Source organism: Streptomyces sp. NPDC059582 (assembly GCF_042735715.1).
GTDB lineage: Bacteria > Actinomycetota > Actinomycetes > Streptomycetales > Streptomycetaceae > Streptomyces.
In genome coordinates, this window is sequence record NZ_JBHWCC010000040.1 from 1 (window position 1) to 54929 (window position 54929).

Sequence of the window (54929 nt, forward strand, 5' to 3'; positions counted from 1 at the left end):
CGGCCCCGCCCCGGGGCCCGTTCAGGCGCCCGCCTCGCCGAACGGGCCGGCGGCGCCGAAGGCCAGCTCGGCGAAGCGTTCGCCGATCCGTACGTGGGCGGCCGGGTCCGGATGGAGCTGGTCGGGCAACGGCAGTTCGGCGAAGTCCGTCTCGCCGTACAGCTCACGGCCGTCGAGATGGTGCAGACGGGGATCGTCGCCCGCCCGCTCGGCGGTGATCCGGGCGAGTTCCTCCCGGATGACGTCGAGCGTCAGTTTCCCGGCGGCGCGCTCGGCGGGATCGCCCGCGGCGACGAACGACACGTTCCCGTCCTGGAAGTCGGGGACGGTGGGTCCCGGAGTGTCCTCGTGGAGGGGACAGTACAGCGGCGAGATCACCAGCAGGGGTGTGGTCGGATGCCCCTCGCGGATGGTGTCGAGGAAGCCGTGGACCGCCGGTGCGAAGGCGCGCAGCCGCATCAGATCGGTGTTCACCAGGTTGATGCCGATCTTGACGCTGATCAGGTCGGCGGGGGTGTCGCGCAGGGCGCGGGCGGTGAACGGATCGAGCAGGGCGCTGCCGCCGAGACCCAGGTTGACCAGTTCCACCCCGCCGAGGGAGGCGGCCAGCGCCGGCCAAGTAGTGCTGGGACTCTCGGCGTTGGAGCCGTGGCTGATCGAACTGCCGTGGTGCAGCCACACCTTGCGGCCCCGGTCGGGCACCGCCTCGACGGGGGCGTCGGTGCGCAGGCCGACCAACTCGGTGATCTCCGTGTACGGCAGCCAGATCTCGACGTCCTTGGCGCCGGCGGGCAGGGCACCGAACCGGACGCTGCCGACCGGGCCGGGGCGTGTCTCCCTGGACCCCTTGGTCATATCCACGATCAGAAGGTTCCCGCCGGTCGCCACGGCCCGGTGGGCGAGACGGCCGTCGACCAGCAGGTCGTACACGCCGTGGGGGTGGGACGGGAGGCCCGGATAGGACATCTTGGTGGGCAGTACGTCCAGTTCGACGGCGGTGGCCCGGGTCCGGAAGACCAGCCGTACGCCGGACGGCTGGGCTTCTGCCATGGCCAGTTGCGGATCGCGGCACTGCGCGCGGGCCCGGGCGGGCAGCCGGTGCGGCAGCAGACCCAGCTCGGTGCGCTCCAGTTCGAGGGCGCCACGCACAAGGTCCGCGGTGATGGGCGTACTGATCCAGTCCGTCGCCCGGCTCGCCGTGGCGGAGCCGGGGACGTCGTCGAACTCGGAGGTCATGATCGCAGCGTGTCAACCGGGCACGGGATACCGCAAATGCGTTCCTGCGGACCCGCGTTCCGAACGTGCGGACCGGGTGAATCAGACGGCCGGGGCCGGGTACGTCGGGTACTCCACGCCGGAGACGTGCTGGACGACCCGGATGACCTGGCAGGAGTAGCCGAACTCGTTGTCGTACCAGAGGTAGAGGATCGCGTTGTCGCCGTCGACCTTGGTGGCGCCGGCGTCGACGATCGAGGCGTGGCGCGAGCCGATGAAGTCGCTCGAGACCGCGTCGGGGGCGGTGGTGAAGTCGATCTGGCGCTTGAGCGGCGAGGTCAGCGAGACGTTGCGGAGGTAGTCGAGGACCTCCTCGCGGGTGGTCTCACGTCCGAGGCGCAGACTGAGGATCGCGATCGAGACGTCCGGCACCGGGACCCGGATCGAGCTGCCGGTGATCGGTGCCTTGAGGTCGGGCAGCGCCTTGGCGACGGCGGAGGCGGCACCCGTCTCGGTGATGACCATGTTGAGCGGCGCCGAGCGGCCGCGGCGGTCGGCGCTGTGGTAGTTGTCCAGCAGGTTCTGGTCGTTGGTGAACGAGTGGACGGTCTCCACGTGGCCGCGCAGCACGCCGTACTCGTCAGCCATCGCCTTCAGCGGTGGGACGATCGCGTTGGTGGTGCAGGACGCGCAGGACAGGATCTGCTCGTCCGGCTTGATCGTGTCGTGGTTGACGCCGTGCACGATGTTGGGGACGTCGCCCTTGCCCGGCGCGGTCAGGACGACCTTGTCGATGCCGGGGCGCAGGTGCTGCGACAGGCCCTCGCGGTCGCGCCACTTGCCGGTGTTGTCGATGAGGATGGCGTCCTTGATGCCGTACGCCGTGTAGTCGACCTCCGAGGGGTCGCCCGCGTAGATCACCTTGATCTCGTTGCCGTTGGCGACGATCGTGCTGTTCGCCTCGTCGACGGTGATCGTGCCCTGGAACTGACCGTGGATGGAGTCGCGGCGCAGCAGCGAGGCACGCTTGACGATGTCCTGCTCACCGCCCCGGCGCACGACGATGGCGCGCAGTCGCAGACCGTTGCCGGAGCCGGACTTCTCGATGAGCAGACGGGCGACGAGGCGGCCGATGCGTCCGAAGCCGTAGAGGACGACATCACGCGGTTCACGGCGCTCGATCTTGTTGCCGCCGGTGGCACCGGCGACGGCCTCGGAGGTGAACTCGGCCACCGACAGGCCGCGGTCGTCGGTCCGGTAGGTCGCGGCGAGCATGCCGATGTCGATCTGCGACGGGCCGAGATCGAGCGTGGTGAGGGCCTGGAGGAACGGCAGCGTCTCGGTGACCGAGAGCTCCTCACCGGCTATCTGCCGGGCGAATCGGTGGGTCTTGAGGATGCTGACCACCGACTTGTTCACCAACGAACGGCTGTGCAGCAGAACGGTGACGTCCCGCTCCCTGTGCAGCTTCCCGATCATCGGGATCATGGACTCCGCGATCTCCTCGCGGGTCTTCCAGTTGGTGAACGAGTCCTCGTTGACAGTCACAGGTTCATCTTTCGAGCTAGGCGGTGCTCAGATGTTAACCCGTGGCGGATCCGGGCCCCGAGGAGGGTGGCGCGAGCGACCGGGACCACTGTGACCGGAGCCGGAAAACCGCAGGTCAGCGGCGCCGGGTGAGCATGCTGACCGCGTTGGCGGCGACCACGGCCCCGATGCGGCGGCCGCGGCGGTCTGAGCCCACGCCCACGCCCACGTCCGCGCCGCACGGCCGCCGGGCCCCCGGGCCCCCGGGCACGGGAGCCGGTTCTCGTGCCCGGTCCGGTCCGGTCCGGTCCGGTGCGGTGCGGTTCGGCCCGGTCCAGCCCGGCCCGGTCCGGACCGGGGAATGTTCCCGTCCGGATCGGGTACGCGATCCCAGCCGCGCCCGGGTCCCGCCCGGACGGGCAGGACCATGACCACCGCAACCAGGGGATCCACCATGGAGACACCCGCGCACGACGAGACCGGCAGCAACGCCCAGCAGGCGCTGGCCGTGCTGGCCGAGAACACCCAGGACACGGTCGCGCTGGACACGCTCGCCCACAGCGACGTGCTCGTGCCCGTGCCCGACGACGCCCCCGAGGAGGAGGTGAGCGACGCCACCACCGTGGCGTTGCCCGTCCTCGAACAGCAGAACGGCGCCCCGGTGGTGCCCGTGTTCACCTCGGAGCCGGAGATGGCCCACCTGCTGCCCTTCGTCTCGCGCTACCGTCTGGTGCCGCTCGGCGCCCTTGCCGCGCAGTGGCCGTCCGGCGACCTGTCGCTCACCATCGACGCCGCCGGGACCCACGCCCTCACCCTCACCTCGGAAGGCGTACGCACCCTGCTGGCCCGGCCGCACGGCTGAGCGGCCGACCGACGGGCCCCGCCGGCCGGCAGGCCCGGCCGTGACCGCCGCCGCACGCGACCTGCCGATCTGAGGCAGGCGCGGGCGCGGTCCAGAATGACGGCATGCTCTTGATCTCGGGCGTGGCCGGCGGACTCGTACTCCTCCTGGTGTTCAGCAGCATCCTGCGCACCCTCGTGGTGCCGCGAGGCCTCTACTCCGTGCTGGTCTTCCGGCTGTGGTGGCTGCTGCGGCGGCTGCTGCGCCTGGCCGCGCCCTCCGGCGACTACCGGGCCATCGACCGCGCGCAGACCTGGCTCGCCCCGCTCATGCTGATCGGTATGCTCGCGACCTGGCTCGGCGGTGCCCTGGTCGGCTACGGACTGCTCCTGTACGCGCTGTCCCCGCTGTCCTGGGCGACCGCGTTCCGGGAGGCCGGGTCCAGCCTGTTCACCCTCGGCTTCGCCAGCGGTGCCCGGATCAGCCTGTCCGCCCTCGACTTCGTCGCGGCGGCCACCGGCCCCGTCGTCATCGCCCTCCAGATCGCCTACCTGCCCACGCTGTACGCCGCCTACAACCGGCGCGAACTGGAGGTCACCCTGCTCCAGTCGCGGGCCGGGGAGCCCGCGTGGGGTCCGGAGATCCTGGCCCGGCAGTGGCTGGTCGACACCGAGACGGCCCTGCCCGAGCTGTACCGGTCCTGGGAGCGGCTGGCCGCGGACATGGGCGAGAGCCACTCCACCTATCCGGTCCTGCTGGCCTTCCGTTCGCCCCGGCCGTACCGCAACTGGCTGGTCGGACTGGTCGCCGTGATGGACGCGGCGGCCCTCCAGCTCGCGCTCACCCCGCGCAACTCCCCGACCGAGGCCCGCCTCGTGCTGCGGGCCGGATTCACCGCGTTGCGGGACATCGCCCGCGCTGTCCACATCCCGTTCGATCCCGATCCGGCTCCGGACGCCCCGATCCAGCTGACGTTCGCCGAGTTCGAGTCGGCCGTGGCGATGCTGGAGACCACGGAGTTCCGGGCCCAGCGCACCCCGGCGGAGGCCTGGCCGCACTTCCACGGCTGGCGGGTCAACTACGAGGCCGTCGCCTACGCGTTGTGCCGTCGCTGCGACGCGGTCCCGGCCCTGTGGACCGGACCCCGTGACTTCCGGGCCGAGCCGGTCCCGCCCCAGCGTCCGGCCGACCGGCAGCCGGAGGCGCCCGCGGCGGGGTAGCGACGGAGGGGTCGGATGCTCGTCGACTGCGACTGCGACTGCGACTGCGACTGCGACTGCGACTGCGACCGCGACCGCGACCGCGGCAGCCGTCCGCCCGTCCTCGCGGTCGGGGGACGACGGAGCGGACGGCCTAGGAGTCGAGCATCCGTGTCAGCGCGGCGCGCTGGAGCGGCAGTACCTCGCCGTGCAGGTCGCGGCCCTTGCGGGTGAGGGCGACCCACACGCCCCGCCGGTCCTCCACGCAGACGGAGCGTTCGACGAGGCCGTCCTTTTCCAGCCGCCCGATGAGGCGGGACAGCGCGCTCTGACTGAGATGGATCCGTCCGGCGATGTTCTGCACCCGGCAGTGTTCGCCCTCCTCGCGCGCCTCGGTGGCGAGGAGGTCGAGCACCTCGAAATCACTCGCACCCAGGCCGTGGGGGTGCAGTACGCGGTCGATCTCGCACATCGTGCGCGCGTGCACCGACAGGATGTCCCGCCACCGTTCTTCGAGCCGGGCGGCCGCCGTCTTCACTGCCATACCCGCACGGTACACCGAATCGGCCATTCATTGAGTGTGCAACTAGTGCGCGCGCAAGCGGCGGCAAGCAAGCAACCGGCCGCAAGACGTCGTGAGCGGTCGGGGACGCACCTGCACGGTCACGGCCGGTCGTGGACGACCGTAGGCGGTGGTCGGTCGGTCCCGGCTCAGGCCACCGGGTCCTGGATGAGCCCCACGAGGTTCCCGTCGGTGTCCTTCACCGAGGCGATCAGCCTGCCGTTACCGACGTCCTGCACGTCCTGCAGCGGCTCGGCCCCCGCCGCCAGCAGGGCCGCCAGCTGGGTCCGGATGTCGGAGACGTGCCAGTACGGCACCGGTCCGGTCATGCCCTTGGCGTGCCCGTTCGGGTCGAGGCCCACGTCTTGGCCGGCGTCCTTGAAACCGACGTAGTAGGGCTCGTCCGCGTACGGCTCGGTCTCCAGCAGCGCGCTGAACAGGGCCTTCGACCGGGCGAGGTCCTTGACCGGGTAGATGATCGTCTTGAGGCCGGCGGTCATGGGGTACTCCTTCGGGACAGGCGGGCCGACGCGTCTGGGTCGGTGTTCCCACGCTAGGCCGGGGGAGCGCCCGGTGGCTTCTCCGATCCTGACCGGTTGCCGAGGACCCGCTGTCCGGGACCGACGTCGTGGCGGAGTCGGAGCCGGAGGCGGCCGACGGAGGCGGCCGACGGAGGCGGCCGACGGAGGCGGCCGACGGAGCCGGAGACGCCGGCGGCCGACAGCGCGGGTCAGCCCACCGGTGACTCACCCACGCCGTCGCGCGCTCACGTCGACTCGCGCCGGATCAGCTCCGTCGGCAGGATCACCGCCGCCGGGTCCTCGCCGCCGATCTGGGCCAGCAGCACCCGCACCGTCTCGTTGCGGATCCGGTCCCACGGCTGCCGGATGGTGGTGAGGGCGGGGCTGGCCGCCGTCGCCGCGGGCGAGTCGTCGAAGCCGCCGACAGCGATGTCGTCCGGCACGTGCCGGCCCTCCCCACCCACGCCATCGGCAGCAGGCGGTGGAGCGCGCCGAGCAGCAGCGTGACCGTCGGGACCAGCGCGCGGCCACGTACGGGATCTGTCATGACGTGATCGGGCTGTCGTACTACGGCTACTGGCACGGCACGCTCGCCGCGGCGCAGACCACCCTCGACGACGTCGCCTCGCGCTACGGCAAGCCCGTCTTCGTCGCCGAGACGGCCTACCCCTTCCGTCTCGACAGCGACGACTCGCTCACCGACCAGATCGACACCACCGGTGAGCTGGTCTCCGGCTATCCGGCCACGGCGGCCGGGCAGCTGGCGTGGACGAACAGTGTGGCGAACATCGTGGAGGCCGTCCCGAACGGCCGTGGCCTCGGTGTCTTCTACTGGGAGGCGACCTGGACCGCGGTGACCGGCAACGGCTGGGATCCGGCCGACGCCACGTCCGGCAACGGCTGGGAGACCAGGCCCTGTTCGGCTACGACGACAAGGTGCTCTCGTCGATGGCGTGGTTCAGCCACCGCTGAGCGCGCGACGCGGGGCCCGGCCGCCTGGAGGCGGCCGGGCCTCTCCCCGTGAGGTCGCGGCACCGGCCGAACCGGCCCGCTTCGCGGGGAAGTTCGATATCGGTCAGTAGTGTCCAAGTCCCCGGCGAAGCGGTCTCGACTGCGCGACAGTGGGAACACGCGGTACGAGGAGGCTCGGACGGAGGGAACGAGATGCTCAGGACTCCGGTCGGTGACAGGCGTCTGGACATCCTGGACTGGCTCAAGGATCCCGCCGCGCACTTCCCTCCACAGCGGCACGGCGACCTCGTCGAGGACGGCGTCACCGCCGACGCCGTCGCCGCGAAACTCGGCGTACACCGTTCGGTCGCCGACACCCACCTGCGCCTGCTGGCCGGCGTCGGCCTGTTGCGCACCAAACGGATCCGGCGCCGCACCTACTACCGTCGGGACGAGATCCGGGTGGCCGAGGTGGCCCGCATGTTCGAAAAGGGCTGGTGAGCGTCCCGGGACGATCCGGAAGTCCGCGTCGACGTTCTCCGACCCCCCAGCGAAGGGCAGGCACCCGTGGGACGATCCACCGCTCTCGTTCCCGTCCGGCATGTCGGCATCGGCGGCCGCGGCCCCGAGGACGTCGTCGCCGACGCCCACGGCCGGGTCCTCACCGGCGTCGAGGACGGCCGCATCCTGCGCCTCGACGGACTGGCCGGTCCGGCGCCGGCCCGGGTCGAGGTGCTGGCCGAGACCGGCGGACGGCCCCTCGGCCTCGAACTCCTGCCGGACGGCGCCCTGCTGGTGTGCGACGCGGAACGCGGACTGCTGCGCGTCGACCTCGACGACGGCACGGTCCGTATCCTCGCGGACTCGGTGGCGGGGGAGCGGCTGCGGTTCTGCAGCAACGTCGTCTGCGGGCCCGACGGCACCGCCTACTTCACCGTCTCCAGCCGCCGCTACCCGCTCGGACAGTGGATCGGCGACCTGGTCGAACACACCGGCACGGGACGGCTGCTGCGCCTCGCGCCCGGCAGCGCGAAGCCCGAAGTGCTGCTGGAGGGGCTCCAGTTCGCCAACGGCCTCGCCTTCGGCGGCGACGGCTCCTTCCTGGTCCTCGCCGAGACCGGCGCCTGCAGGCTCACCCGCTACCGGCTCACCGGACCGCGGGCCGGCCACCCCGAGCCCTTCGTCGAGCACCTGCCGGGCATGCCGGACAACATCTGGCGCGGCGGGGCCGACGGGCCGATCTGGGTGGCGTTGGCCGGGCCGCGGGTGCCCCCGCTGGACCTGCTCCACCGCGCCGCGCCGGCGGTACGCCGCACCGCGGCCGGCCTGGCCGTGCGCGCACCCTTCCGCCCCACCGGGGCGGCGGGCGTCCTCGCCGTGGACGACGACGGCCGGGTGCTGCACCACCTCACCCGCCGCCGTTCCGGATTCCGCATGGTCACCAGCGTCTGCCAGGTCGGTGGTCACCTGATCCTCGGCAGCCTGTGGGAGCGGGGCGTCGCGGTGTGCGAGGCGCCCGCCGGTCGGTGAACCCGGCGTTACCCTGTTGAGCGACCATGATCACCGCGCGCGGTGCGGTGAGGGTCGGGCAGGAAGACGTACAGGCAGGAAGACGTACGACATGACAGTCCCGGACGCCGAGGGCATCCGTGCCCCCAAGGCCCGACGGACCGCCCCACGCGCCGAACTCGCGGTCGTCACGGTGGTCGCCCTCGGCGGCGCCGTCGGCGCCGCGGCCCGTTACGCGGCCTCGCTGTGGTGGCCCGCGCGGCTCGGCGGCTTCCCCTGGACGATCTTCTGGGTCAACGTCGTCGGCTGCGCGGTGATCGGCGTGTTCCTGGTGCTCGTCACCGAGGCGTGGACCGCGCACCGGCTGCTGCGGCCCTTCTTCGGTACCGGCGTGCTCGGCGGCTTCACCACCTTCTCGACGTACGCCGTCGACATCCAGAAGCTGTTCGACGACGGCCGCCCGGGTACGGCGCTCGCCTCTCTCGCGGCGACCCCGTGCGCGGCGCTCGCGGCGGTGTGGCTCGCCGCGACGGCGACCCGCCGCGTCCTGGCCCGGAGACGGCGATGACGAGACCGGCCGGCGGCGCGCTGCGGGCGCTGCCCCCTTCCGGGGCTTCGAGGGTGCCGTGTGAAACGGGGAGCAGGGAACCCAGGCGTGAAGCCGACAAGTCGTACATAGAGGGCGAATAGGAAGGTAAGAAGTCGTTGTGAACTGGGTGCTGGTCGTCATCGGTGGCATGGTGGGCGCCCCGCTGCGCTACCTGACCGACCGGGCGGTGCGGATGCGGTACGACCCGGTCTTCCCCTGGGGTACCTTCGCCGTCAACGTCACCGGCTGCCTGGTCCTGGGCCTGCTGACCGGCGCGGCGGAGTCCGGCGCCGCCGGGCCCCACCTCCAGTTGCTGCTGGGTACCGGCCTGTGCGGGGCTCTGACGACGTACTCGACCTTCTCGTACGAGACGCTGCGGCTGACCGAGACCGGAGCGGGCCTCTACGCTGCCGCCAACGTCGTAGCGAGCGTGGCTACGGGCCTCGGTGCCGCGTTCGCCGGGGTGTGGATCGCCCGCGGGCTGTGGGCGTAGGCGGTCGGAAGACCCCGCGACGTAGTAAGACTGTCTACAGCACTGTCGACCAATTTCCTCAGAACTGGATTCCGGATTACATGAGCGCCATCTCCGTCGGCCAAGCCGTCGTCCTCGGAGCCGTCGAGGGAGTGACCGAGTTCCTCCCCGTCTCCTCCACCGGCCATCTGAAGATCACTGAAGGGCTGATGAACATCCCCGTCGACGACAACGCCGTCGTCGGCTTCTCGGCCGTCATCCAGGTCGGCGCCATCGCCGCCGTGCTCGTGTACTTCTTCAAGGACATCGTGCGGATCGTCTCCGCGTGGGGCCGAGGGCTGGTCGACCGTGAGGAGCGGTACCACCACGACTACAAGTTCGCCTGGTGGGTCATCTACGCGACCATTCCGATCGTCGTCGTGGGCCTGGCCGCCAAACCGCTGATCGAGGGGCCGCTCGCCTCGCTGTGGGTGGTCGCGGGCTCGTTGATCGTCGGCAGTGGTGTGATGTGGGCTGCGGACCAGATGGGCCGCCACAAGCGCGGTGAGGACGACACCTCGTTCAAGGACGCGATGCTGGTCGGCAGCTCCCAGATCCTCGCGCTGCTCTTCCCCGGGTTCTCGCGCTCCGGCGCCACGATGTCCACCGCGCTCGTCCTCGACCTGGACCGGGTGGCCGCCACCCGCCTGTCGTTCTTCCTCGGCATCCCCGCCCTCACCGGCGCCGGTCTCTACGAACTGAAGGACGCCCTGGGCACGGGCGTGGGCGCCGCTCCGCTGGCCGTCGGCACGGCCGTCTCCTTCGTGGTCGCCTACGGCTCCATCTCGTGGCTGCTGAAGTTCGTCGCCAAGCACTCCTTCAACGCCTTCGTCATCTACCGGATCGTCATCGGTGTGGCGCTGTTCGGCCTGCTGGCCACGGGTGTGCTCGACAGCTGAGTGACGGTGACGTGGCACGGGGTGTGCAGCCGGGTGTCGGGCCGCACACCCCGTGGGCTCTCGGGCCGCGTGCTCGCGGCTCCCCTTCTCGGCCGTTCATCGGCCGCCTTGACATCCCCGTCCCGTCCGCCGCAGGATCGTTTCTGTGAACCTGTCAGACAGCCAGACAGGTGGTGGGACACCGCGACGCGTGAGCGCGATGGAAGCGGTGCTCGGCCACCTCCGCTCCGCCATCGAGCACGGCACCTACGCGATCGGCGACAAGCTCCCCTCGGAGGCGGAGCTGTGCCGCACCCTCGAGGTCTCCCGACCCGTTCTGCGGGAGGCACTGCGCGCCCTGCAGACGATGGGGCTGACGGTCTCCAGGACCGGCAAGGGCACCTTCGTGATCGCCCATGCCGTCGAGGACCCCACCTTCGGCGACTACGCGGCCAGCGATCTGCTGGAGGTGCGCCGGCACGTCGAGATCCCGGTCGCCGGGTACGCGGCGCTGCGCCGCACCGCCGAGAACCTCGACCACCTGACCCATCTGCTGGACCGCATGGAGCGGGAGACGGACACCACCGCGTGGGTCGCGATGGACACCCTCTTCCACCTCGCGGTGGCCGAGTCCGCCCAGAACCCGGTCTTCCGCCGGGTCATCGAGGAGATCCGCGACGCGCTGGCACGCCAGTCGGCGTTCCTCAACGAGCTGGGCGGCCGACGCGAGCAGTCCAACCGCGAGCACCGGGCGATCGTCGAGGCGCTGATCGACGGCAGCGAGCACGACGCGGTGGAGGCCATGTCCCACCACCTCGACCGCGTCGAGACCAGCCTCACCGCCATCGTGCGCCCCGCGTCCCCGGCGGACGCCCCGGCCGGCGCACGCGAGTCCACCGGCGCCGACGCGTGACCCGCGAGCCGTTCCCCGTCCACCCACCAGCGATCCAGGCAGTGATGTACAGCAGTTCTCTCGCGAACGCCCCCGCGGTCCGTGAACCCCTCCACGCTCCCGTCGCCCACCTCGTACGCGGCGGGGTGATCGAGGGCGTCCACTACGGCTCCGTCGTCGTCCTCGCCGCCGACGGCGAGGTCCGGTTCCAGCTCGGCGACATCGAGGCCGCCTTCTACCCGCGCTCGGCGATCAAGCCCGTCCAGGCCGTCGCCATGGTGCGCGCCGGACTCCCGCTCGACGGCGACCTGCTCTCCCTGGCCGCCGCCAGCCACTCCGGTGAGGAACGCCATCTCGCCGGCACCCGCCGGATCCTGGAGCTCGCCGGTGTCACCGAGGACGACCTGCGCAACGTCCCCGACCTGCCGTTCGACCCGGTCGTCCGGGACACCTGGGTGCGCGAGGGCCGACCGCCCTCCCAGCTCGCCCAGAACTGCTCAGGCAAGCACGCGGCCATGCTCTACACGTGCAGGCTCAACGGCTGGCCGCTGGAGAGCTACCTCGACCCCGGCCACCCGCTCCAGACGGCCATCGCGGAGATCGTCGAGGACCTCACCGGTCAGCACATCGCCCGGGTGAGCGTCGACGGCTGCGGTGCCCCGCTGTTCTCCGTCTCCCTGCACGGCCTGGCCCGCGCGGCCGCCCGCATCACCACCGCCGTCCCCGGCACCCCGGAGGCACGGGTGGCCGACGCGATGCGCGAGCACGCGGAGACGGCCTCCGGCGCCGGCCGTGACGTGGCCGCGCTCATGCGGGCCGTGCCCGGCCTGCTCGCCAAGGACGGCTTCGAGGGCGTCCAGGTCGCCGCCCTCCCCGACGGCCGCGCCATCGCGGTCAAGATCGCCGACGGCGCGAACCGGGCGCGGGTCCCGGTCGCCGCGGCGGCCCTCGTCCGGGCCGGTGTCGATCCGGCGGCGCTCGCCGAGTTCGCGGGCGAGCCGCTGCTCGGCGGCGGTCGGCCGGTGGGCAGCGTCCGGCCGGTGCGCGCACTCGACCCACTGACGCAGCCCACGTACTCAGCCGTCTGAGCCGGGGCGGGCGGCGCGGAGCCGTCGGTGGGGAGGCGGTCGCCTCGAGGTCCCTCACTGCGCGGGCCGTCGTCGTGACGGCCTTCGCCGTAGGGACGTGGGGGCGCGGAGGGATGTGGGGGACGCGGGGGTCGTCGGTATCGAACTGTCCGCAGGGCGGGGCCCCGACCGTGACGGTCGCCGGCCCGTGGTCCGGTCACCGGCGTCCGGCGCCGGTCGGCGCGCCGCCGGTGCCGGTCGCCGCCGTGGTCGACGAGGACCGCGGCCGGCCCGCGGAGGCCGTCGAGCTGATCCACGAGATCAACCCCGGCGCCATCGCGATCCCTGACCGTCGGCGACGCAACCGGACCGGCCCGGAGGCAGAATAGTGATCATGACGACTTCGTCCCTCACGTTCCAGCCGGTCCTGGAGCGCATCGCCGACGAGGTCGGACGGACCCCGGGCCGTGGCCGGCCCGCCGACTACATCCCGGCGCTCGCCGCGCGTGACCCGCGCAGCTTCGGCATGGCCGTCGCGGAGCTGGACGGGACGGTGTACGGCGTGGGGGACTGGCGCGAGCCGTTCTCCACGCAGTCCGTCACCAAGGTCTTCACCCTCGCCCTCGACCTGGCCCGCGAGGGCGACGCCCTGTGGGAGCACGTGGGCCGCGAGCCCTCCGGCAACCCCTTCAACTCCCTGGTACAGCTGGAGTACGAGCACGGCATCCCGCGCAACCCGTTCATCAACGCGGGCGCGCTCGTCGTCACCGACCGCCTGCACACCCGTACCGGGGACGCGGCGGGCGAACTGCTCGCCTTCCTGCGTACCGAGAGCGGCAACCCCGAACTGGCCTTCGACGAGGAGGTCGCCGCCTCGGAGAACGCCCACGGCGACCGCAACGCGGCGCTCGCCCACTTCATGGCGTCCTACGGCAACATCGACAACCCGGTGCCGGTCCTGCTGGACCAGTACTTCCGCCAGTGCGCGATCACCGCCTCCTGCGCCGACCTGGCCCTGGCGACCTCGTTCCTGGCCCGCCACGGCATCCGCGCCGACGGCACCCGGCTGCTCACCCGCAGCCAGGCCAAGCAGGTCAACGCGGTGATGCTGACCTGCGGTACCTACGACGCGGCCGGCGAATTCGCGTACCGCGTCGGCCTGCCCGGCAAGAGCGGCGTCGGCGGCGGGATCATCGCGGTCGTGCCGGGCCGCTGCACGCTGTGCGTGTGGAGTCCGGGCCTGGACGAGCGCGGCAACTCGGTGGCGGGCGTCGCGGCCCTGGACCGCTTCACGACCCTCACCGGACTGTCCGTCTTCTGACCCGGTCCGCGACCCGGTGTTTGGTCCTCGCCCCGGTGCTCGACCCTGTTCTGATCCGGCTCCGGCCCGGCAGGTCGGCTCACGAGCCCTGGTACTCGCTCTTGTCGCCGCCGGACCGGCACTGCGACCGAGGTCCGCTGTGGTCGGGCCGCGGCGCGGGCACTGCGACCGGGGTCCGCTGTGGCCGGGCCGCGGCGCGGGAGGGTGGTCCTTCCGGTACTGCTCGGTCAGCGCCATCGACGCGACCACGAGGAGGACGAGTCCGGCGAGGACCTGTCCGGCGGCGGTGACGTACGCCCGCCCCCGGCCCGCCGCCACGGCCGTCACCAGGACGACGGCGCCCACGACGGCGACGTACACGCCCGCCTTGGTCATGCTGACGGCGGAGTTGTCGGCGCCGGTGTCGAAGAACGAGCAACCGGCGTTCTCCTCGCCCGCGAAGTACGCGAAGACCGCCGCGAAGGCGTCCACGGCGAGCAACACGAGGGCGAGGAACACATCGGCCACCGGGTGGAGGTGGTCGCGCCTCGGGGCGGGCGGTGGTGCGGGTGCCGTCGTCATGGCACCAGCGTGCTGTCCGACGCCGCGCGGCGTCCTGGGTACGGACACTCGACAAGTGCGGACGCGCCACTCGCTCAAGGGCCGCGCACAGAAATGCGGTTGAGCGCGGTTCGGGCCTTCGGCGATGATCGTCGGCATGTTCTCGCGCAGGAATCGCCGCCCGAAGTCCCCCGAACTGCTCAAAGCCTGGGAGTCCCTGGACGAGGGAGACATTCCCGGCGCCCTGCGCGCGCTGCGGGACGGCGCCGAGACCTTGCCGTCGGGCGAGGTGGCCCTCGTGGTGGCGCGGGCCGCGCAGACGGCCGGCTTCGAGGACCTCCACCGGGCCGCCACGGCGCTCGCCGCCGCCCCGGACCGGGCGCAGGAGCTCTACGCCTATGGCTACGCGTGCGTCGAGCGTGATGTGTCCTACCTGGCGATACCCGCCCTGCGCGAGGCCCTGAGCCGGGCGTCCGGGTCGGCTGCGGTGCTGCGCGAACTCGTCTCGGCGTACGAGCGCGAGGGCCGGCACGCCGAGGCCGTCGCGGTGCTCAGCGCGCACGAGAACGGGCTGGCCGACTGGCCCGACCGCTATCTGCTCGTCTACAACGCCCTGATGGCGGGCGACCTGGCCCTGGCCCGTCGCCAGCACGCGCTGCTGCCGGATCCGCAGGACCAGCGGTGGCTCGGCGCGCAGGCCCGCCAGGTGCGCATGCTCGAGCGCGCCGCGGGCGCCGAGGCGGTGAGCACGCTCGACCTCGGGGACCTTCGGGGCTGGCAGTTCGTCCTGGGCGGCACGGTGCTGGGCACGCTGTCCCCGTACGGCTTCGATGCGGGGATGGCGGGACGGTTCGCCTGGCTCCAGGACACCCACGACCAGTGCCTGCGGGGGCTGCTGCGGCTGCGGACGGTGCTGGAGGCCGCGGAGGCGCGCCCGCGTTCCGTGTCGCTGCTGCCCGACCGCGGCAGCCGGATCCTGGGCCTGGCCGCCGCCGACGTACTGGACCTCCCGGCGCAGGACTTCGCTCCCGGAGGAGAGGACACCGTCGTCATCGCCTACGACCTCAACGAGGTGGCCCGGGCGGACCAGGGCCCCGAGATCATCGGGCAGCTCTTCGAGCGGGCGGCGGGACAGGTGCTCCACGAGCACGCGAGCAACTGGACCGACCTGCCGGTCGTGACCGCGGACAGCGTCACGCTGCTGCACCAGTCGGCGTCGGCGCCGTGGGAGGGACACCTGGGGTTGGGCGACAGCGGCGGTGTGGAACGCTCGGCACCCGACGACCGCCCGGCGGCGGAGATCGCCGCGGAGATCGTGGCGGCCGATCCCGCGCCCGACGAGGGCGACGGCGCCACGCCCGAGGACCCGGACGACCGGCTCGCGGAGTTCGTCACCGCCGTACGCGGCACCTGGCTGCGGGGTGACCGGGCCGGTCTCAACTCGGCGGGCCCCGTGCGCAGTTCCAGGTTCGTCTGACCATTCCTCGACCCAGGTCACACGGTCGACCCGGTGGCCCGGACCGGTCGGACGAGTTCGCGACACCGTCGGGACGGGCGGCTCGGCGCCCCCGTCCGGACGGACGGTTGTCCAGGGCCCGCGTCCAGGGCCGGGTGGTCGGCTCGGCGGCCGGTCCGGGCGGACGAGTTCGTGACCCCGACTGCGCGGACGGTCCGCGGCCCCGTCCGGGTGGACGACTGCGTGCCCCCGTCCGGACGGACGGTTCCGCGTCCAGGGCCGGGTGGTCGGCTTGGCGGCGGGTCCGGGCGGACGGGTTCGTGACCCTGACTGCGCGGAAGGTCTGCGGCCCCGGTCGGGTTGGCGACTGCGTGCTCCCGTCCGGACGGACGGTTTCGTGTCCAGGGCCGGGTGGTCGGCTTGGCGGCGGGTCCGGGCGGACGGGTTCGTGACCCTGACTGCGCGGACGGTCTGCGGCCCCGGTCGGGTTGGCGACTGCGTGCTCCCGTCCGGACGGACGGTTTCGTGCCCCGGCCCGGGTGGTCGGCTTGGCGGCGGGTCCGGGCGGACGGGTTCGTGACCCTGACTGCGCGGACGGTCTGCGGCCCCGTCCGGGTGGGCGACTGCGTGCTCCCGTCCGGACGGACGGTTTCGTGCCCCGGCCCGGGTGGTCGGCTTGGCGGCGGGTCCGGGCGGACGGGTTCGTGACCCCGACTGCGCGGACGGTCCGCGGCCCCGTCCGGGTGGACGACTGCGTGCCCCCGTCCGGACGGACTGCTTCGCGCCCCTGCTCCCGCAGTCGAGTTGGCGCCCCGTCCCGGTGGGCGATCTCGCGCCCTTGGTCGCGCGGACGGCCTCGCGTGCCCCGTCCGGGTGGACGGCGTCGCGCCCACGATGGGGTGGGGGATTGCGTGCCTCGATCACATGGCGGTCATACTCAGGCCGCCGGGTGGAAGTCGGTCCGTCGCCTTCCGGCCATCCGGCGTTGACACCCTGACCGAGTGTTGGCCATGGCTTTTCCCGTCGATCTCCGCCGTTGCCAGGCTCTGGGCCTGGCCGGTACCGCCGTTCTAGCGCTGGGCGGTGAGACGGCCGGCGCCCTCCCGGCCCGGGAACTGCCCGCTCCGGCCTCGGCGCAGGCCGCCCTCGGCCTGGTCGGGGTGTACTTCGGCGTCGTCCTGCTGATAGCGGCCTGGGTGCTGCTCGGGCGTCTCGTCCGCAGCGCCGATCCGCCGACCCCGCGCGCCCTGCTGCTGGTGCTCGCGGTGTGGGCGGCCCCGCTGCTGATCGCGCCGCCGCTGTTCAGCCGGGACGTCTACAGCTATCTGGCCCAGGGGGCCATGGTGGACGCCCACATCGACGTCTACGCCCACGGGCCCGCGCAGCTGGGCGGTCCGCTCGCGGACGAGGTCGCCCCGCTGTGGCAGCACACCGCGGCCCCGTACGGCCCGGTCTTCCTCGGCGTCGCCTCCGCGCTCTCCGGTCTCACCCGGGGCGAACTCCCCGCCGGGCTCATCGGTATGCGGCTGGTCGCCCTGGTCGGCGTGGCCCTGATGGCGGCCGCGCTGCCCCGCCTCGCCCGCCACAGCGGTGCCGATCCGGCCGCCGCCCTGTGGCTGGGCGTGCTCAACCCGCTCGTGCTGCTGCACCTGGTCGCGGGTGCCCACAACGACGCGATGATGCTCGGTCTGCTGGGCCTCGGCCTGGTCGCGGCACTCGGTGGGCGGCCGGTCCTCGGCGCGATGCTCATCACCCTCGCGGCCCTGGTGAAGGCGCCCGCGGCGCTCGGGCTGGCCGCGGTGCTCGTGCTCCAGATCCGCGCGGGCCACCGTCCGGCCCGGGCCGTTTTGACGACGACGGTCGCCGCCGGCGCCACCACGGTCGCCGCGACGGCCCTGGCGGGCACCGGATACGGCTGGACGGGCGCCCTGGACACCCCGGTCTCGCCGCACAACTGGGCGCTGACCAGCCTGCTCGGCAGTGCCACCGGCGCCCTGCTGAAGCGGCTCGGCAGCGACCTCGCGCCGCTGGCGATGCCCGTCTGGCACGTGCTCGGCCTCGCGCTGACCGCGGTCGTCGTCCTCGTCATATGGTGGCGGCTGCGCCCGCACCCCGTGTACGCGCTCGGCCTGAGCCTCGCCGCGGTGGCCGCCTTCGGTCCGGCGATACGTCCCTGGTACGCCCTGTGGGGGCTGTTCCTCATCGCGGCCGCCGCGCCCAGCACCTCGGTACGGCACCGGGTGGCGGCCGTCACGGCGGTGCTCGCGCTCGCCGTACTGCCCAGCGGCGGCCCCGCCGACGTCGGACAACTGGTGCTTGCGGTCTCCGGCGGCGCCCTCGCCGTCGTCGTCCTGTGGCAGGCGCACCAGGCCGCGCAGGCACCGGCCCTCGGGCGGACGGCATGAGAGCGCCCCGCACGGACGCCGCCCGGCTCCTCCTCGTCCTGGCCCTCGCCACCGCCGTGACCGTGTTCACCGCGACGGTCCCGCTGCTGCGCGACTGGTTCGACCTGCGTGTCTACTACGGCGCCGTCGACACCTGGGTGCACCACGGCGGCAAGCTCTACGACTACCAGGTGCCCGGAACGACGTACGGCTTCACCTACCCGCCGTTCGCGGCCGTCGCGATGCTCCCGATGGCCCTGCTCGGCCTGCACACCGCCATCGCCGTGGCGTTGTTGCTGAACCTGCTGGCGCTGGCGGCGGTGCTGCGCATGCTCACCGGCCGCGCGTGGCGGCGCCACGGCTGGTACGGCTGTGCCCTCGCGCTCTGCGCGCTGGCGTTGTTCGAACCCCTGCGGGACACCTTCAGCTTCGGCCAGGTGAACGTGCTCCTGCTGGCCCTCGTCCTCACCGACGGATGGCTGCTGTCCACCGGGCGGGGCCGTTGGGCCGGGGTGGGCATCGGCCTCGCCGCGGCCATCAAGCTGACGCCCGCGCTGTTCATCGGTCTGCTGCTGGTGGCCCGCCGGTGGCGGGCCGCGGCGGTGGCGACGGCGGTGGCGGTCGCGGCGACGGCGCTGGCCGCCTGGGTGGCACCGGGCCCCTCGCGCTTCTACTGGACCGAGGCGATGTGGGACACCACCCGGGTGGGCCGGCTCGACTATGTCTCGAACCAGTCGCTGCAAGGCATTCTCGCCCGTGCGGGCGTCCTGGACCGGGCGGCCTGGGCGACGGTGGTGCTCCTCGTACTGGGCGTGTGGGCGTTCCGGTCGCGCCGGGCGGCGGCGGCCGGCGACTGGCAGGCGGCCTTCGCCCTCACCGGACTGACGGCCTGTCTGGTCAGCCCGATCACCTGGGTGCACCACCTGGTGTGGCTGCTGCCGTCCTTCGTCCTTCTCGTCCGTAGGGGGCACCCGCGGGTCGCGGGTGCCCTGTACGCGGTGCTGTGCACCAGCGTGGTGTGGCTCTGGTTCGACGACTCCTCCGGCGTGGACGGTTTCCTCGGCGGCAGCGCCTACGCGTGGATCACGCTGGGCCTGCTGCTGTGGCTGCCGCTCGGTCAGTCACCGGGTGTACGCGTGCCCTTGGAACGCAGTGCCAGTGCCACCGCCCCCGCACCGAGACCGGCGGCCGCCGAGATCGCCCAGGTCTCCGGCCAGCCAGGACCGCCCTCGGGAGCGACGGTCGCCGCGACCGGCAGTGCGACGGGACCGGCCTGCGGTTTGACCCGCAGCGCGTCCAGCGACCCCACGGGATCGACCCGGCCGGCCGCCGCGAACCCCCAGTCGAGCAGCTCGCGCGCCTCCTCGTACACGGCGAAGCCGCCGTCCGTCTGAGGGTTCATCACCGTGACCACCAGGGTGCGTCCGCCCTTCTTCGCCGCGGCGACGAGCGTGTTGCCTGCGTTGCTGGTGTAGCCGTTCTTGACGCCGATCAGTCCCGGATACGGGGCCACGCCGTCCTCGCCGGTCAGCAGCCGGTTGGTGTTCTCGATCCCGTACGACCAGCCGTCGCCCTCCGGGAACCTGGCGTCGACCGTGCTGCAGTAGCGCGCGAACTCGGCGTTGCGCAGCCCTGCCCGCCCGAAGACGGCGAGGTCGTACGCGGACGACACCTGGCCCGGTGCGTCGTAGCCGTCGGGGGAGCGGACGTGGGTGTCGCGGGCGCCGAGGGTGCGGGCCTTGTCCTGCATGAGGGTGGCCGTGGCGTCCCAGCCCCCGCTGAGCGAGGCCAGTACGTGCACGGCGTCGTTGCCGGAGTTGAGGAACACGCCGTGCCACAGGTCGGAGACCCGGTAGGTGTGCCCCTCGTCGACCCCGACGAGGCTGCTGCCCGGTCCGATGCCCTCCAGCTCCTGTGCCTTGACGGTGTGCTGGATGCCCGCGGGCAGGAGCGGCAGCACCGTCAGGGCGAACAGGGTCTTCAGGGTGCTGGCGGGCGGTAGTTTGCGGTGCGCGTCGTGCGCGGCGAGCACCGCGCCGCTCCCGGCGTCGGCCACCACCCAGGAGAGCGCGGAGACGTCCGGGACCTCGGGCGCCCCGGGATGGGGCCGGACCTGGGTGCCGGACCGCTTGAGCGGATCGGGCCGCACCGCCGCCGCCCGCGCCCGCCCTGCCGCACCGGGGTTCGCCGCGGCCTCGGCGGCCGCCGCGACGGGTGTGAGGGCGAGTACGCCCGCCACACAGAGCGCGCAGGTCGACAGGGCCGTCCGAGATGGGAATCCGATTGTCATACCGCAAACGTAGGAACGGACCGTCCCGGCGGCGCGCTGTCAGGGCCGAACGCGACACGCGAGCACCCGGATGCCGCACGCGGGGCGCGGCCGGCCCCGGCCGGTCGCGCTGTGCCGCCGTCTCAGCCGGTGGGCAGCGTCGGCTGGATCCGCCGCAGGAACGTGGCGTTGTCGGGGGTCGCGCGCAGCCGTTCCAGGAGGGTCTCCAGGTTCGTATGGCCGTCGCGGGACACCAGGGCGCGGCGCAGGCCGCGGACAACCGTCAACTCGGTCGGGGACAGGAGGAGTTCCTCGCGGCGGGTGCCGGAGGGGGTGATGTCGACGGCCGGGAACACCCGGCGCGAGGCGAGTTCGCGCTCCAGACGGAGTTCCATGTTGCCGGTGCTCTTGAGCTCCTCGAAGAAGAGGTCGTCGGCGCGCGAGCCGGTCTCGACCAGGGCGGTGGCGAGGATGGTGAGCGAGCCGCCCTCCTCGGCCGGCCGGGCGGCTCCGAAGAGCCGCTTCGGGCCGTGCAGCGCGGCCGCGTCGACACCGCCGCTGAGGGTGCGGCCGCCGGCGGAGGCGGCGTTGTTGTGCGCCCGGCACAGGCGGGTCAGCGAGTCGAGGAGCACGACGACGTCCTCACCGGCCTCGACGAGCCGCTTGGCCCGTTCGATGACGAGTTCGGCGAGCGCGATGTGCTGCCTGGGCGTCCGGTCGAAGGTCGAGGCGTACACCTCACCGCGCACGCAGCGCCGCATGTCGGTGACCTCTTCGGGGCGCTCGTCGAGCAGCACCACCATCAGGTGGCACTCCGGGTGGTTTCCGGCGATCGCGGCGGCGATCTGCTGGATGAGCACGGTCTTGCCGGTCTTGGGCGGGGCCACGATGAGCCCGCGCTGGCCCTTGCCGACGGGGGTGAGCAGGTCGGCGACCCGGCCGGCGAGCCCGGACGCGGGGTGCTCGAGGCGGAGCCGCTCATGCGGGTGCAGCGGGGTGAGGTCGCCGAAGGTCCGGCGGCGGCGCATCTCGTCGGGGGTGCGGCCGTCTACGCGCTCGACCGAGGCCAGGGCGCGCCGGTCGCCGCGTACGCCCTCGACGAGGTCGCCCTTGCGCAGGCCGTGACGGCGGATCAGCGCGGGGGAGACCTGGGGGTCGTCGGCCGTGGGCAGGCAGTTCTCGGCGCGCAGGTGCCCCTTCCCGCCCGCGTCGATGTCGAGGACACCGGTGACGGTCGGGGTGGCGGGGGTCCGCTGTCGGAGGGGAGGGTGATCGAGTGTGGTGGTCATGAGGGGCGGTCCTTTCGAGGACGGCAGGCATGGGACATGCGGAAGGAAGGGGAGGGGCCGCGGGGGAGAGGCGATCGTGCGCGTCTCTGGGCGGCGGGGAACAGCACCTCGGGCAGGGCGAAAACGCCTGTGACCACAGAACCGGTCTGCTCACGAGGTGTTGCGGGGAAGCTGTCGCGCCGACGGGGAAACGGTGGGCGAATCAGCGAGGTGAAGAGGAAATGCACCGGCGCCCACAACAGGGCGTACACAAGTGCTGAATGCACTGTACCACCCGAAGAGCGGTCGCGGCAGTGACGTACGGCTCATCGGAGCCCGCCGCCGACGCGATGCGATGTGGATCGATGTGGATCGATGTGGATCGATGTGAACAGGCCCGCCCTGCGCAGACGGTCGAAGCTGTCGGTCGAAAGACGTCCGGGAAGCCGCCCCAGCAGGGCCTTCCCGGCGGTCACCACGGCGGCCCCACCTAACCCGGAGCCTTCGCCGAGGGCCTGCGCGACCCGCTGTGAACGGGCAGAATCGATCGCCGTACGGCGTCGAACCCACCCCCTGCGACCAGGAGTCGTCCGTGGACCACCGGCCTGCCACGTCCCACCGCATGGACCCCTCCGGCGGCTGCCCGCACGCCGACAACGCCCGGCTGCTCGCCCGGGGCGCCGTCTGCCCGGTCGTCCTGCCGGGTGAGATCGAGGGGATGGCCGTCCTCGGCCACGAGGCGCTCAGGGAGTTCCTCGCGCACCCGGAAGTCGCCAAGGGCGCGAGTCACTTCACCGCGCTGCGCGAGGGGCGGGTCGGCGCGGGCTGGCCGCTGCTGACCTTCGCGACCGTGCGGGGCATGACCACCGCCGACGGCGACGACCACCGGCGCCTGCGGTCCCTGGTGAGCCGGGCCTTCACCACCCGGCGCGTCGAGGAACTCCGGCCCCGTGTGGAGGAGTTGACCGAGGCCCTGCTCGACGATCTCGACCGGGCCGCCGCCGACGCGGAGGGGATCGCCGACCTGCGCCGGCACTTCGCGCTCCCGCTGCCGATGGGCGTGATCGGCGAACTGTTCGGCGTCGGCGCCGAGTACCGCGAGCGGTTGCACCACCTGTCGAACCAGGTGGTCGCGACCGACATCGGCCCCGAGCAGGCCGTGGCCGCCAACCGTGAACTCGTCGACGTCCTCGGCGAGATCGCCGCCGCCAAGGCCGAGCGGCCCGGCGACGACCTCACCAGCGCGCTGATAGCGGCCCGGGAGGAGGACGGCGACCGGCTCGGCCGGCCCGAACTGATCGGCACCTTGGTGCTGATGATCATCGCCGGGCACGAGACCACGCTCAACCTCATCACCAACGCCGTACGTGCCCTGTGCGGCCACCGTGAGCAGCTCGCGCTCGTGCGGCAGGGGGCGGCGGACTGGGGTGACGTCGTCGAGGAGACGTTGCGCTGGGACGCGCCCGTCAGCTACTTCCCGTTCCGCTACCCCGTGCGGGACCTGACACTCGACGGCACCGTCATCCCCCAGGGCACGCCCGTCCTGGCCGGATACTCCGCCGCGGGACGCGATCCGGCCACCCACGGACCCGACGCCGACCGCTTCGACGTCACCAGGCCCCGCCGGACCGGAGCCGTGCGCAGTCTCTCGCTCGGCCACGGCGCCCACTACTGCCTGGGCGCCCCGCTGGCCCGGCTCGAGGCGACCACCGCGCTGGAGCGGCTGTTCACCCGCTTCCCGGACCTCGAACTGGCCGTGCCCGAGGCCGGACTCGCGCGCCACTCCAGCTTCGTGGGCAACAGCGTCCGCGCCCTGCCGGTCCGCCCGCGGCCCTGAGCCGGACACCGGCTCCCGAGTGACGGGAAGTACCGAGCGGGGGCCGGGGGGTCACACACCCCGGCCCCCGCTCGTGCCCTGGCGTCAGGCGTTCGGGTCGAACGGGATTCCCGACGGCATGGAGTGGGCGAGGGCGTACGCGAAGTCCCCGTCCTTGATCTTGATGGTGGCGCTGCCGAAGTTCGCGCTCAGCAACTTGTCGCGGAAGCCGGCCGGGTAGCCGTCCCAGCCGACGAGGCGCGGGTAGAACCAGCCGCCGGTCGCGTTCTCCGGCGGGTCGTCGTTGGTGTTGGCGAAGCGGAAGCAGTGCGTCGAGACGCCGTCCTTGTGGTAGACGATCTTCGGGTGGGTGCCGTCGAACCGTACGGCCGAGCGGGCGGCCACCTGGTAGCCGCTGTGTTGCGACACCGACACGTACTGGACCTCGTCGTTGTTGATCCACACCACGACGTGCTCCCAGTCGTGGGTGTGCCCGATGGCGGCCGGCCCGAGGGTGGCCTGGTCCTTCTCGAAGTAGCTGGCGTACATCACGGCGCACCAGCCGTTGTTGCACTTCTCCCGCGAGTAGGTGTTGGCGTTGGCCAGCTGGGCGTAGTCGTGACAGTGCCCGTTGACGTCACCGCCGAGCTTCAGGCCGGGGTTGATGGCGCCGTCGGCGCCGATGGCCGCCGTGGCGTAGCAGCCGTCGCCGTCGTAGTCGTACGCCGGAGAGAAGCTCTGCTCCAGGCCGTCGGCGTTCTGCGGCAGCAGTTGGAGCACGCTCGCGTGGGCGCTCGCCGGGACCGCGACGACGAGTGTCAGCGCGCCCAGCACCCCGAGCAGGCCCTTGGTGAGAGACCTCAGGTCGTGCATCACGTCTCCTTGTGGGACTGCCCGCGTCAGCAGTAGAGGTTGGCGCCGGGGCTGACCCCGAGGATCTGGGTGAAGCGCTGGTAGGCGTCGACGCGGCTCTGGACCTGGGCGGGGTTCCTGCCGTCGCATTCGAGGGATCCGTTGATGGAGCGGATGGTCTGGCCGAAGCCGGCGCTGTTGACCATGGCGTTGTGCGGGGTCATGCTGCCGGGGCCGGACTGGGTGTTCCAGTACCACAGGCCGGTCTTCCAGGCGACGGAGGCGTTGTTCTCCACCTGCCAGGGGTTGTTCAGCAGGTCGATGCCCAGGGCGTCGCCCGCGGCCTTGTAGTTGAAGTTCCAGGACAGCTGGATGGGGCCGCGGCCGTAGTAGGCGGCCTGGCCGGCCGGGCAGCCGTAGGACTGGCTCCAGTCGCAGTAGTGCGGGTAGTTGGCGGTGTTCTGCTCGACGACGTGGACCAGCCCGCCGGTCTCGTGGTTGACGTTGGCCAGGAAGGCGGCGGCCTCCTGCTTCTTGACCGTGTCGGATCCGGTCTTGGCGAAGCCCGGGTAGGCCGACAGCGCGGCGGTGAGCCCGCTGTAGGTGTAGAAGCCGTTGCGGCCCGGGAACATCTGGTTGAACTGCGCCTCGCTCACCACGAAGCCCGAGGGATTGCCGCCGCCACCGCTCGCGGGGGCGTTCCACTTCTGGTTCGCGCCGCCCGTGCACGTCCAGATCTGCAGGCGGGTGCCGTTGGCGCTGTTGTTCTCCCGCACGTCGAGGCACTTGTTCGCGGCCGGGTTCACTATGTCGTGGGCCGCGGTGACCACCCACTGCTGGTTGGCGCTGCCGGCGCAGTCCCACAGCTGGACCGCGGCCCCGTCGGCGGTGCTCCGGTCGACGATGTCGAGACACTTGCCGAGCGCGCGCAGGGTGCCGTCGCCCGGGTTGGACCAGATCTGGGCGCCGGTGCCGTTGCAGTCGTAGAGCTGCACGGCGGTCCCGTTGGCGCTGCTCGCGCCCGCCACGTCGACGCACTTCCCGGCCAGCCCGCTGATCTGGCCGTCCGCCGCGCGCGCGGGCGTGACGGTCAGCAGAGCGGTCAGCAGGGCGGCGAGAGCGGCGGCGAAGGCGAGACGGTCGAGGGCGAGACGTCTGCGCCGGAACGGGCCGAGGCGAAGGGTGGACATCATGGACGTCACTCCTTGGCGGTGAGGTGGGGGGTGAGGGTGGGTCCAGGGGCACCTGAGCGCAGCCGAGATGCCAACAGGTCCAGACCATGGCAGGTGCGGAGGGGTGCGTCAACTCTTAAGGAAAGAAGTGAAGTTGGCGGTTGGCTATCGTTACGTCATGCGGCGAACATCCTTTTCGAACTGGCCGTGCTCCATCGCCAGAACCATGGATCTGCTCGGTGACGCGTGGACGCCACTCGTGCTCCGTGAGGCCTTCTACGGGATCCGTCGCTTCGACGAGTTCCAGCGGGAACTGGGCATCGCGCGCAACACGCTGGCCGACCGGCTGCGCCTGCTGGTCACCGAGGGCATGCTCGACAAGCGGCCCTATCAGGACGAACCCCGACGCTACGACTACGTGTTGACGGAGAAGGGGCGGGACTTCTTCGGCGTGCTCGCCGTGATGTCCCGGTGGGGCGACCGGTGGCTCGCGGGAGGGGAGGGCGCGCCGGTCGTCTTCCGGCACCGGACCTGCGGTCACGACACCGAGGCCGAGGTGGTCTGCGCCGCCTGCCGCGAGCCGCTGCGGGCCGAGGACACCTCGATGCGGATGGGGCCCGGCTATCCGGAGCGGCTGAGGCACCGGCCGGAGATCCGGCGCCGATTCGACACGCCCGACCACGCCGATGCCGCCGACTCCCTTGACGAGTGAGTCCAATGACGCAACTCTGAAGGCCAGACCCCTTGTTGAGGAGGCCGACCGGAGTGAAGTGGACGGGCGCGCGCTACACCGACAAACCCACCGTCGAGGTGCGGACCTGGATCGACGCACCACCCGAGCGGGTGTGGGAGCTCGTCTCCGACGTCGGGCTGATGCCGAGCATGAGCGACGAACTCCAGTCGATCGAATGGCTCGACGGCGCCACCCGGCCGGCCGTCGGCGCCCGCTTCCTCGGCCGCAGCAGGCATGAGGCGTTCGGCGAGTGGGCCACCACCTCGTACGTCATCGAGTGCGAGCCCGGCCGCGTCTTCGCCTGGGCGGTGCAGGACCCCGCCGACCCGTCGGCGGTCTGGCGCTTCCGGCTCCACGCGGGCGACGGCGGCACCGAACTGTCGCAGTGGATGCAGATGGGTCCCGGCCGCTCCGGACTGTCCGTCGCCATCGACCACATGCCGGAGAAGGAACAGAAGATCGTGTTCGTGCGGCTGCGCGAGTTCGAGCAGAACATGACCGCCACCCTGGACCACATCAAGAAGCGGGCGGAGGACGACTGATGCGTACCGCGACCACCGTCGAGGCCTCGGGCGGCGAACCCTGGTCCGAGCAGACCGACTTCGTCGTCGAGGCCGAGAAACTCGGTCTCGACGTCTGCTGGGTGGCGGAGGCCTGGGGCTCCGACGCGCCCTCCGCCCTCGGCTACTACGCGGCCCGTACCGACCGGATGCTGCTGGGCTCCGGAGTCATCCAGATCGGCACCCGCACCCCGGTGGCCGTCGCGCAGACCGCGATCACCCTCTCCAACCTCTCCGGCGGGCGATTCCTGCTGGGGCTCGGCGCGTCCGGCCCGCAGGTGATCGAGGGCCTGCACGGCGTCCCGTTCGCCAAGCCGCTGGCCCGGATGCGGGAGACCGTGGAGATCGTGCGGCGCGTGCTCGACGGCGGCCGGATCTCGTACACCGGCAAGGAGTTCCGTATCCCGCTGCCCGGCGGCGACGCGGTCCCGATGCGCCTGTCGGCGCGGGCCGAACACCCCGTCCCCGTCTACCTCGCCGCCCTGTCACCGGCCATGCTGCGGCTGACCGGTGAGGTCGCCGACGGCTGGCTCGGCACCAGCTTCGTGCCCGAGGGCGCGGCCGAGGCCTACTTCGCCCCGCTCGACGAGGGGCTCGCCCGACGCGGGCGCGGGCGGGCCGACCTCGACGTCTGCCAGGGCGCCGAGGTCGCCTTCGCCCCCGACGAGGAGGCGCTCGGCGCGATGGTGGCCGGCCGCAAGAAGGAACTCGCCTTCAGCCTCGGCGGCATGGGCTCGGCGTCGACCAACTTCTACAACCGGGCCTACAGCCGCCAGGGCTGGGCGGAGGTGGCCGCCGAGGTGCGCGAGCGCTGGCAGTCGGGCGACCGGGACGGCGCGGCCGCTCTCGTCACCGACGAGATGGTGCTGGGCACGACGCTGATCGGCACCGAGGCCATGGTCCGCCGACGGCTGCGGGTGTGGCGGGACGCCGGGGTGGACACCGTACGGCTGTATCCGGCCGGCCGGACGCTGGACGCCCGGCTCGCCACCCTGGGCCGGGCGATCGAGCTCGTCCGGGAGCTCGACACCGCGGCGTGACGACCCGGCCCCGGGCGCCGGAGAAGCTCCCGGCAATCTTTTTTCCGGCGTGGTGTCGATGCGCGCCGCCTCCGTTCGTCGGTGGGGTGTAGGAACCAAGTGACGACCGGGAGGACCCATGAAGTACATGCTGCTCGTCTGCGGCGACGACACCGCCGACGCCTCGGGCATGGCGCCCGTCGAACCCTGGGTGGAGGAACTCGGCGACCGCGGCGTACGGCTGCACGGCCACCGCCTGGCGCTGCCCGCCGAAGCCGTCACCGTACGGGTGCGCGGCGGCGAGGTGCTGCGCACCGACGGACCGTTCGCGGAGACGAAGGAGTACGTCGCCGGCTACGACATCCTGGAGTGCGCGAGCCTGGAGGAGGCGGTCGAGGCCGCCGCGAAGCATCCGGTGGCCGCCCTCGGTGCCATGGAGGTGCGCCCCTTCTGGCCGATGGAGGGTGAGGAGGAGGCCGAGAAGCGGATCCGCCGCCTCGAGGCCGAACTGACCGAGGCGGCCCGGGACCGGGACGTCGACCGGGCACTGGCCTGCTACGCGCCCGACGCCGCGATCGTCCTCCCGGACAGCGGCCCGGAACCGCTCGACACGGAGGCCTTCCGCAAGGCCCAGCAGAGCGCCTACGCCGACCTCTCCGGGCCGGTGCGCCGCGAGGTGCTCTCCTTCCGCCTCCGCGTCGACGAGAGCGTCGCCTTCGCCCACGCCCTGGTCCGGATCGACGCCGACCGCGGCGACGGCACCCCGCAGGCCAGGACCCTGCGCGTGACCACCGGCTACCGGGCCGTCGGCGACCGCTGGCTGATCGCCCACGAACACGCCTCGGCCCCGGGGGACGGCCTGTCGTGAAGTACGCCCTGTTCGTCTGCGCGCCGGCCGGCGGCGAGGAGACCGGCCCCGGCCGGCTGCCCGGCGCAACCTGGCTGCGCCCGGCCGCCGACGCCACCACCGTGCGCGCCGCGGGCGCCGAGATCCTGCTCGCCGACGGGCCGTTCACCGACTCCGCCGAGTACGTGACGGGGCTCGACATCGTCGAGGCGGCCGACCTCGACGAGGCCATCGCCCTCGCCGCCGGCCACTCCGCGGCGCTGGGCGGCGGCACGGTGGAGGTACGGCCGGTGTGGGAGTGACACGGCACGACGTCGAGGCGGCGGTCGCCGCCGCCTTCCGGGAGGAGTGGGGCCAGATCGTGGCCGGTCTCATCCGGCTGACCGGCGACTGGGACCTCGCCGAGGAGTGCGCCCAGGACGCTTTCGCCCGGGCGCTCGACCGGTGGCGGCGCGACGGAGTGCCGCACCGCCCCGGCGCCTGGCTGACCACCACCGCCCGCAACCGCGCCCTCGACGTCCTGCGCCGGGAAGCGGTCGGGGCGCAGCGACTCGAGGAGGCGGCGGTGCTCGCGCGGACCGAGGACCCGTACGGCCCGGACGAACCCGACGACGGCAGCGGGGTGCACGACGACCGGCTGCGGCTGATCTTCACCTGCTGTCACCCGGCCCTGCCGATCGAGGCCCGGGTGGCCCTGACCCTGCGGACGCTCGCGGGCCTCACCACGACGGAGATCGCCCGCGCCTTCCTCGTCCCGGAAGCGACGATGGCGCAGCGACTGGTCCGTGCCAAGCGGAAGATCCGGCACGCGGGCATCCCCTACCGGGTACCGCCCGCGCATCTGCTGCCCGAGCGCACGACCGGCGTCCTCGCCGTGCTCTACCTCCTCTTCAACGAGGGGTACGCGGCGACGGCCGGCGCCGACCTGGTCCGTACGGACCTGTGCGCGGAGGCGGTCCGGCTGGCCCGGCTGCTCGCCCGCCTCATGCCCGACGAGCCCGAGGCGCTCGGTCTGCTCGCCCTCCTGCTGCTCCACGACGCGCGCCGGAGCACCCGCGTCGACCCGGCCGGCGACCTGGTCACGCTGGAGGACCAGGACCGGACGCGATGGGACCGGGCCGCCGTCGACGAGGGCGCCGGCCTGCTGGAGAGCGCCCTGCGCCGCGGCCGCCCCGGCCCCTACCAGATCCAGGCGGCCATCGCGGCCTGCCACACCACCGCGGCCACGGCCGCCGAGACCGACTGGGCGGACATCGCGGGCCTCTACGGCGAACTCCACCGCCAGGTGCCCTCGGCCGTGGTCCGGCTCAACCGCGCGGTCGCCGTGGGCATGGCCGAGGGCCCCGAGCGGGGCCTGGAACTGGTGGCCGAACTGGAGCGGGAGGGTGACCTCGCCGACTACCACCTGCTCCCGGCCACCCGCGCCGACCTGCTGCGGCGCGCGGGGCGGACCGCGCAGGCGGCCGAGGCGTACGAGCACGCGCTGGACCTGGTGGAGAACGCGGCGGAGCGCCGCTTCCTGGAACGTCGGCTCGCCGCATGCCGACCGCGTCCGCCGGTCCGGCCCTAGATCCCGCTCAGGCGGAGCGTGCCTCCGCCTCCTTCACGATCTGGTCGAAGCGCGCGCCCATGGCCGCCGCCAGGGCCTGGGCGCCGGACAACGGGCGGACCATGACCGTCAGTTCGTCGATCAGGCCGTTGTCGTCCAGGTGGATGAAGTCGCAGCCGGTGAGTTCACGTTCGCCCACCCGCGCGGCGAAGACCAGCGCGTGGTCGCGGCCGTCGGCCCCGGTGAGTTCGCGCTCGTAGCGGAAGTCCTCGAAGACCTGGCTGACAGCGCGCAGGATCGCCGCGGTGATCGCCTTGCCCGGGTACGGCTTGAACACGACGGGGCTGGTGAAGACCACGTCCTCGGCCAGCAACGCCTCCACGGCGTCGAGATCGCCCGTCTCGACGGCCTCGCGGAACGCGCGCATCGGATCACCTCATAGTCAATTAGTTGAGTAGAGGTGGTCAGGGTAATCACCCACGGTCGAGCGTGTCCATGAACCGGTTCGTCTAGGCTGGCCATGATGTTCAGCCCCGAAGGTCCCACCCTGCGCGAACTCGCCGTCCAGGCGCTGTCCTCCGTCGAACACGGCTACGACCTGCTCGCGCCGAAGTTCGACCACACCCCGTTCCGTACACCGGACTCCGTGCTCGACGCGATGGCCTCCGCGCTCGAGGCGGACGGGCCCGTCGACGACGGACTGGACCTGTGCTGCGGCACGGGCGCCGGGATGGACGTCCTGGCCCGGGTGTGCCGCAGGAGCGCCACCGGCGTCGACTTCAGCGCGGGCATGCTCGCCGAGGCCCGCGCGCGTACGGCGGACCCCGGGGTGCGGGTCTCCTGGGTCCGGGCCGACGCACGGGCCCTCCCGTTCGGCCCCGCCTTCGATCTCGTGGTGAGCCTCGGGGCCTTCGGTCACTTCCTGCCCCGGGAGCTGCCGGGCCTGTTCGCCCAGGTCCGCTCCGTGCTGCGGCCCGGCGGCCGCTTCGTGTTCCCGGTGGTCGCCCCGCCCCGCCCGTCGTCCCCGGCGTTCTGGATGCTGTGGGGATTCGACGCGGGCATGCGGGTGCGCAACGCCGTGTGGCGGCCGCCGTTCGTCATGTACTACCGCGCCTTCCGGCTCGCCGACGCACGGCGGGAGTTGGAGCGGGCCGGGATGCGGGTGGGTCATCGCGCGCTGCCCGAGTTCGGGCGACGGCGCGACGGAAGCCCGCGCGTGCGGCTGGTCACGGCCGAGCGGCCGCACCCGCGGCCGCCGAGCCGCGTCGGCGGTCCGGCGGTACGGCGTACCGGGGGAAGTCCCCTTTCCTGAGCCGTGGCCGAACCGGTCGAAGGCGAGCGGGCGGCCACCCGCGCCACCCCGGCCACCCCCGCGGGACGCAGCCGTACCGTCGCCTCGATCGGGTGAGCCTGGCGGTTCGCCGATCCCAGGCGCTTCACGCCCCGATGCAAGGAGGCGTACGGCGTGACACCGCAGGAGTGGCGCGGGGCCCTGCCCGGCCGACCGTCAGCCGGCCGCGGGCAGGGTGAACTCGTAGACCAGCGCGTCCTGCCGGGCGTCCACGACCAGGTCGGTGATCTCCAGGGGGCGGGCGTACTGGTCGTGGACGCGTCGGGTCACCCGCATCGAGGGCGCGCCGTCCAGCCGGGTGATGGAGTCGCGGTGGTGCAGGGTCAGGCCCGCCCTGCGCATCCAGTCGTAGGCCCGGCGCAGTTGGGCCGCCGCGGTGCCGTCGGCGCGGTCGCGGTAGCGGGCGAGTTCCTCGACCTCGGACAGCGCCACGGCGGAGAACGACGTCACCGCCGTGCGCCGGCCGCCTCCGTCGGCGCCGGCCGACTCGTAGCGGTGCACGAGGGTCGGCCGATGGGGGGCGAGGCCCAGTGCCTCGGCGTGCTCCGGCGAGGGAGGCTCCCAGGTGACGCTCGCCCGGTCCACGGCGCCGGGGTCCGCGGCCCGGGCGCCGACCGGGAAGGCGAGCGAGGCCGGGTCCTCCAGGGCGTGACCCGGCAGGGTGGCGTGGCTGCCGCGCCGGTCGGTGGCGACCAGGCCGTCGTGCCGCAGCACCTCCAGCGCCTGTCGCACGGTCTCCCGGCTGACCCCGAAGTGCTCGGCGAGCCGCCGCTCGCCCGGCAGGCGCTCGCCGGGCGGGACGGTCCCGTCGCGCAGCTCGCCCAGCAGCTCCGTGGCGATGCGCCAGTAGAGGGGCCGGTCGTCGGTCTGCGAGTGGTCGTGGTCGTGGTCATGGTCGGGGTCGTGTCCGTGATCGTGGCCGTGGTCGTGGGGGGTGGTGCGGGCCATGCCGCGCCTCCTGTCGGTGACAAGACGTAGCCGTGCGGGCTCATTGCGCGACCAGATCTAAGCATTGGTCTAAACCACCAGGGAAGGTGGGCCCGCCAGTTCGGCCGAAACCGGCCCGCACGGACCGCCCGTCACACCACGCTGTACACGGCGTCGAGCAGCGCCATTTTCCTCGGGTCGTCGGCGATATGAGGCCCCATCCGGTTCATCACGTAGCCGAGCGACAGCCCGGCCTCCGGGTCGGCCAGACCGCAGGAGCCGCCGAAGCCGTCGTGGCCGAAAGCCCTCGGGTTGGGTCCGTACGATCCGTTCGGGCCGCTGAGCCACAGACCCAGCCCGATCTCCGTCTCCTGGGCGAAGCCGGCCCCGAGGACCAGGTCGCGGCAACTGCCCTGGCCTTCGCGCACCCGCTCGGCGGCCTCGGGGGAGAGGACCCGGTCTCCGGCGTGGGAGCTCCGGCCGGCCAGGATCCCGTACAGCGCGGCCACGGCACGGGCCGTGCCGTGGCCGTTCGCGGCGGGGATCTCGGCGGCCCGCCACTCGGGTGTGTTGGCCTCGGCCGCCCCCGCCGCCGGGTTGGTCAGTGCGGCGAGCGCCGCGGGCGCCAACTGGGCGAAGACGGCGGCCTGTTCACTGCTCGCGGCGGCCGGCGGGTGCACCAGCTCGGCCGCCCGTCCGGCCTCCTTCTCGGGCAGTCCGATGGTGAAGTCGATCCCGAGCGGCCCGGTCACCTCTCGCTCCAGGAACGCGCCCGGCCGCAGCCCCGAGACCCGCCGCACCACCTCGCCGACCAGGAAGCCGTACGTCAGCGCGTGATACCCGGACCGTGTCCCCGGCTCCCACCACGGCTCGGTCGCCGCGAGCCGACGGGTCGTCAGTTCCCAGTCGTAGAGGTCCTCGAGCGTGTGCGGCTCCCGCAGGCCGGACAGGCCCGCGCGGTGCGACAGCAGATGCCGTACGAGAACCTTGTCCTTGCCCGCGGCCGCGAACTCGGGCCAGTACGTGGCCACCGGCGCGTCCGGGTCCAGCAGCCCGCGGTCGGCGAGGATGTGCGCGCACAGCGCCACCGGGCCCTTGGACGTCGACCACACGTTGACCAGCGTGTCCCGCTCCCACGGCCGGGTGCGCGCCGCGTCGGCCCAGCCGCCCCACAGATCGGCCACGGTCACGCCGTCGACCGTGACGGTGACCGCGGCGCCCAGTTCGCCCCGCTCCCGGAAGTTCTCCTCGAACGCCGTGCGCACCGGCGCGAATCGCGCGTCGCAGTGGCCGTGGACCTGTGGCTCGTGCAGCTCGGGCATGCGTCCTCCGTCGTCCGCCGGAACCCCGGGCCGCGACGCGGCGACCCGGGCTCCAAGAACGTACCGACTGGTCGGACTGGAGGGAAGACCGGGGGAACGGCCGACGGGGAGGCCGGTGCGGATGCAGCCCTTCGCCCGACGGGGGAAGGGGCTCCCTCCGCCCGGCGCGTCTCAAGATCCCTCAGGCGTACGACCGCAGCCAGCGCAGCTTGGTCGCCTCCTGGTACGGGCCGCCGCCCTCGTGGTCGTTGAAGTCGTACACCTCGATCGCCTTGTCGTCGGGCGCCCAGGCGTTGAAGGCCGCGAAGACCGTCGAGGGCGGGCAGGTCTGGTCCTCCAGGGCCGCCGAGAAGAGTGCGGGGGCCCGGCCGCGGGCCGCGAAGTGCACCCCGTCGAAGTAGGAGAGGGTGCGCAGGGCGTCCGTGCCGCGGCCACGGTGCGTCTTGAGGAAGAGCCCGATCTCCCGGTAGGGGTGACGGTCCGTCAGGGTCGCCGCGCGCGGGTAGTCGCACAGGAACGGCACGTCCGGGGCGACCGCGGCCAGGTCCGGGACCAGGCCGCCCACGGCGATGGTGATGCCGCCGCCCTGACTGGCGCCGAGCGCCACCGTCCGGGACGCGTCGGTCAGCGGGTGCGACCGGGCGGCCTCGACGGCCCGCACGGCGTCGGTGAACACCCGGCGGTAGTAGTAGTTCTCGGGCGCGTCGATGCCACGGGTCATGAAACCGGGGTACGCGGGCGCACCGCCCACCGGGTCGGCGGTGCCGCCACCGCCGCCCCAGGCGCTGCCCTGGCCGCGGGTGTCCATGACGAAGTGGGCGCGGCCCGTCGACGCCCACAGCAGGTGCTCGTGCGGCAGGCCGCGTCCGCCGCCGTACCCGACGAACTCCACCACCAGCGGCAGCGGCTCCTCGGCCCCGGCGGGCAGCGTCAGCCAGCCCTTCACCGGGTGACCGCCGAACCCGGCGAACGTCACGTCGTAGACCCGCACCGTGGCCAGGCCCGTGTCGACCGGCTCGAAGCGGGCGTCCAGGTCGTGTCCACGTGCCTCCTGGAGCGTCTTCGACCAGAACACGTCGAAGTCCTCCGGCTCGGCGGACTCGCTGCGGTACTCACGGAGCTCGTCGAGGGGAAGGTCGAACAATGCCATCGAGGACCGCCTTCGGTGAGAACGGAGCGTGCGACGACACACCGTACGTGTCGCGGCGAAGCGTGCGCCAGGGCGCTGTGAAACGGTTCAATCGCCGGCCGCCGGAGAGGTCACGGCATGGGAGGGGGCAGGTGCTCCCGATGGCACGGGGGCGTCGCGCGTGTGGCCGGCGCGGGAGAGCTCGTGTGCGGTGGCGAGGAGCGGGAGGGGTGAGGGGGACGGGGGAGGGGGACGCGCGCCGAGGGGTGCTGGAGAGGTCACGTGCGGTTCCGGGTGCTGGTGAGGTCTGGTGAGGTCACGCGGGTCGCAGGGTGCTGGTGAGGTCATGCGCGGTGCCGGGCCCCGGAGGGGTCACGCGCGGTGGCGGCGCGTCCACTCCGGCTCGGTCCGGGCCCAGTCCCGCTCCCACTCGGCCATCCGGTGCCGCAGGGCCACTCGGCGGACCGTCCCCTGCCCCAGGAGCACCAGGGCGACGGCGGCGGCCGTGCCACAGGCCCCCGCGCAGAACGTGTGCTGCCAGACCGCCGTCCGGGTCGACGGCGGGGCGACGCTCCGGCCCCGCGGGTCCAGCCACACGTCGACCCGGTCACCGCGGTGCACCCCGGCCGGCACCCGTGCCGTGACCGTCCGCACGCGGCCGTCCGGCTCCGTCCAGCGCACGGCGACGCGATACGTGTGCTGTGAGGTCGCCGCCTCCATGTAGGGCAGTGTGTCGGGCGTCCGGCCGGTCACCTCGGCCCGCACCCGATGGCGTTCCGCCCGCTCGGCCGCGGCGAGTGACCGCGCCTCGTCGTGCGCCCACCAGCCGGCGAACGCCCCGCCGAGGGGCGCGCCCACCAACAGCAGGACGGTGACGAGCAGCGCCGTCCACACCTCGATGACGTCCGACCTGCGCCGCAGCGCACTGCGCCGCAGGCGCCGAAGCCGTGTCCGGGTCCGCATGTCGACCGACCTCCTCCCCGTCACCGGAGCCGAGGGGCCGGAGGGAGCGGTACCGGAGGCCGGTGTGTCACTCCCCCCGCACCACGTGCGAGAGCCACATGAGTTTCGTACCCCGTTCGAAGGACATCGATCGCGAGCCGCGCGCATCGCGGCGGACGGGCCGCCCGCCGACCGCGTGCGCACGGAGGTGGTCCGGGCGCCGAACGTGCGGGCCCCGGCGCGCTCGGGCGGCCCGCTGCCGACACCGGCCGTCCGCGCCGCAGCCGCCGTACGCGCACGTCAGGCAGGCCCTGGCGGTGTTCCGCCCGCGATCGTGAAGGCGGTATGAACTCTCCCGCGCCCGGGAATAGCCGACCGTCGATCTCTCTTGCACGAGGCGTGCCGTCCATCGGATCGAACCGCACGAGCCGTGGCACGGCGACAGCGAAGGAGAGTGGGAGCAGATGCCGAAGGCGTACGTCTTCACCCGGTACGGCGGCCCGGAGACGCAGGAGCAGGCCGAGGTGGACCGGCCCCGTCCCGGCCCCGGCCAGGTCCTCGTCGCGGTCCGCGCGGCGGGGGTGAACCCCGTCGACTGGAAGCAGCGCACGGGCTTCCGGCGGCCCGGCGAGAGCGGGGAGCGGGAGTTCCCCGTCGTCCTGGGCAACGAGGTCTCCGGAGTCGTCGAGGAGACCGGCGAGGGCGTGACCGGCTTCTCCGTCGGTGACGAGGTCTTCGGCAACACGGCGGCCGGCGGCTACGCCCAGTACGCGCTGCTGCCCGCCGAGGTGACCGCGCACAAGCCCGCCGGCCTGTCCCACACCGACGCCGCCACCCTGCCGGTGGCCGCCGCGACCGCCTACGACGGGGTCCGCCAGCTCGGCCTGCCCGCCGGGGCGACCCTCCTGGTCACCGGTGCGGGCGGCGGGGTCGGCTCGGCCGTCGTGCAGATCGCCGGCGCCCTCGGACTGCGCGTCGTCGGGGTCGCGAGCGCGGCCAAGAAGGACTTCGTCGAGTCGATCGGCGCCGTCCACGTGCCCTCCGGACCGGACTGGACCGAGCGGGCCCGCGCCGCCGCCCCGGACGGCGTCGACGGCGTCTACGACCTCGTCGGCGGCCGGGTGCTCGCCGACGCGGCGACCCTGCTGACCGACCGCACCCGGCTGATCACCGCCGGGGCGCCGGAGCAGGAGGTCGTGCGTCTGGGCGGCGCCCGCGTCGAGCGGGCGCGCACCGCGGCCGTCCTGGCGGCGGTGGCGGATCTCGTGGTCGAGGGCTCCCTCGACCCGCACGTCACCCGCACGTTCCCGCTGGAGCGGGCGGGCGAGGCGCTGCGTGCCGTCGAGGAGGGCCACGCCCGTGGCAAGGTCGTGATCGAGGTCGCCGTATGAGCACTCCCCAGGACATCCCCCTGGCCATCCCCGAGCCGAGGCAGCGGCACGTCCTCGACAACCCCGCCCTCGCCTCCCTCACCGGCCCGCACGCCCGATTCGCCGAGCGGCGCGGCCGGGTGCTGCGCTATCCCGTCGACGTCTCGCCCTGGCAGGCCCTGCCCGACGAGCCGGACGCCGACGACTGGGCGGACCTCGCCGCGCTCGCCGGCCCCGGGGCCGAGGTCCCGCTGCTCGGCTTCCGCGGGCAGGTCCCGCCCGACTGGGAGATCACCTTCCACGTGGCCGGCGTCCAGCTGGTGGACGAGGGCATGACCACCGCGCCGGATCCGGAGGCGGTCCGTCTCGGCCCCGCCGACGTGCCCGAGATGCTCGACCTGGTCGCCCGCACGCAGCCCGGCCCCTTCCAGGCCCGCACCGTCGAACTCGGCACCTATCTGGGCATCCGGCGGGACGGCGCCCTCGTCGCCATGGCGGGGGAGCGGCTGCACCCGCCCGGCTGGACCGAGATCAGCGCGGTCTGCACCGACCCGTCCGTCCGCGGCCAGGGCCTGGCCACCCGTCTGATCAGGGCCGTCGCCCATGGCATCCGCGCCCGCGGCGAGACCCCGTTCCTGCACACCGGCGCCGGCAACACGGGCGCCATCCGGCTGTACGAGTCCCTGGGCTTCCGTCTGCGGCTCAGGACGGCCTTCATGGCGGCGCGGGCGCCGGAGCGGCTGACGGAGGGCCGGACGGTGGCGGTGTCGTAGCGAGGGGTCGCGGCCGGTCGCACCCGGCTGTACCCCTCCGCCCTCGCCGTGACGGAGTGACGCAGGGGTGCGGCCGGCCGTCCGTGGCGGCGGAGTGACGGTCCGGTCCGGCGCCCTCAGTCGTCCGTGGGGAGCGAGGCCGGCCAGGCGTTGTAGCGCTCGAGATACCCGGCGAACCGCTCCAGATCCTGCTCCGGCCATTGCGCGAGCCGTTCCCGGAAGGCGGCCCGGCGGCTCTGCGTGACCTGGAGGAGGATGCCGCGGCCGGCGTCCGTCAGATGCAGGACCTGGACGCGGTGGTCCTGCGGGTCGACCCGGCGCTCGATCAGACCGGCCCGCTCCAGCGCGGCGACCTGGCGGCTGACGGTGGACTTGTCGAGGGCGTAGTGCGCGGCCAGGTCGGTGGCCCGGCAGCCGTCCCGCTCCTCCAGGTGGCCGAGCAGCGTGTACGAGACCAGCGACAGTTCGGGGTGTATCCGGCCCGCCGAGGCGCGGGCCCGGCGGGCGAAGACCGTCATCTCCCGATGGATGCTCTCCACGGCCTCGGTCGCTGTCACCGGAACTCCCTCGTCCTCCTGGTTGCATAGTACAACTCGTGGGTGGGGCGAGGCCGCCGACCGGCGGCCCGAAGGGACGGTGGCAGCCTGCCCGTTGGGGTAAGGTGGCGGTCCGGCTGTGGACTGCCCCAGCCCGGAAGATCGAGGAGGTGGGACCCATTACCGCTGGTCAGATCGGGTGCTCTCACCTCGTCGCGACGGCGTGGTCCACCGACTGCGGGTGACCGCGAGAGCGCCCTTCGGCTTCCGAAAGGCTCTCGGCCCCATGCCCTCACCCACTCCCTCGTTGTCCGCTTCCCGCTCCCCGGTCGTCGCCGCGCTGCGCGCCGCCGGGTGCGTCTTCGCCGAGGACGAGGCGGAGTTGATCCTCGCCACCGCCCGCACGCCGGACGAGCTCACCACCATGGTGGACCGCCGCGTCGCGGGCCTGCCCCTCGAACACGTCCTCGGCTGGGCCGGGTTCCACGGGCTGCGCATCGCCGTGGAACCCGGCGTCTTCGTGCCCCGCCGCCGTACCGAGTTCCTCGTCACCCAGGCCCTCGCCCGGGTCCCGCGGGCCGCTGTCGTCGTGGACCTGTGCTGCGGCTCCGGCGCGGTCGGCGCGGCCCTGGCCGCCGCACTGGGCCCGGTGGAACTGCACGCGGCCGACATCGACCCGGTCGCCGTGCGCTGCGCCCGCCGCAACATCGATGGTCACGTCCACGCGGGCGACCTCTTCGAGGCGCTCCCGGACACCCTGCGCGGCCGTGTGGACGTGCTCGCCGCCAACGTGCCGTACGTCCCCACCGACGAGGTCCCGCTGCTGCCGGCCGAGGCGCGCGACCACGAACCGTTGACCGCCCTCGACGGCGGCGCCGACGGACTCGACCTGCTGCGCCGCGTCGCCGACGCGGCCCCCGACTGGCTCGCCCCCGGCGGCTGTCTGTTCGTGGAGACCAGCGAGCGTCAGGCGCCGGCGGCCGTCGAGGCCTTCAGCCGCGCCGGTCTGACCGCCTCCCTGGCGGAGTCCGAGGAGCTGTACGCGCACGTGGTGATCGGGGTCAGGGGCGGGTAGGGCCCGCGACCCGGCCCGGCGCCGGAGCGGGTCGGGTCGCCGCGTCCCGGACGACGGGGCGGGCGAGGGCGCGTGGTCTTCGCGGCGGTCGTCCGGGCCGTGCCCCGGGGGGCACCGGGCCGGTCGCCCGGCCCCCTGACGTCGAAGCCGCCGGACGGTACGTGGGTCGCGGTCAGGGTGCCGGAGCCGGAGCGGGAGCCGACCGGGAAGGCCGCCTCGCCTTCTCGGGCGCGGCCGCCCCGGAGCCCGAGTCGTCACCGCGGACGGCGGCGTCCGAGGCGACGGTGCGTGTACCGAGAGCGCGTGGGTCGTCACGCGGCGGGCGGCGCGGGGTCCTGGCGGGCCCGTGCGACGAGGATCGCCACGTCGTCGTGGTTGTCGGGGTGGTGCAGCGTGCGCAGCAGGTGGTCGCAGAGGTTCTCCAACGGGCGCGAGGCGTCGTCGAGGAGGGTGAGCAACGTGTCCAGGCGTTCGTCGATCGAGTGCCGGCGCGTCTCCACGAGCCCGTCGGTGTACAGGACGAGCTGGTCGCCGGGGTCGAAGCCGACGGTGACGGTGGTGAACTCGACGCCGCCCACGCCCAGCGGTACGCCCGTGGGCAGGTCGAGCAGCTCCGGAGGATGCCCGGGGCGCAGCCTGGCCGGGGGCAGGTGCCCCGCGTTGGCGATCAGGCACTGCCGCCGCCGGGGGTCGTGGACGGCGTAGACGCAGGTCGCGATGGAGTGGTCGAGGCCGGCCGTGATCCGGTCCAGGTGCTGCAGGAGCACCGCGGGGTCGAGGTCGAGCGAGGCCAGGGTGTTCGTCGCGGTGCGCAGCCGGCCCATCGTGGCGGCGGCGTTGATGCCGCTGCCCATCACGTCGCCCACGACGAGCGCCGTCTTGTCGTCCCCCAGCGGGATGACGTCGAACCAGTCGCCGCCGACCTCGGTGGTGGCGCCCGCGGGCTGGTAGCGCGAGGCGACCTCCAGGCCCCCGGTGACGGACGGATGACTGGGCAGCAGGCTCCGCTGGAGCATGAGCGCGGTGTCGCGGGCGTTCTGGTACCAGCGGGCGTTGTCGATCTGCACGGCCGCCCGGGCGGCCAGCTCCCGGGCGAGCAGCAGGTCGTCCTCGTCGAAGGGCAGCGGATTGCGGAAGCGTTTGAGGTCGAGGGCGCCGAGCACCTCGCCCCGCGCGATCAGCGGTACGGCCAGATACGAGTGGACCCCCGCCCGGCCCAGCAGCTCCGCCATCTCGGGGGAGCGGGCGATCCGCGCCAGGTCCTCGTCCTTGACCTGCGCCACCATGACCGGGTCGCCGGTGCGCACGCACTCCGTGATGAGCCGGTCGGGTCCGTAGCGGGCCACTTGACCGGTCGGGTCCGCCGCCCGCAGCACCTCGGGGGCGTCGTCGGTCCGCACGGCCAGCGCCCGGATGATCGCCGCCTCGGCGGGGCCCAGGCCGCTGTTGCGGCCCTCCACCACCGCCTCCAGCAGATCCACGGCCGCGCTGTCGGCGAGCTCGGGCACCGCCACGTCGGCCAGTTCGCAGGCCGTGCGCTCCAGTTCCAGCGTGGTGCCGATCCGGGCCGAGGCGTCGGCGATGACGGCCAGGCGCCGCCTGGCCGCCTCCGCCTCGATCTGTGCCCGGTACTGCTCGGTGATGTCGATCGTCGAGGCGGCCACCCCCAGCACGGTGCCGCGGGCGTCCTCCAGCCGGTACAGGGAGACCGCCCAGGCGTGGTCCGTGTCCGGATCGGCCGGGGTGCGGCCCACGATGCGCCGGTCGATGACCGGCAGACCGCTCCGCAGCACCTGGCGTGCCTCCGTGACCAGGACGTCGGCGTCCTGCAGCGGCAGCACCTCGTGCACCGACCGCCCGAGGTGCTCCGTGGCGGGGATGCCGTCCATCCGCTCCAGCGCCGGGTTGACCGACACGAACCGCAGGTCGGTGTCGAGGACGGCCAGCCCGGCCGGGGACTGCTCCACCATCCGGGACGACAGCGCCACGTCGCGTTCCAGCCGGCGCACCGTCGACTGGTCGGTCGCCAGGCCCAGGGCGTAGACGTCGCCCCGCTCGTCCAGCAGCCGCATGTTGCGGAACTCCACCAGCCGGGTGCTGCCGTCCTTGCGGCGGATCGGGAAGGCACCGGCCCAGCCCTCGCCGGTGGCCATGACGTCGGCGAACAGTTTGACGACCAGTTCGACGTGTTCCTCGTGCACCATGATGTGGGCCGCGAACCGGCCCAGCGCCTCGTGCGCCGGGTAGCCGAACAGCTCTTCGGCCTGAGGGCTCCACAGCGCGATGCGCCCCTCGGTGTCCAGCACGACCGAGGCCACGTTGAGCACGTCGAGCAGCCCGCTCGGCTGCTCCGGCCCACCTACCGGTTCGCCGTCCCGGGTCACCGGTGATCCGGCTGCACTCATCCCACGCACCGCCTCCGACCGTCCACGCGGCACGCCGTCGCCCCATGCCGACTCCCCTTGTTCTATCGCGCTCAACCCTTCTCGTACGCCACCCGCGTGCTCCTGCACCATCTCTCGACACGGATACCTCGGGGGGTGCCCGGCCGTGCACGGTGCGTCGCCGAACGGACAGAGGTCGTTCCGGTACGGGACGCCAACCGTTCCTCGGGTTGGTCTGTACATGACCATGACGTCGCGCCAGACTGTCCGCCGAACGCGTCCCGCCCCCCACGGAGGAGCCGTCCGATGCCCCTGCGCCCGCGTCCCGCCCGGCAACGTTGTCAGGCCGCCCTGACGGGTCTGATCGCTCTCGCCACCGCCACCGTCGTCACGCTGTCCGCCGCGCCGCCCGCCGCGGCGGCCGACACCTGGACGGAGGTCGGCTCCGACCGCGCCGACCCGCTCACCGAGAGCCAGGGCCTGGCCTCGGTGGAGGTCCCCGCCGGAAGCCCCAACCACTACACGGGCATCGGCACGATCCCCGTAGGTGTCTCCAGCCGCGGCTGGAACCACGTCGGCGACCCCGACGCCTCCTACGGCGGCTACTACGTCGAGCCCTACCAGCGCGACTCGGGCAACACGAAGATGTTCCGGGTGCAGGCGCCGGGCGGCGGCTGGTCGGAGTACGTGCACACGCTCAGCGCCGGCGAGGCGCTGAACAACTCGTGGGCCGCGATCTCGCAGGGCGGCCAGTGGATGCTGTCGGGGGAGTACGGCACCATGAGCCGGCTGCTGGTCTTCCCCACCCCGGGCGTCAACCCGGCCACCTCGCCCTCCGCGAACCTCCCGCAGGCCTCCACCGTCAACCTGGACCACGCCGTGCGCGACGTCCAGGGCTGCGACTTCTCCGGCCCCACCCAGCTGCTGTGCTCCTCCGACGACCCGGCGGGCACCCTGTTCGGCGTGACCAAGCCGCTGCTCCAGATCGACCTGTCCGCCGAGCCGAACGGCACGTCCGACGTCTCGGGCCATGTCACCGCGCTGCGGCAGCTGCCGTTGCGCAGCTCGTGCTCGGGCACGTTCGAGGCGGAGGGCATCGACTACGACCGCCGCACCGGCACGCTGCGCGTGATCGTCGTGTCCCCGGGCTTCTGCGTGCTGACCGACAGCAAGACGTACCGCTTCACGCGCGGTTAGCCGACGGGCGGCCCGGTCTCCGCCCGGGCCGACGGGCGGAGGCCGGACCGGGCTCGGGTCGCGGCCGGGGCGGGACCGGGCCGGGACCGGGCCGTCACCGCGTCGCGGCCGGGCGTCGCCGGTGGTCTGTCCGCGCAGGTGGTGCTTTTCTTGGGATGGGGTGCCGTGTCACGGGGAACCCGCGGCACCACACCCCGGTGACGAGAGGAGCGATCACGATGGACACTGAAGGTGGACCGCACTCGGAATCCGTCTCCGTCGCGATCAGCGATTGCAGCAAGGAGGACGCCCGGATCGTGTTCGACACGCTGTGCGCGTGCTTCGAGTCCGACCGGTGCGCCGAGGACGTACCGACACAGCTCCACGAGACACGGCCCATGGTGTGGCTCGGCACGTTCGACGTGGCCGACACGCGCACCTGCGACCACCCGGCCCGGCTCGCCGGGCACGTCACGGCCGACGTGCAGGGCGGCTACTGGGCGATCGACCGGTTCCGTACGACCGTCGACTCGCTCTTCGCCGTGCAGAACCTGAGCGGGGCTTCGGGCGACCAGGAGCGGGAACTGCACCTCAGGCTGGAGAGCATGTAGGCGCCCGACCGCCGGGCGGGGCGGGCCGAGCACGGCCCGCCGTGGACCGGAGCGTGGACCGCGGACAGCCCCGTGAGCCGCACGCTCCGGTCCGGGCCGCCCGGCTGCGCCGCGCCCTGCCCTCGTGGTCGCGTGCCTCGCCCCGGGCCTTCCCGCGTACTCCCTGTCACGTGACGTGCGCGACAACGGTCCCGATTGTTTTTGCAACTAGTTGCATAAACGGCGGCCAGTCCTCTACAACAGGAGGTGACGACACCGCCCACGGAGGCCTCGATGAGCCGTTACCCCCACCTGCTGAGCCCGCTCGACCTGGGCTTCACCACACTGCCCAACCGCGTCCTGATGGGCTCCATGCACGTCGGCCTGGAGGAGGCCGAGCGCGGCTTCGAGCGCATGGCGGAGTTCTACGCCGCCCGGGCCCGCGGGGGAGTGGGCCTGATCGTCACCGGCGGCATCGCGCCCAACGACGAGGGACGTCCGTACGAGGGCGGCGCGAAGCTCACCACCGACGCCGAGGCCGAGCAGCACCGCGAGATCACCGAGGCCGTGCACCGCGAGGGCGGCCGGATCGCGATGCAGATCCTGCACTTCGGCCGGTACGCCTACCACCCCGACCTGGTCGCGCCGAGCCCCGCGCAGGCGCCCATCAGCCCCTTCCCGCCCCGCGAGCTCACCGACGCCGAGGTCGAGCGGACGATCGACGACTACGCCCGCGCCGCCCGCCTCGCCCGGCAGGCCGGCTACGACGGCGTCGAGATCATGGGCTCCGAGGGTTACCTCATCAACGAGTTCATCGCCGCGCAGACCAACCACCGCACCGACCGCTGGGGCGGCTCGTATGAGAACCGCATGCGCTTCCCGGTGGAGATCGTGCGCCGGGTGCGCGAGGCGGTCGGCGAGGACTTCATCGTCATCTACCGGCTGTCCATGCTGGACCTGGTGCCCGGCGGCTCCTCGCTCGACGAGGTGATCACCCTCGCCAGGGCCGTCGAGGCCGCCGGGGCGACCCTCATCAACACCGGCATCGGCTGGCACGAGGCCCGCATCCCCACCATCGCGACCTCCGTGCCGCGCGGCGCGTACACCTGGGTCACGAAAAAGCTGATGGGCGCGGTCTCCGTCCCGCTCGTGACGACGAACCGCATCAACACCCCGGAACTCGCCGAGCAGTTGCTCGCCGACGGCTGCGCCGACATGGTCTCGATGGCCCGCCCGATGCTCGCCGACCCGGACTTCGTCGCCAAGGCCGCGGCCGGGCGTCCCGAGGCCATCAACACCTGCATCGGCTGCAACCAGGCCTGCCTCGACCACACCTTCAGCGGGCAGATCACCTCCTGCCTGGTCAACCCGCGCGCATGCCACGAGACCGAGCTCATCCTCTCGCCGACCCGGCTGCGCAAGCGCGTCGCCGTCGTCGGCGCAGGACCGGCCGGCCTCGCCTGCGCGGTGAGCGCGGCCGAACGCGGCCACGCGGTCACCCTGTTCGACGCGGCGAGCGAGATCGGCGGCCAGCTCAACGTGGCCCGCCGGGTCCCCGGCAAGCAGGAGTTCGACGAGACGCTGCGCTACTTCCGCCACCAGCTCGACGCGCACGGCGTGGACGTACGGCTCGGCAGCTGGGTCGGCGTCGAGGACCTCGCCGACCACGACGAGGTGGTCGTCGCCACCGGCGTCACCCCGCGCACCCCGGACATCCCCGGCGTCGACCACCCCAGCGTCGTGGGCTACCTGGACGTGCTGCGCGACAACGCCCCCGTCGGCGACCGCGTCGCGATCCTCGGCGCGGGCGGCATCGGCTTCGACGTCGCCGAGTACCTCACCGACGGCGGCGACAAGACGAGCGAGGACCCGGCGACCTACTTCCGCCAGTGGGGTGTCGACATGGACTACAGCTCGCCCGGCGGCCTGGCCGCTCCGGAGCGGCCCGCTCCGCCGCGCACCGTCCACCTGCTCCAGCGCAAGACCAGCAAGGTCGGCGCCGGCCTCGGCAAGACCACCGGCTGGATCCACCGCACCGAGCTGAAGCACCGGGGCGTCACCATGGTCCCGGGCGTGACCTACGACCGGATCGACGACGCCGGACTGCACATCACCGTCGGCGGCGAGAGCACCGTCCTGGACGTCGACACGATCGTGCTGTGCACCGGTCAGGAACCGCGCCGCGGCCTGTACGAGGAACTGCTCGCCGCCGGGCGCGAAGTGCACCTCATCGGCGGCGCGGACGTGGCCGCCGAGCTCGACGCCAAGCGTGCCGTCAAACAGGGCACGGAGCTGGCGGCGGCCCTTTAGGACCTGTCCTGGGAGCGGCCCGGCCGCTCCCTAGGATGACTCCATGTCACTCCCGCACGCGATCCTCACCGCCCTGCTCGAGAAGCCGTCGGCCGGGCTGGATCTGACCCGCCGGTTCGACAGGTCGATCGGCTACTTCTGGTCGGCCACGCACCAGCAGATCTACCGCGAGCTGGGACGACTGGAGACCGAGGGGTACATCCGCGCGCTGCCGGCCGAGCAGCCGGCCCGCGGGCAGAAGAAGACCTACGAGGTGCTGCCCGCGGGCCGCGCCGAACTGGCCCGCTGGACGGCCGCCGAGCAGGACCCCAAGCCGCACCGCGACACGCTGCTGCTGCGGCTGCGCGCCGCGGCCGTGGTGGGAACCGCGGGCCTGGAGGCCGACCTGCGCCGCCATCTCGACCTGCACCGGCGGCAGTTGGCCGAGTACGAGGAGATCGAGAAGCGCGACTTCCCGCCCGGCAGGGACCGTGCGGAGGACCGGCTGCGGCACCTCGTGCTGCGGGCGGGTATCGACCTGGAGACGTTCTGGACCCATTGGCTCACGCACGCGCTGGACGAGTTCGCGCAGCTGGAACGCGACGAGCGGCCGTGAGCGCGAGCGTGAGCGCGGGCCGGACGGGACTGCCGAAACACGCCTAGAACCGGTGCGGCCTCGACCGCCGGCGCAGGATCCAGGCGACGGCGACGACACCGCCGCCCACCAGGGCTCCGCCCGCCGCCATCGTCAGGTCGCCGAAGTCCTGGCTGGTACCGCCGAGACCGCCCAGGACGCCCCGTGCGGGCGGGGGCGGCGGTGTCGGGGGCGGCGGCGCGCCGGTCGGCGCGGCGGGGGCGGACGGCGTGGAGGGCCCGGCGGCCCCGGACACGATCACCGTCTGGGTTCCCGCGGTGGAGGTGTTCGAGCAGGTGACGGCCACCGTGTACGTGCCTGGGCTGACGTTCGACCAGGCCGCGGACTGGCTGACGCTCGTGCCGGACAGCGTCGCCTGACGGCCCTCGGAGAAGGCCCCCTGGTTGCTGGTGAGCAGTGAGGCGGTGCCCCAGTTGCCGTTGAGCTGCGCGCACGCGCTGGTCGTCACCGAGACGGTCGATCCGGTCGTGCTCACCGAGATGCCCGGGCCCCGGGCCAGGGCCGGCGCGGGAGCCAGGGCGAGCGGCAGCGCCGCGGCGGCGGTGACGGTCAGGCCGGCGCGGAGGAGAAGGTGGGTAGTGCGCATCGGTTGTCCTCCGGCGGCACGGTCGGCGGCACATCCCTGGCGCCGCCGAGGATCGGGAAGGCCGTGCCCCCTGAAGTGCAGCCAACGTGTCCTGGGCACGGCCCGCACTCCGGCCGCCCCATACAGGTGACGGCGTCCTTCGGACGGCGCAACCCCGGGCCGCGTCAGGGCGCAGTCGTGCCGCCCCCTGACGCAACCCCGGGCCGCGTCAGGGCGCAGTCGTGCCGCCCGCCCCTGTCGTCACCGTCGCTTCGGCCGAGAAGCCGCCCCAGGTGCCGTCCGGCAGCCTGGCCCGCAGCCGTACCCGATGGCGGGCCCCCGCCTCCCGTCCCACGTAGAAGCTGTAGGTCGCCCGGCCGCGCGGTGGGGTCCCGCCCCACACCAGGGAGGTGGCCGGCCGGCCGTCGAGCTGGATCTGATACTCCGTGACCACGCCGTCCGTGCGCGGCGGCTCCCAGGACAGGTCGAGGTAGTACGCCCCGTCGGCCGCGTGGGTGGTCGCGCGGAAGGAGGACGGCGCGGTGTCGCGCCCGTCGTCGGTGCCCGGCGCGGTGGTGAGGCGGACCGTGGCGCCGGTGGGCGAGAGGTTGTCGGCCGCGTCCCGGGCCCGGACGGTGAAGGCGTAGCGGGTGCCCGGCCGCAGACCCGTGACCACCGTCGCGGTCTGGCCCCCGCCGACGCTGTGGATCTTCACACCGCCCTGGTAGACGTCGTACGAGACCACCTTGCGGTCGTCCGTCGACGCCGACCAGGACAGCTGGACCGCCCGGCTGCCCGCCGCGCGTCCGGCGAGGCCGCCCGGACGGGTCGGGGCCGAGCGGTCGGCGGCGACGGCCGCCGGAGTCGTCGCGCGCACCTCACGGCTGCGCGGCCCGAGCCGTCCGGCGGAGTCCCGGGCGCGCACGGTGAAGACGTACGTCGTGGACGGGCGCAGCCGGGTGACGTCCACCATGTGCGAGGAGGCGGGAACGTCGGTCACCTTCGTGGGGCCGCGGTACACCTCGTACCCGCCGACGCCCTCGGCCGCGGCGACCGCGTTCCACATCACGTGCACGCTGGTCGCGCTGCCCGCGGCGGCGGTGACTCCGGTCGGGGCGCCGGGGAGCCGGCCGGTCTCCCCGTCCTCGGCCCCCGCCCAGCCGCAGGACGCGACGAGCAGGAGCCCGCAGAGCGGCAGTACGCGTCGCACGACTCGCCTCCCGGCACGGCACCGTGGCAATGGTCCGGACCAATATGGCCCCGGTGTCGCCGTTCCATCAAGAGGGCGGTCACGAAGGACAAGAGGGCGGTCACGAAGGAGGCGGACGGTACGGCCGAGCGAGCGGGCAGGAGGGCGGCCAGGAGTGCCGTCCTGGGTGACGCACCGGGAGAGTTACGTATGCTGAAGTTCTTCATGGCTGAACTCGCCCGGTGAGTCGGGGAGTTCATGCCTGTGGCGCGGACCGCTGTCGTCGCTGATCCCGCGCCGGCGCGGGTGCCCGGGCGGCCGGAGCCTGAAAAGGTTCCGGCCCCGGGTCCCCTGTCGAACCGTCAGATTCTTTGGACCGTACGGCCCATTCGGGGTGGACGGGCGCTCCGGCCGGCATCAGATTAGGCCGGGTGTTCGTCAAGCCCCCCACGAGAGGGTCCTTCATCGTGCGTGTCCGGTCGCTGACGCTGGCTGCCGCCGGTCTCGCCCTGCTGGCTCCGACGCTGCCCCCGGCCGACGCCCCCCGCGAGGCCGTCGCGCGGCAGCGGGTGGCGCCGCGCGGCGAGGGTTCCGTCCGCGCCGCCGACCTGCTGGCCAGGGTCCGTGACTGCGCCCAGGTCTCCGACGGCCGGTACCGCACCGACGAGGACGCGCCCGCCACCGTCCCCGTCTGCGGCACCGACACAGCCGTCCACTGGACGGCGGACATGGACATCGACTGCGACGGGCGGCCGGGCCCGTACTGCAACGACGGCACCGACGGGCTGTTCTACGCCAGTACGGCGTTCACGCAGTCCGACGGGCGCTATCTGAGCGCCGAGGAACTGCCCTACATCGTCGTGCCCTCCGCGAGCCCCGTCTGGGACCACCGTGCCCACGGCGTGCACGGCGGCTCGCTCGCGGCCGTCGTCTACGGCGACCGGGTGCAGTACGCGGTGGTCGGCGACACGGGTCCGGCCGACATCATCGGGGAGGCGTCCTACGCCACCGCCCAGGCGCTCGGCATCTCGCCCGACCCGCACAGCGGCGGCACGCCCTCCGGCGTCACCTACATCGTCTTCAAGGACACCGAGGTGAAGCCGATCGAGGACCACGCGGCGGCGGTGGCCGCGGGTGAGCGGCTGGCGCGGCTGTTCGTCCAAGGCGGCTGAGCGGCCGTCAGAGCGCCGGCCCGGCCGTCGTCGACGGGCAGGACCACGCCGTTGACGTGGGGCGGCCGCGTCCGAGGCGAGGAACACGATGGCGGCGGCCCGCTCCTCGGGCTCGGCCGGCCCGACGTCGACGAAGTGCGGGGCGAGCGCGGCCGGTCCGTGCGCGCCCGGCCCGGCGCCCACGGCGACGCCGGTCCGTGCTGAACGCCGCCTTGTGCGCGGCCGTCGAGCACTACGCCCGCCGCACGGTCGGCACCGACCGGGCCCCCGCCGCCGCCGACGCCGAACTCGTGGCCACGATGCGCGCGGCGGTCACGGTGGCGGCGGACGGTCCGGCTTGGCCGTACTCGCTGCTCGCTGCTCGCGGCCGCACTCGTCGCGGTCGCGTTCGCACCTCACACCTTCCGGTAGGAGTACGCCTCCGCTGCCGCCGCCTCCACCGCGCCGAGGTCGGCACCCGTGGCCGCCGTCACGACCGCGGCCACCGCACCCTCGACGAACGGGGCGTCGACCAGACGGGTGTCGTCGGGCAGTTCGTCCCCCTCCGCGAGCAGCGCCTTCACCGTCAGCACGGCACTGCCGAGGTCGGTGAGGACGGCGACCCCGGCGCCCCGGTCGACGGACGACGCCGCGGCGGCGATCAGCTCGGCGCTCGTGCCGAGCCCGCCGCCCTCGGTGCCGCCCGCCGCGGCGACGGGCACCGTGACACCGCCACCCGCCAGTCCCTTCGCCAGCTCGGCCACCGACGCGGCCACCTGCGCGCTGTGCGACACCAGCACGATCCCGACCAGCTTCTCGTCACTCACCGTTCGCCTCCGCGAGTCCGGCGATCAGCAGCGCCGACGAGGTGGCCCCCGGGTCCTGGTGCCCGATGCTGCGCTCGCCCAGATAACTGGCACGGCCCTTGCGGGCCTGGAGCGGGATCGTCGCCTCCGCGCCCTGTTCGGCGGCGGCGCGCGCCGCGGCGAAACCGTCGCCGAGGGCGTCGACGGCCGGTACCAGGGCGTCGATCATGGTCTTGTCGCCCGGCGTGGCACCGCCGAGCGCCATCACGGCGTCCACGCCCGTGCGCAGCGCCGTCGCGAACTGCTCCTCGTCGACCTCGGCGGCGTCGCCGAGCATCTTGCCGGTGCGCCGCAGCAGCGTCCCGTACAGCGGGCCGGACGCACCGCCGACGGTGGAGATGAGCTGCCGGCCGGCGAGGGTCAGGACGGCGCCGGGGGTCTGTGGCGCCTCCTTCTCCAGCGTGGCCGTCACCGCGGTGAACCCGCGCTGGAGATTGCTGCCGTGGTCGGCGTCGCCGATGGGCGAGTCGAGGGCGGTGAGCCGCTCGGCCTCCCGGTCGACGGCGGCGGCGGTCGCCGTCATCCAGCGGCGGAAGAAGTCGGCGTCGAGCACGGGAACTCCTTGTGTGGTAGGTACGTCGGGCGTCGCACCCACCGGGTCAGACGCCCCAGCGCAGACCCGGCGTGTTCACCGGTGCGTCCCACAGCCTCAGCAGTTCCTCGTCGACCTGGCACAGCGTCACCGAGGCGCCCGCCATGTCGAGCGAGGTCACGTAGTTGCCGACCAGCGTGCGGGCGACGGACACACCGCGTTCCCGCAGCACCCGGTGCACCTCGGCGTTGAAGCCGTACAGCTCCAGCAGCGGCGTCGCCCCCATGCCGTTGACCAGCGCGAGGACGGGACCGCGGGTGGGCAGGTCCTCCAGCAGGGCGTGGACGGCGAAGTCGGCGATCTCGCCCGACGTCATCATCGCCCGTCGCTCGCGGCCCGGCTCGCCGTGAATGCCGATACCGAGCTCCAGCTCGCCCGCCGGCAGGTCGAAGGTCGGGCTGCCCTTGGCGGGCGTGGTGACCGCGCTGAGCGCCACCCCGAAACTGCGGGACTTCTCGTTGACCCGCCGGGCGAGCGACTCCACCTGCTCCAGAGGCTGCCCCTCCGCGGCTGCCGCGCCGGCGATCTTCTCCACGAACAAGGTGGCGCCGGTCCCGCGCCGGCCGGCCGTGTACAGGCTGTCGGTGACCGCCACATCGTCGTTGACCAGTACTTTCGCGATCCGTATGCCCTCGTCCTCGGCGAGTTCGGCCGCCATGTCGAAGTTGAGGACGTCGCCGGTGTAGTTCTTCACGATGAAGAGCACCCCGGCCCCGCTGTCCACGGCCGCCGCCGCCCGCACCATCTGGTCCGGCACCGGTGAGGTGAACACCTCACCCGGACAGGCCGCCGACAGCATCCCGGGACCCACGAAACCGCCGTGCAGCGGCTCGTGCCCGGACCCCCCGCCGGAGACCAGGGCGACCTGCCCGGCCACGGGAGCGTCCCGCCGTACGATCACGCGGTTCTCCACGTCGACGGTCAGCTCCGGATGGGCGGCCGCCATGCCCCGCAGCGCGTCCGCGACCACGGTCTCCGGGACGTTGATGAGCATCTTCACGGGTACCTCCTGATAGGGCTGGCAGCTGGCCCTCTGACCGGTGTTCTCCCTGGTCAGAGACTTCGTTGATGCGCAGTCAGGTCCGGTTGTCCAGTGCGGTCGGCGGGCTCGTGGGAACTCCTTCCTCGCAGTATCGACCTTGGGACGGAGATGGTCACCCGTACTGACGCTGCCGGACGGAACCGCCCGGCGTCCACCCTCGGCGCGGCGGTAGTCTCCGGGGCATGCGGATCTCCGTTTCCTCGGACATGGACGAACCCGTGGCCCGCTCCGTCGTCGCCGAGTTGCGCCGACGCGGCCACGACGTGGTGACGCACGGCGCGCTGCGCCCCGGCGACGACGCCCGGTGGGCGGTGTGCTCGGCGGCGGCGGCCGGGGAGGTGGCCGCCGGGACGGCGGACCAGGCCGTGGTCTGCTGCTGGACCGGAACGGGCGCGTCGATCGCCGCGAACAAGGTGCCGGGAGTGCGGGCCGCCCTGTGCGTGGACGCGTACACGGCGGACGGCGCGCGCCGCTGGAACGACGCCAACGTACTGGCGTTGAGCCTGCGGCTGACGTCCGAGCCCCTGGTGAAGGAGATCCTCGACGCCTGGTTCGCGGCCGAGGCCGGCGAGGAGGCGGAGGACCGGGCCAACGTGGCCCACGTGGGACGGCTCGACCTCGGCCGGACCGAGCCCCGGACATGAGGGGAACCCGGCGGTCGAGGGCACCTCAGCCGGTCTTGTGACCCCACCGCGGCCCCACGAGGTCCCATTCCCTGCCCCACTCGTCGATGCGCCGCCGGTCGAGCCGCCACCGGGCGACCGCCCCGGCGCCGAGGGTCAGCGAGGCCAGGGCCAGCCCCGCGCCCGTCCCGATCACGGCCGACTCGAAGGACGCCGCCGCCGTGCTCGGCGGCTCGACGCTGAGCTCGTCCCGGGCGTTCAGCCAGACCACGACCGCCGTACCGGCCTTCAGCCCGGGATCCACCAGGGCCCGGTCCGTATGGACGGAGCCGTCGGCCGCCGTGAAGCGGACCTTCGTCGCGACGCGTTCATGGGTGCCCTCCGCCCCGGCGATGGGGGGCGCGACATCCGTGAGGAGGACGGCTTCGACGGAGTACCGTTCGGCGCGCTGACGGGCGAACGCGTCGTCGGCGGCGTGCGCCGTCACCAGCCCGGTGAGCGCCCCGCCCACCACGACGGCGACCCAGATGAACAGCACGACCCACGCCTCGACGACGTCGTCACGCCGACGCAGCGGACTCTTCCGCCACCGCCACAGGCGGCGCCTCCTGATGCCGTTCTCACCGCTCATGGGCTCGCACCTCCTCTTCACCGTACGCTCACGACGGTGACACCCGCGCGCCGTCGGGCCCCGGGCCGCACAGCTGCGACCAGCGTGCCGCCGGGACGGTGCGAGCGCCTGGGGAGGGCCTGACCGCCCCTGCGCGGTGCGGTCCCGCGGCAGGGCCGAGCTGGCGGGTCCGGCCCGGTGCGGTGCGGTCCTGTGTGGTCCGGCGGCGTAGGGCCGACCGGGCGGCGCGCGTCGGCGGCGGACCCGATGGCCACGCCGGGTGACCTGCCCAGACGGTGTGGCGGCGCCAGGCGGCGGCGACGCCTAGCGCCGTCCGGGGCTCCTTGCCGGAGGGGCCGGGGGCCAGGGCCCGGAGCGGCTCGGGCGGCCGGAGCGGTCCGGGCGGCACGGCGTGCGTCGCCATGACGGCCGCGGTGGCCCGGGCGGCCCGAGCGCCGTACGCGGTCGGAGTGCCGTACGCGGTCGGAGTGCCGTACCCGTCCGAGTGCCGTACGCGTCCGAGTGCCCCCGGCCGAGGGCGTAGTGCGCCTCCGTCATTCGGCCCCCGTCCGGACGAGTCGGTTCGGCCGTATGGGTCGGTCGGGTCGGGCGGGGCTCCGGCGGACGGGGAAGGGTGGGAAGCGGACCGGCAGCTCCGGCCGAACACCCTTCCGGAAGGGAACCCGCGATGTCCGTCGACACGCAGCAGGCGTCCGTCCCGCTCTCCGACGACGAGGTCAGGACGCTGGACGCCCACTGGCGCGCCGCGAACTATCTGGCCGTCGGCCAGATCTACCTCATGGCCAACCCCCTGCTGACCGAGCCACTGCGCCCGGAGCACATCAAGCCGCGGCTGCTCGGCCACTGGGGCACCTCGCCCGGCCTGAACCTGGTCTACACCCACCTCAACCGTGTGATCCGGGCCCGTGACCTGAACGCCCTGTGCGTCTGGGGACCCGGCCACGGCGGGCCCGCGGTGGTCGCCAACTCCTGGCTGGAGGGCTCGTACTCCGAGACGTACCCGGACATCACACGGGACGCGGCCGGCATGGCGCGTCTGTTCAAGCAGTTCTCGTTCCCCGGCGGCGTACCCAGTCACGTGGCGCCCGAGACCCCCGGCTCCATCCACGAGGGCGGCGAACTCGGCTACGCCCTGTCGCACGCCTACGGAGCCGCGCTCGACAACCCCGACCTGCTCGTCACCTGCGTCATCGGCGACGGCGAGGCGGAGACCGGACCGCTGGCCGCCTCCTGGCACTCCAACAAGTTCCTCGACCCCCGCAGCGACGGCGCCGTCCTGCCGGTCCTCCACCTCAACGGCTACAAGATCGCCAACCCGACGGTGCTCGCCCGCATCCCCGAAGCCGAGCTCGACGCCCTTCTGCGGGGCTACGGCCACGACCCGATCCACGTCACCGGCGACGACCCGGCCGGCGTCCACCGGGCGATGGCCCAGGCCATGGACTGCGCGCTGGACCGCATCGCCGCGATCCAGCGCGCCGCACGTGAGGACCACGCCACCGAGCGGCCCCGCTGGCCGGTCATCGTGCTGCGCACGCCGAAGGGCTGGACCGGCCCGGCGAAGGTCGACGGACTGCCGGTGGAGGGCACCTGGCGCGCCCACCAGGTCCCGCTCGCCGCCGTCCGGGACAACCCGGAGCACCTGCGGCAACTGGAGGAGTGGCTGCGTTCCTACCGCCCCGAGGAGCTGTTCGACGGGCACG

52 protein-coding genes and 5 pseudogenes (1 of these 57 running past the window's edge) are annotated in these 54929 nt (G+C 73.1%); 33 read left to right on the top strand and 24 right to left on the bottom strand.

Features of this window, described 5'->3' with window-relative positions; all coding sequences use genetic code 11:
* Positions 1-21 precede the first annotated feature (21 nt).
* Positions 22-1236 carry a GDSL-type esterase/lipase family protein gene (locus tag ACFV0T_RS28855; protein ID WP_385785178.1) on the bottom strand — a complete coding sequence of 405 codons (1215 nt, stop codon included), beginning with the start codon at positions 1234-1236 and terminating at the stop codon, positions 22-24.
* Positions 1237-1317: 81 nt separating this feature from the next.
* Positions 1318-2763, bottom strand: a complete 1446-nt coding sequence (locus ACFV0T_RS28860; RefSeq protein WP_385785181.1) for a glyceraldehyde-3-phosphate dehydrogenase — start codon at positions 2761-2763, stop codon at positions 1318-1320.
* Positions 2764-3196: 433 nt separating this feature from the next.
* Here ACFV0T_RS28860 and ACFV0T_RS28865 point away from each other — a divergent pair, with 433 nt between their 5' ends.
* The gene (locus tag ACFV0T_RS28865) at positions 3197-3604 is read left to right on the top strand and encodes an SseB family protein (RefSeq protein ID WP_385785396.1); all 408 of its coding nucleotides are present in this window, start codon (positions 3197-3199) and stop codon (positions 3602-3604) included.
* Between the two features lie 104 nt (positions 3605-3708).
* A complete protein-coding gene (locus ACFV0T_RS28870) occupies positions 3709-4803 on the top strand; it encodes a hypothetical protein (protein ID WP_385785184.1) in 1095 nt (364 codons plus the stop codon).
* 133 nt (positions 4804-4936) lie between these two features.
* Here the strand turns inward: ACFV0T_RS28870 and ACFV0T_RS28875 are convergent, their stop codons facing one another.
* The 3 genes and pseudogenes from ACFV0T_RS28875 to ACFV0T_RS28885 all read right to left on the bottom strand — a co-directional run.
* Entirely contained in the window at positions 4937-5326 is a 390-nt protein-coding gene (locus tag ACFV0T_RS28875) for a MarR family winged helix-turn-helix transcriptional regulator (protein ID WP_385785186.1), read from the bottom strand.
* A 167-nt stretch (positions 5327-5493) separates the two neighbouring features.
* The gene (locus ACFV0T_RS28880) at positions 5494-5844 is read right to left on the bottom strand and encodes a VOC family protein (RefSeq protein ID WP_385785189.1); all 351 of its coding nucleotides are present in this window, start codon (positions 5842-5844) and stop codon (positions 5494-5496) included.
* A 266-nt stretch (positions 5845-6110) separates the two neighbouring features.
* Positions 6111-6476, bottom strand: a pseudogene (locus tag ACFV0T_RS28885) (substrate-binding domain-containing protein); the annotation flags it as partial.
* Between ACFV0T_RS28885 and ACFV0T_RS28890 the strand changes: the two are divergent.
* The 10 genes and pseudogenes from ACFV0T_RS28890 to ACFV0T_RS28935 form a co-directional block, all read left to right on the top strand.
* A pseudogene (locus ACFV0T_RS28890) lies at positions 6407-6837 on the top strand (glycosyl hydrolase 53 family protein); the annotation flags it as partial. The pseudogenes ACFV0T_RS28885 and ACFV0T_RS28890 overlap by 70 nt on opposite strands.
* 192 nt (positions 6838-7029) lie before the next feature.
* Positions 7030-7317 (top strand): ArsR family transcriptional regulator, encoded by a 288-nt coding sequence (locus ACFV0T_RS28895; RefSeq protein WP_385785192.1) that lies wholly within the window; start codon positions 7030-7032, stop codon positions 7315-7317.
* A 66-nt stretch (positions 7318-7383) separates the two neighbouring features.
* The gene (locus ACFV0T_RS28900) at positions 7384-8346 is read left to right on the top strand and encodes an SMP-30/gluconolactonase/LRE family protein (protein WP_385785195.1); all 963 of its coding nucleotides are present in this window, start codon (positions 7384-7386) and stop codon (positions 8344-8346) included.
* Between the two features lie 91 nt (positions 8347-8437).
* Entirely contained in the window at positions 8438-8893 is a 456-nt protein-coding gene (gene crcB, locus ACFV0T_RS28905; protein ID WP_385785198.1) for a fluoride efflux transporter CrcB, read from the top strand.
* A gap of 139 nt (positions 8894-9032) precedes the next feature.
* On the top strand, positions 9033-9407 hold the full coding sequence (gene crcB / locus ACFV0T_RS28910) for a fluoride efflux transporter CrcB (protein ID WP_385785200.1): 375 nt from the start codon (positions 9033-9035) through the stop codon (positions 9405-9407).
* A gap of 80 nt (positions 9408-9487) precedes the next feature.
* Positions 9488-10324: an undecaprenyl-diphosphate phosphatase gene (locus tag ACFV0T_RS28915; RefSeq protein ID WP_385785203.1), complete on the top strand. Its 837-nt coding sequence runs from the start codon at positions 9488-9490 to the stop codon at positions 10322-10324.
* Positions 10325-10469: 145 nt separating this feature from the next.
* Positions 10470-11216: a FadR/GntR family transcriptional regulator gene (locus ACFV0T_RS28920; protein WP_385785206.1), complete on the top strand. Its 747-nt coding sequence runs from the start codon at positions 10470-10472 to the stop codon at positions 11214-11216.
* Between the two features lie 44 nt (positions 11217-11260).
* On the top strand, positions 11261-12283 hold the full coding sequence (locus ACFV0T_RS28925; protein ID WP_385785209.1) for an asparaginase: 1023 nt from the start codon (positions 11261-11263) through the stop codon (positions 12281-12283).
* A gap of 170 nt (positions 12284-12453) precedes the next feature.
* Positions 12454-12651 (top strand): hypothetical protein, encoded by a 198-nt coding sequence (locus ACFV0T_RS28930; protein WP_385785211.1) that lies wholly within the window; start codon positions 12454-12456, stop codon positions 12649-12651.
* A 5-nt stretch (positions 12652-12656) separates the two neighbouring features.
* On the top strand, positions 12657-13583 hold the full coding sequence (locus ACFV0T_RS28935) for a glutaminase (protein WP_385785214.1): 927 nt from the start codon (positions 12657-12659) through the stop codon (positions 13581-13583).
* Positions 13584-13742: 159 nt separating this feature from the next.
* Here ACFV0T_RS28935 and ACFV0T_RS28940 read toward each other — a convergent pair.
* Positions 13743-14357, bottom strand: a pseudogene (locus ACFV0T_RS28940) (DUF6234 family protein); the annotation flags it as partial.
* Here ACFV0T_RS28940 and ACFV0T_RS28945 point away from each other — a divergent pair.
* From ACFV0T_RS28945 to ACFV0T_RS28955, 3 genes are all read left to right on the top strand, one after another.
* Positions 14281-15600, top strand: coding sequence for a hypothetical protein (locus tag ACFV0T_RS28945; RefSeq protein WP_385785216.1), 1320 nt, complete (start codon positions 14281-14283; stop codon positions 15598-15600). The pseudogene ACFV0T_RS28940 and the gene ACFV0T_RS28945 overlap by 77 nt on opposite strands.
* A gap of 989 nt (positions 15601-16589) precedes the next feature.
* Positions 16590-17984 carry a polyprenol phosphomannose-dependent alpha 1,6 mannosyltransferase MptB gene (gene mptB, locus ACFV0T_RS28950; RefSeq protein ID WP_385785219.1) on the top strand — a complete coding sequence of 465 codons (1395 nt, stop codon included), beginning with the start codon at positions 16590-16592 and terminating at the stop codon, positions 17982-17984.
* Positions 17981-19357, top strand: a complete 1377-nt coding sequence (locus tag ACFV0T_RS28955; RefSeq protein ID WP_385785222.1) for a glycosyltransferase 87 family protein — start codon at positions 17981-17983, stop codon at positions 19355-19357. Before mptB ends, ACFV0T_RS28955 begins: the two co-directional genes overlap by 4 nt.
* A 56-nt stretch (positions 19358-19413) precedes the next feature.
* Here ACFV0T_RS28955 and ACFV0T_RS28960 read toward each other — a convergent pair.
* Together ACFV0T_RS28960 and rho are read right to left on the bottom strand one after the other, a co-directional pair.
* Positions 19414-20253, bottom strand: a pseudogene (locus tag ACFV0T_RS28960) (D-alanyl-D-alanine carboxypeptidase family protein); the annotation flags it as partial.
* A gap of 122 nt (positions 20254-20375) precedes the next feature.
* Entirely contained in the window at positions 20376-21521 is a 1146-nt protein-coding gene (rho, locus tag ACFV0T_RS28965; RefSeq protein ID WP_385785224.1) for a transcription termination factor Rho, read from the bottom strand.
* Between the two features lie 601 nt (positions 21522-22122).
* On the opposite strand from rho, the gene ACFV0T_RS28970 reads away from it, so the two are divergent.
* A complete protein-coding gene (locus ACFV0T_RS28970; protein WP_385785398.1) occupies positions 22123-23337 on the top strand; it encodes a cytochrome P450 in 1215 nt (404 codons plus the stop codon).
* Between the two features lie 84 nt (positions 23338-23421).
* Here ACFV0T_RS28970 and ACFV0T_RS28975 read toward each other — a convergent pair whose 3' ends face one another.
* Together ACFV0T_RS28975 and ACFV0T_RS28980 are read right to left on the bottom strand one after the other, a co-directional pair.
* Entirely contained in the window at positions 23422-24189 is a 768-nt protein-coding gene (locus ACFV0T_RS28975) for an NPP1 family protein (RefSeq protein WP_385785226.1), read from the bottom strand.
* A 26-nt stretch (positions 24190-24215) separates the two neighbouring features.
* Entirely contained in the window at positions 24216-25358 is a 1143-nt protein-coding gene (locus tag ACFV0T_RS28980; RefSeq protein ID WP_385785401.1) for a glycoside hydrolase family 19 protein, read from the bottom strand.
* A 160-nt stretch (positions 25359-25518) separates the two neighbouring features.
* On the opposite strand from ACFV0T_RS28980, the gene ACFV0T_RS28985 reads away from it, so the two are divergent.
* The 6 genes from ACFV0T_RS28985 (at position 25519) to ACFV0T_RS29010 (ending at position 30069) form a co-directional block, all read left to right on the top strand.
* The gene (locus ACFV0T_RS28985; RefSeq protein ID WP_385785229.1) at positions 25519-26052 is read left to right on the top strand and encodes a winged helix-turn-helix transcriptional regulator; all 534 of its coding nucleotides are present in this window, start codon (positions 25519-25521) and stop codon (positions 26050-26052) included.
* 53 nt (positions 26053-26105) lie between these two features.
* Positions 26106-26615, top strand: a complete 510-nt coding sequence (locus ACFV0T_RS28990; protein ID WP_385785231.1) for an SRPBCC family protein — start codon at positions 26106-26108, stop codon at positions 26613-26615.
* The gene (locus ACFV0T_RS28995) at positions 26615-27673 is read left to right on the top strand and encodes an LLM class flavin-dependent oxidoreductase (protein ID WP_385785234.1); all 1059 of its coding nucleotides are present in this window, start codon (positions 26615-26617) and stop codon (positions 27671-27673) included. The genes ACFV0T_RS28990 and ACFV0T_RS28995 overlap by 1 nt, the downstream gene beginning before the upstream one ends.
* 118 nt (positions 27674-27791) lie before the next feature.
* Positions 27792-28520, top strand: coding sequence for a nuclear transport factor 2 family protein (locus tag ACFV0T_RS29000; protein WP_385785237.1), 729 nt, complete (start codon positions 27792-27794; stop codon positions 28518-28520).
* Positions 28517-28801, top strand: a complete 285-nt coding sequence (locus tag ACFV0T_RS29005) for a YciI family protein (protein WP_385785240.1) — start codon at positions 28517-28519, stop codon at positions 28799-28801. Before ACFV0T_RS29000 ends, ACFV0T_RS29005 begins: the two co-directional genes overlap by 4 nt.
* Positions 28798-30069 carry an RNA polymerase sigma factor gene (locus ACFV0T_RS29010; protein WP_385785404.1) on the top strand — a complete coding sequence of 424 codons (1272 nt, stop codon included), beginning with the start codon at positions 28798-28800 and terminating at the stop codon, positions 30067-30069. The genes ACFV0T_RS29005 and ACFV0T_RS29010 overlap by 4 nt, the downstream gene beginning before the upstream one ends.
* Before the next feature lie 7 nt (positions 30070-30076).
* On the opposite strand, the gene ACFV0T_RS29015 is transcribed toward ACFV0T_RS29010, so the two are convergent.
* Entirely contained in the window at positions 30077-30475 is a 399-nt protein-coding gene (locus ACFV0T_RS29015) for a nuclear transport factor 2 family protein (protein WP_385785243.1), read from the bottom strand.
* 96 nt (positions 30476-30571) lie between these two features.
* Between ACFV0T_RS29015 and ACFV0T_RS29020 the strand changes: the two genes are divergently transcribed.
* Positions 30572-31360 carry a class I SAM-dependent methyltransferase gene (locus ACFV0T_RS29020; protein ID WP_385785246.1) on the top strand — a complete coding sequence of 263 codons (789 nt, stop codon included), beginning with the start codon at positions 30572-30574 and terminating at the stop codon, positions 31358-31360.
* A gap of 195 nt (positions 31361-31555) precedes the next feature.
* Here ACFV0T_RS29020 and ACFV0T_RS29025 read toward each other — a convergent pair whose 3' ends face one another.
* The 4 genes from ACFV0T_RS29025 to ACFV0T_RS29040 form a co-directional block, all read right to left on the bottom strand.
* Positions 31556-32347, bottom strand: coding sequence for a GntR family transcriptional regulator (locus tag ACFV0T_RS29025; RefSeq protein ID WP_385785249.1), 792 nt, complete (start codon positions 32345-32347; stop codon positions 31556-31558).
* A 131-nt stretch (positions 32348-32478) separates the two neighbouring features.
* Complete coding sequence (locus ACFV0T_RS29030; RefSeq protein ID WP_385785252.1) at positions 32479-33648, bottom strand: serine hydrolase domain-containing protein; 1170 nt, start codon at positions 33646-33648, stop codon at positions 32479-32481.
* Positions 33649-33829: 181 nt separating this feature from the next.
* Positions 33830-34798 carry an acetylxylan esterase gene (locus ACFV0T_RS29035; RefSeq protein WP_385785255.1) on the bottom strand — a complete coding sequence of 323 codons (969 nt, stop codon included), beginning with the start codon at positions 34796-34798 and terminating at the stop codon, positions 33830-33832.
* A gap of 351 nt (positions 34799-35149) precedes the next feature.
* Positions 35150-35740, bottom strand: coding sequence for a hypothetical protein (locus ACFV0T_RS29040; RefSeq protein WP_385785258.1), 591 nt, complete (start codon positions 35738-35740; stop codon positions 35150-35152).
* A 443-nt stretch (positions 35741-36183) separates the two neighbouring features.
* Here ACFV0T_RS29040 and ACFV0T_RS29045 point away from each other — a divergent pair, with 443 nt between their 5' ends.
* Positions 36184-37110 (top strand): zinc-binding alcohol dehydrogenase family protein, encoded by a 927-nt coding sequence (locus tag ACFV0T_RS29045; protein WP_385785261.1) that lies wholly within the window; start codon positions 36184-36186, stop codon positions 37108-37110.
* The gene (locus ACFV0T_RS29050; RefSeq protein ID WP_385785264.1) at positions 37107-37862 is read left to right on the top strand and encodes a GNAT family N-acetyltransferase; all 756 of its coding nucleotides are present in this window, start codon (positions 37107-37109) and stop codon (positions 37860-37862) included. The genes ACFV0T_RS29045 and ACFV0T_RS29050 overlap by 4 nt, the downstream gene beginning before the upstream one ends.
* Before the next feature lie 116 nt (positions 37863-37978).
* Here the strand turns inward: ACFV0T_RS29050 and ACFV0T_RS29055 are convergent, their stop codons facing one another.
* Positions 37979-38419, bottom strand: a complete 441-nt coding sequence (locus ACFV0T_RS29055) for a MarR family winged helix-turn-helix transcriptional regulator (protein WP_385785267.1) — start codon at positions 38417-38419, stop codon at positions 37979-37981.
* Between the two features lie 265 nt (positions 38420-38684).
* Here ACFV0T_RS29055 and ACFV0T_RS29060 point away from each other — a divergent pair, with 265 nt between their 5' ends.
* On the top strand, positions 38685-39473 hold the full coding sequence (locus ACFV0T_RS29060) for a putative protein N(5)-glutamine methyltransferase (RefSeq protein ID WP_385785270.1): 789 nt from the start codon (positions 38685-38687) through the stop codon (positions 39471-39473).
* Positions 39474-39784: 311 nt separating this feature from the next.
* On the opposite strand, the gene ACFV0T_RS29065 is transcribed toward ACFV0T_RS29060, so the two are convergent.
* Positions 39785-41878 (bottom strand): SpoIIE family protein phosphatase, encoded by a 2094-nt coding sequence (locus tag ACFV0T_RS29065; RefSeq protein ID WP_385785273.1) that lies wholly within the window; start codon positions 41876-41878, stop codon positions 39785-39787.
* A gap of 285 nt (positions 41879-42163) precedes the next feature.
* On the opposite strand from ACFV0T_RS29065, the gene ACFV0T_RS29070 reads away from it, so the two are divergent.
* The 4 genes from ACFV0T_RS29070 to ACFV0T_RS29085 all read left to right on the top strand — a co-directional run bounded on the left by ACFV0T_RS29070 (position 42164) and on the right by ACFV0T_RS29085 (position 46528).
* Positions 42164-43054, top strand: a complete 891-nt coding sequence (locus ACFV0T_RS29070; protein WP_385785276.1) for a hypothetical protein — start codon at positions 42164-42166, stop codon at positions 43052-43054.
* A gap of 218 nt (positions 43055-43272) precedes the next feature.
* The gene (locus ACFV0T_RS29075) at positions 43273-43644 is read left to right on the top strand and encodes a hypothetical protein (RefSeq protein WP_385785279.1); all 372 of its coding nucleotides are present in this window, start codon (positions 43273-43275) and stop codon (positions 43642-43644) included.
* 273 nt (positions 43645-43917) lie between these two features.
* Entirely contained in the window at positions 43918-45933 is a 2016-nt protein-coding gene (locus ACFV0T_RS29080) for an FAD-dependent oxidoreductase (RefSeq protein WP_385785281.1), read from the top strand.
* A gap of 43 nt (positions 45934-45976) precedes the next feature.
* Complete coding sequence (locus ACFV0T_RS29085; RefSeq protein ID WP_385785283.1) at positions 45977-46528, top strand: PadR family transcriptional regulator; 552 nt, start codon at positions 45977-45979, stop codon at positions 46526-46528.
* Positions 46529-46571: 43 nt separating this feature from the next.
* Here ACFV0T_RS29085 and ACFV0T_RS29090 read toward each other — a convergent pair whose 3' ends face one another.
* Together ACFV0T_RS29090 and ACFV0T_RS29095 are read right to left on the bottom strand one after the other, a co-directional pair.
* Entirely contained in the window at positions 46572-47153 is a 582-nt protein-coding gene (locus tag ACFV0T_RS29090) for a hypothetical protein (RefSeq protein ID WP_385785286.1), read from the bottom strand.
* Between the two features lie 208 nt (positions 47154-47361).
* Positions 47362-48342, bottom strand: coding sequence for a fibronectin type III domain-containing protein (locus tag ACFV0T_RS29095; RefSeq protein ID WP_385785288.1), 981 nt, complete (start codon positions 48340-48342; stop codon positions 47362-47364).
* 446 nt (positions 48343-48788) lie between these two features.
* Here ACFV0T_RS29095 and ACFV0T_RS29100 point away from each other — a divergent pair, with 446 nt between their 5' ends.
* Complete coding sequence (locus tag ACFV0T_RS29100) at positions 48789-49493, top strand: glycoside hydrolase family 75 protein (RefSeq protein ID WP_385785291.1); 705 nt, start codon at positions 48789-48791, stop codon at positions 49491-49493.
* 23 nt (positions 49494-49516) lie between these two features.
* On the opposite strand, the pseudogene ACFV0T_RS29105 reads toward ACFV0T_RS29100, so the two are convergent.
* The 4 genes and pseudogenes from ACFV0T_RS29105 to dhaK all read right to left on the bottom strand — a co-directional run.
* Positions 49517-49688: pseudogene (locus tag ACFV0T_RS29105) on the bottom strand (3-ketoacyl-ACP reductase); the annotation flags it as partial.
* 200 nt (positions 49689-49888) lie between these two features.
* Complete coding sequence (locus ACFV0T_RS29110; protein WP_385785294.1) at positions 49889-50299, bottom strand: PTS-dependent dihydroxyacetone kinase phosphotransferase subunit DhaM; 411 nt, start codon at positions 50297-50299, stop codon at positions 49889-49891.
* Complete coding sequence (dhaL, locus tag ACFV0T_RS29115; RefSeq protein WP_385785297.1) at positions 50292-50891, bottom strand: dihydroxyacetone kinase subunit DhaL; 600 nt, start codon at positions 50889-50891, stop codon at positions 50292-50294. Before dhaL ends, ACFV0T_RS29110 begins: the two co-directional genes overlap by 8 nt.
* Positions 50892-50937: 46 nt before the next feature.
* Positions 50938-51930, bottom strand: a complete 993-nt coding sequence (dhaK, locus tag ACFV0T_RS29120) for a dihydroxyacetone kinase subunit DhaK (RefSeq protein ID WP_385785301.1) — start codon at positions 51928-51930, stop codon at positions 50938-50940.
* Positions 51931-52154: 224 nt separating this feature from the next.
* On the opposite strand from dhaK, the gene ACFV0T_RS29125 reads away from it, so the two are divergent.
* Entirely contained in the window at positions 52155-52616 is a 462-nt protein-coding gene (locus ACFV0T_RS29125) for an RpiB/LacA/LacB family sugar-phosphate isomerase (RefSeq protein ID WP_385785304.1), read from the top strand.
* A gap of 25 nt (positions 52617-52641) precedes the next feature.
* Here ACFV0T_RS29125 and ACFV0T_RS29130 read toward each other — a convergent pair whose 3' ends face one another.
* The gene (locus ACFV0T_RS29130) at positions 52642-53226 is read right to left on the bottom strand and encodes a hypothetical protein (protein ID WP_385785306.1); all 585 of its coding nucleotides are present in this window, start codon (positions 53224-53226) and stop codon (positions 52642-52644) included.
* Between the two features lie 667 nt (positions 53227-53893).
* Here ACFV0T_RS29130 and ACFV0T_RS29135 point away from each other — a divergent pair.
* Positions 53894-54929, top strand: the 5' portion of a protein-coding gene (locus tag ACFV0T_RS29135; protein WP_385785309.1) for a phosphoketolase. It continues 1349 nt past the right edge of the window; 1036 of the gene's 2385 nt are visible here — the first part of the coding sequence; the start codon lies at positions 53894-53896; the stop codon falls past the right edge of the window.

Excerpts from the sequence above, each read along its gene's own strand:
- ACFV0T_RS28855 (WP_385785178.1), bottom strand. The coding sequence starts at position 1,236 with ATGACCTCCGAGTTCGACGACGTCCCCGGCTCCGCCACGGCGAGCCGG.
- ACFV0T_RS28865 (WP_385785396.1), top strand. The coding sequence starts at position 3,197 with ATGGAGACACCCGCGCACGACGAGACCGGCAGCAACGCCCAGCAGGCG.
- ACFV0T_RS28870 (WP_385785184.1), top strand. The coding sequence starts at position 3,709 with ATGCTCTTGATCTCGGGCGTGGCCGGCGGACTCGTACTCCTCCTGGTG.
- ACFV0T_RS28875 (WP_385785186.1), bottom strand. The coding sequence starts at position 5,326 with ATGGCAGTGAAGACGGCGGCCGCCCGGCTCGAAGAACGGTGGCGGGAC.
- ACFV0T_RS28880 (WP_385785189.1), bottom strand. The coding sequence starts at position 5,844 with ATGACCGCCGGCCTCAAGACGATCATCTACCCGGTCAAGGACCTCGCC.
- ACFV0T_RS28895 (WP_385785192.1), top strand. The coding sequence starts at position 7,030 with ATGCTCAGGACTCCGGTCGGTGACAGGCGTCTGGACATCCTGGACTGG.
- crcB (WP_385785198.1), top strand. The coding sequence starts at position 8,438 with ATGACAGTCCCGGACGCCGAGGGCATCCGTGCCCCCAAGGCCCGACGG.
- ACFV0T_RS28915 (WP_385785203.1), top strand. The coding sequence starts at position 9,488 with ATGAGCGCCATCTCCGTCGGCCAAGCCGTCGTCCTCGGAGCCGTCGAG.
- ACFV0T_RS28925 (WP_385785209.1), top strand. The coding sequence starts at position 11,261 with ATGTACAGCAGTTCTCTCGCGAACGCCCCCGCGGTCCGTGAACCCCTC.
- ACFV0T_RS28935 (WP_385785214.1), top strand. The coding sequence starts at position 12,657 with ATGACGACTTCGTCCCTCACGTTCCAGCCGGTCCTGGAGCGCATCGCC.
- ACFV0T_RS28945 (WP_385785216.1), top strand. The coding sequence starts at position 14,281 with ATGTTCTCGCGCAGGAATCGCCGCCCGAAGTCCCCCGAACTGCTCAAA.
- mptB (WP_385785219.1), top strand. The coding sequence starts at position 16,590 with ATGGCTTTTCCCGTCGATCTCCGCCGTTGCCAGGCTCTGGGCCTGGCC.
- ACFV0T_RS28955 (WP_385785222.1), top strand. The coding sequence starts at position 17,981 with ATGAGAGCGCCCCGCACGGACGCCGCCCGGCTCCTCCTCGTCCTGGCC.
- rho (WP_385785224.1), bottom strand. The coding sequence starts at position 21,521 with ATGACCACCACACTCGATCACCCTCCCCTCCGACAGCGGACCCCCGCC.
- ACFV0T_RS28970 (WP_385785398.1), top strand. The coding sequence starts at position 22,123 with ATGGACCCCTCCGGCGGCTGCCCGCACGCCGACAACGCCCGGCTGCTC.
- ACFV0T_RS28975 (WP_385785226.1), bottom strand. The coding sequence starts at position 24,189 with ATGCACGACCTGAGGTCTCTCACCAAGGGCCTGCTCGGGGTGCTGGGC.
- ACFV0T_RS28980 (WP_385785401.1), bottom strand. The coding sequence starts at position 25,358 with ATGTCCACCCTTCGCCTCGGCCCGTTCCGGCGCAGACGTCTCGCCCTC.
- ACFV0T_RS28985 (WP_385785229.1), top strand. The coding sequence starts at position 25,519 with ATGCGGCGAACATCCTTTTCGAACTGGCCGTGCTCCATCGCCAGAACC.
- ACFV0T_RS28995 (WP_385785234.1), top strand. The coding sequence starts at position 26,615 with ATGCGTACCGCGACCACCGTCGAGGCCTCGGGCGGCGAACCCTGGTCC.
- ACFV0T_RS29000 (WP_385785237.1), top strand. The coding sequence starts at position 27,792 with ATGAAGTACATGCTGCTCGTCTGCGGCGACGACACCGCCGACGCCTCG.
- ACFV0T_RS29015 (WP_385785243.1), bottom strand. The coding sequence starts at position 30,475 with ATGCGCGCGTTCCGCGAGGCCGTCGAGACGGGCGATCTCGACGCCGTG.
- ACFV0T_RS29020 (WP_385785246.1), top strand. The coding sequence starts at position 30,572 with ATGTTCAGCCCCGAAGGTCCCACCCTGCGCGAACTCGCCGTCCAGGCG.
- ACFV0T_RS29025 (WP_385785249.1), bottom strand. The coding sequence starts at position 32,347 with ATGGCCCGCACCACCCCCCACGACCACGGCCACGATCACGGACACGAC.
- ACFV0T_RS29030 (WP_385785252.1), bottom strand. The coding sequence starts at position 33,648 with ATGCCCGAGCTGCACGAGCCACAGGTCCACGGCCACTGCGACGCGCGA.
- ACFV0T_RS29035 (WP_385785255.1), bottom strand. The coding sequence starts at position 34,798 with ATGGCATTGTTCGACCTTCCCCTCGACGAGCTCCGTGAGTACCGCAGC.
- ACFV0T_RS29040 (WP_385785258.1), bottom strand. The coding sequence starts at position 35,740 with ATGCGGACCCGGACACGGCTTCGGCGCCTGCGGCGCAGTGCGCTGCGG.
- ACFV0T_RS29045 (WP_385785261.1), top strand. The coding sequence starts at position 36,184 with ATGCCGAAGGCGTACGTCTTCACCCGGTACGGCGGCCCGGAGACGCAG.
- ACFV0T_RS29050 (WP_385785264.1), top strand. The coding sequence starts at position 37,107 with ATGAGCACTCCCCAGGACATCCCCCTGGCCATCCCCGAGCCGAGGCAG.
- ACFV0T_RS29060 (WP_385785270.1), top strand. The coding sequence starts at position 38,685 with ATGCCCTCACCCACTCCCTCGTTGTCCGCTTCCCGCTCCCCGGTCGTC.
- ACFV0T_RS29065 (WP_385785273.1), bottom strand. The coding sequence starts at position 41,878 with ATGAGTGCAGCCGGATCACCGGTGACCCGGGACGGCGAACCGGTAGGT.
- ACFV0T_RS29070 (WP_385785276.1), top strand. The coding sequence starts at position 42,164 with ATGCCCCTGCGCCCGCGTCCCGCCCGGCAACGTTGTCAGGCCGCCCTG.
- ACFV0T_RS29075 (WP_385785279.1), top strand. The coding sequence starts at position 43,273 with ATGGACACTGAAGGTGGACCGCACTCGGAATCCGTCTCCGTCGCGATC.
- ACFV0T_RS29080 (WP_385785281.1), top strand. The coding sequence starts at position 43,918 with ATGAGCCGTTACCCCCACCTGCTGAGCCCGCTCGACCTGGGCTTCACC.
- ACFV0T_RS29085 (WP_385785283.1), top strand. The coding sequence starts at position 45,977 with ATGTCACTCCCGCACGCGATCCTCACCGCCCTGCTCGAGAAGCCGTCG.
- ACFV0T_RS29090 (WP_385785286.1), bottom strand. The coding sequence starts at position 47,153 with ATGCGCACTACCCACCTTCTCCTCCGCGCCGGCCTGACCGTCACCGCC.
- ACFV0T_RS29125 (WP_385785304.1), top strand. The coding sequence starts at position 52,155 with ATGCGGATCTCCGTTTCCTCGGACATGGACGAACCCGTGGCCCGCTCC.
- ACFV0T_RS29130 (WP_385785306.1), bottom strand. The coding sequence starts at position 53,226 with ATGAGCGGTGAGAACGGCATCAGGAGGCGCCGCCTGTGGCGGTGGCGG.